The sequence below is a fragment of the Arthrobacter sp. Y3221048 genome (assembly GCF_059092685.1).
In genome coordinates this window covers 169437-225070 of the sequence record NZ_JBNHHX010000001.1, presented here as the reverse complement: position 1 = coordinate 225070, position 55634 = coordinate 169437, and the positions used below count along the sequence as shown (strand labels likewise).

Below are 55634 nucleotides of genomic sequence, written 5' to 3'. Positions count from 1 at the left end.
CGCCCTGGAAGCCATCTGCGCGGCCAAGGCCGCCGAACAGGTCACCGACGAGGACGTGCAGGAACTCCAGGCGCTGGGCGAGGCCATGAGCCAGGCCGTGGACGCCGGCGACCTGCTGAAGTATTCGGACCTCAACAAGACCTTGCACCGCAGGGTCGTCGAATTGAGCCGGCACGAAACGGCGGCGGCACTGATCGCGCGCCTGCGCGGCCAGAGCGTCCGCTTCCAATTCCGGCTGGCCATGCAGCCGGGGCGGCCCGCCGTATCGCTGCCCGAACACTTGGAAATTGTGGACGCGGTCTGCGCCAAGGATCCGGAACGGGCCGCCGCAGCCATGGAGAAGCACCTCAAGAGCGTTGCCAATGCCATCATGCGGGCGGCCGAGGACCCCGGCCGCTAAGAAACGCCGGTTCCCCTGACGCCCGCAATCGAACAGCATGCCTTCCGCCAACGGAGGCATGGAAGAGACGCCGGCCCCGGCCGGCGGGGATAGGGGAATCATGAGTGCACAGAACCTGCAGGACGTCCTGGACCAGGCCGGCAATACGGTGGAGCTGCTGCGCAATTCGCAGATCGGCGCCTATGTCTATCCGGTGGTGGCACCCGAATTCACCAACTGGCGCAGCGAGGTCCGGGCTTGGCGGGAGACCGCCGTCCTTTACGACCAGTCGCACCACATGGACAACCTGTTCATCAAGGGCCCGGATGCGCTGAGATTGATCTCCGACACCGCGATCAACTCGGTGGCCACCTTCCCGGTGAACAGGGCCAAACAGTATGTCCCGACGACGCCGTCCGGACATGTCATCGGCGACGGCATCCTCTTCCATGAAGCCGAGGACCAGTTCGTCTACGTGGGGCGTTCCCCCGCGGCCAACTGGCTGCTCTTCCACGGGCAGACCGGCGGGTACGACGTGGAGCTGGAGGTGGACCGGCGGTCGCCGTCGCGGCCGATGGGCAAGCCGGTGCAGCGCAGGTACTGGCGGTTCCAGATCCAGGGTCCCAACGCGTGGCAGGTCATCGAGAAGCTCAACGGCGGCACCGTGGAGCAGCTGAAATTCTTCAGCATGGACCATATGCAGGTGGCCGGGGCACAGGTGCGCACGCTGCGCCACGGCATGGCCGGGGCTCCGGGACTGGAGCTCTGGGGGCCATACGAGTCCTACGACCGCGTCCGCGAGTTCATCCTGGACGCCGGCCGGGAGTTCGGCCTGCTGGCCGTCGGCGCCCGGGCCTACTCGTCCAATACGTTGGAATCGGGCTGGATTCCGTCCCCGCTGCCGGCCATCTACTCCGGGGAAGAGCTTCGCCCGTACCGGGAATGGCTGGGTGCGGACAGCTACGAGGCCGTCAACGCCGTGGCCGGCAGCTTCGTCTCGAACAATATCGAGGACTACTACCTGAACCCGTGGGAGCTGGGCTACGGATCCTTCGTCAAGTTCGACCACGACTTCATCGGCCGCGAGGCGCTGGAGAAGATCGACCCCCAGGCGCAGCGGAAGAAGGTCACGCTGGCCTGGAACGCCGAGGACATGACCAAGATCTTCGCCTCGCTGTTCGACACGGAGGGGACGCCCTACAAGTACTTCGACCTGCCCAACGCCAACTACGGCTCCTCGAACTACGACTCGATTGTCGACGCCGGCGGCACGAACGTGGGCCTGTCCCTGTTCACCGGCTACAGCGCCAACGAGCGGCGGGCGTTGTCCCTGGCCACGGTCAACCCCGACGTCGAGATCGGCACCGAGGTGAACGTGGTCTGGGGCGAACCCGACGGCGGCACCCGCAAGACCACCGTGGAACCGCACCGGCAGCTGGAAGTCCGGGCCGTGGTCAGCCCCGCACCCTACTCCGTGACCGCCCGCAAGGAATACCGCGGCGGCTGGCGGACCGCCCAGGCGGTCTGAGCCGGGGGACCAGAACAGGTCCGTCATGTGCCCACCGCGATGGGCCGGCCAGGGCGAACGAGCCGGTTAAGGCGAACGGGCCGCCCCGCAGGCTGGGGACGGCCCGTTCCTCTGCGGCGGAGGGGCGGCGGACGTCGCTATGCCCGCCGCCCCGCCGCCGTCGTTGTCAGTGGCCGGCGGCCGCCGCCGCTTCATCCAGGTGCGCGATGGAGCGGGTGTCCTGGAACGCGCGGACGCCTTCGATGCCCTGTTCGCGGCCGAAGCCCGAGTGCTTCATGCCGCCGAACGGCGCGCGCAGGTCCAGGCGGGTGGCGCCGTGGTCGTTGACCCAGACGTAGCCGCAGACCAGTTGCGAGCCGACGGCGTTGGCCTTGTCCGTGTCCGCGGTCCACACCGAGCCGCAGAGGCCGGCCCAGGTGTCGTTGGCCAGGGCCAGCGCTTCCTCTTCGGTGTCGAAGGGGAGGATCGGGATGACCGGCCCGAACTGTTCCTGCGTGACCACGCGCAGCTGGGGGTCCGGATCGACCACCAGCGCCGGCCGCAGGAAGTTGCCGCCCTGCAGCTCCGGGTCCGCCGGCAGTTCCCCGAATTCCCGGACGTCGGCGCCGGCGGCCTTTGCCTCGGCAATGAGTTCTTCGACGAAGGTCTTCTGCGCGGGCTGGTGCAGCGGGCCCATGGTGGTCCCCTCGTCCAAGCCGTAGCCGACGACGGCCTTCTCCAGCCGCTCGGACAGCCCCGCGACCAGCTCGTCCAGCCGGGAGCGGTGCACATAGATGCGTTTGGCGGCCATGCAGATCTGCCCGGTGGTGTCGAAGACCGCGGCATACAGCCGGTCCAGGTGCGTGTCGTCCAGGACGGCGTCTTCGAGGACCACCGCCGGGTCGTTGCCGCCGAGCTCCAAGGTGACCCGGGTCAGGCTCTTGGACGCCATCTCCATCATCTTCTTGCCGCCGCCAACGCTGCCGGTGAAGCAGACCTTTGCCACGTCGTCGTTCTGGATCAGGCCGCCCATCTCGCTGTCCTGGCCGGTGACAATGTTCAGCACACCCGGCGGCAGTTTCTCTGCCACGCGCTGCACTACCCGGGTGATCGCCAGCGGGGTGGTGGGCGGCGGCTTCACGATCGCCGTGTTTCCCGCCAGCAGGGCGTGCGGCAGCGAGGCACCGAGGATGGCGATGGGCCAGTTGAACGGAACAATCACCGTGACCACGCCCAGCGGCTGATACGCCACGGAGGTGGTCACCGGGATCCCCGGCGCCGGTTCCAGGACCTTGCCCTGCTCCACCTCGTCCGCGAGCGCCAGGGCGAGCTGGAAGCGGATCTCGAAGACCAGCGCGTCCACCCAGGCCTCCATCCGGATCTTGCCGTTTTCCTGCGACAGGATCGCGGCATCCTCGTCACGGAGATCGGCGATGCCTTCGATCGCCGCGGCGAGCTTGTCGGCGCGTTCCTTGGCACCCATCGCCGCCCACGCGGGGAACGCGGACTTCGCGGCGCCGACGGCGTCGGCCACGTCCTGCTTGGTGGCGGCCGCCGCATAGCCGACCACTGAATCCGGCTTGCCGGGATCCGCTACCGGGTATTTTTCGCCGGAATCGCGGACTTCGCCGCCGATATAGAGCCCGGTGGTGACCTGGCCGGTCTCGCCGGTAGTGCTTGCTACGTCAGTCATCTCGCAACACCTCTCTGTGTTTTGACCGTTCCGGTCCCATGCCGGAACTGCAGGAGCGACGTTCTTCAGCGTCGGCGCCCCGGCCGGTTCACGGCGAACAACCGGAAGCATGGCGGGCGCCAGTTTCCCCTGCCTTCAGCTTTGCCTATCCGCGGAGGGAGTGCTAGGGGTTGGGCGCCTAATTTTCCGGCTGGGGTGCCGTCCCGAGGCGAGCCCACCCGTGTGCGGGATGGGCGGGGCTGCTACTGGCGGCTGCCAGCGGTCCCGGGCTTCAGTAGCCGCGGTACGGGTTTTCGTCAGCGCCGCCGTTGCGCCCCTGGTCATAGCCTTCCTGCCAGGCTTGATGTACGGAAGCCACCAGCCCGGCCAGCAGCTCGTACGAGGGGTGGTCCGGTCCGATGTACACCATCTCTTCTCCGGCCCGGTTCAGGATGTTGTGGATGTGCGTGCTCATCGTGGTCTTTCCTTGGGGGTTCTGGGCACCCGCGGGTTGGGGGTGACGCCGACCGTGGTGTCCTAGTTATTCTTGGAGGATGAGTGCTCCAGCACAATCAACCGTCGCTTTTGATGGGCGCTTCGCCCGCGAGCTGGCGGAGTTGGCCGTCCCCTGGCGGGCACAGGAGGTCCGCGACCCGCGGCTGCTGGTTCTCAACGAACCGCTGGCCATCGAGTTGGGAATCGAGCCGGACGCCCTGCGCAGTCCCGACGGTCTGCTTCTGCTGACGGGCAACCTGGTCCCCGGTGGCGCCACCCCGGTGGCGCAGGCCTACGCCGGGCACCAGTTCGGCTGGTACTCGCCCCGGCTAGGCGACGGGCGGGCCCTCCTGCTGGGCGAGCTTACCGATGCGGGCGGCCGTCTTCGCGACGTCCACCTCAAGGGCTCGGGGCCCACGCCGTTCGCCCGTGGCGGTGACGGCCAGGCCGCGGTGGGTCCGATGCTTCGCGAATACGTGGTCAGCGAGGCGATGCACGCCCTGGGCATCCCCACGACGCGTTCCCTTGCCGTCGTCGCCACGGGGCTGCCGGTTTACCGCGACGCCGAACTGCCGGGAGCCGTCCTGGTGCGGGTCGCCGAGAGCCATGTGCGCGTGGGAAGCTTCCAGTACGCCCGGGCCACGGGCGACACGGGCCTCCTGCGCCGGCTCGCCGACCACGCCATTGCCCGTCACCATCGGGCCGCTGCCGAGGCAGAGCACCCCTATCTGGCGCTGTTCCAGGCCGTGATCGGCGCCCAGGCTTCGCTGGTGGCGCAGTGGATGCTCGTGGGATTCGTGCACGGGGTCATGAACACCGACAACATGACCATCTCGGGTGAAACCATCGACTACGGGCCCTGCGCGTTCATGGACGCCTTCGACCCGGCCTCCGTCTACAGTTCCATCGACGACGGCGGGCGTTACGCGTATGCCAACCAGCCGCTTGCCGCCGAGTGGAACCTCGCCCGGCTCGCCGAGGCCCTGCTGCCGCTCCTGCACGACGATCAGGAGCAGGCGGCCGCACTGGCGTCGGAAGCGCTCGGCGCCTTCAGGACCGAGTACAGCGCCGCCTGGTTGGCCGGCGCCAAGGCCAAGATCGGTTTGGACGGCGAGGTCGATGCCGCCGCGGCCTCGCCGCTCGTGAATGACCTGCTGGCGCTGCTCCAGGAGGGCAAGGTAGACCACACCGCGTTTTTCCGCAGCCTCGGCGCGGCCGCCCGGGGCCAAACCGAAGCGGCGCGGCGCCTGTTTCCGGACCCCGCAGGCTTCGATGCCTGGGTGGCGCGATGGCGTCCACTCGAACCGGACGCCGGCTTGATGGACCGGGTCAACCCCGTCTACATTCCCCGCAACCACCTGGTCGAGGAGGCCCTTGACGCCGCCACGCACGGAGACCTGGACCCGCTGCACCGCCTGCTGGAGGCGGTGACGCGCCCCTACGACGAGCGTCCCGGTTTGGAGCGCTACGCCGCCGCCGCGCCGGACGACTTCGGCAGCTACCGGACTTTCTGCGGAACCTGAGGGCCCGCACGCCCTCAAGGCCAAGAGGGGACGGGTGCCGTTGCCCGTGGACGCACCCCGATGGTCGCGGCCGTCACCCGCCGTCGAAGGAAATCCGCGCCCGGTTTCCCGGCGTCCTTGCGGGGCGAATCCGCCCTTTTGGCCGCCCTGGCAGGCGGCCGCCGAATGTAACCGCAAGGCTGGCTCTGTAGTATGGGCGCAGCTACAGCGACCGCGATGGAAGGGTGATTCTTTGTTGAGAGCTATCAGCTACAACCTGCGGAAACACAGTGCGAGCGAGGAGCTCGAGGAGCTGACCGACCGCTACGACGTCGACGTCATGTGCCTGCAGGAAGCGGACACAGAGAAACTTCCGCACACGCTGGGACACCTGCGGTTGGCCAATTCGACCAAGGGAAACAGGCTGGGGCTGGCCGTCTATTACGACGAGAACAGGTTCTCCGCCCTCGATACCAACACCTTCGAACTCAAGAAGTCGCTGCACGATTATGTGCTGGCGCCGGCCCACGAGCGGCTGCTCGGCGTCAAAATGGTGGACAACGAGAGCAAACACGAAATCGTCGTCGGTGACTTTCACGCCGCGCCGCTGACCGCCACCAACTCCCTGCGCCGGCACCAGATCAAGGCCGGCCACGAAGCGCTGCTGGGCATGGGGGGCAACGGCGAGCAGATGACGCTGATGGTGGGGGACTTCAACTACCCCTTCTTTACGAAGAACCTCATTGAGCACCTGAAGGAAACGGGCTACGAACTCACCCTGAGCAACCGCCGGACCTACACGCGCTACAAACTTTTCCGCGGCCACTTCGATTTCGCCACCTCCCTTGGCCTGGACATTCAAAGCGTGGAAACCCTGCCGCGCGGCCAGTCCGACCACCTGCCGATCCTGGTGACGGCGGAATACGTCGACGAGAACCGCAACGTCCGCGCCAGCTGACAGGTTCGCAGGTGGACCCGCCGTCGTGTGCCGTCACGGAAGTGACGCGGCAGGGTTGTCGAATCCGCGGCAGGCCGCGCGTCATCATAGTGTCGAACCGATCACGTCGACACGGGCGCCGCGCAGAGGATGCGCGGCCGGCGAAGGGAAACGCTGAAATGACCGAGTACATGGTGCTGTTGCCGGATAACGAGGACAGCTGGGAGCAGAGCACGCCGGAGCAGCGCGAGGCGGCCTATGCGCGGCACGGGGAATTCGCCGCCCTGCTGAAGGAACGCGGGCACACGATCACCGGCGGCGCAGAGCTGCGGCATTCACGGACGGCGAAGACCGTGCGGGCCACCCCGGACGGGGTGGTGGTCACGGACGGGCCCTATGCGGAGTCGGTGGAACAGTTGAGCGGTTTTTACACCGTGGAGACGGACGACCTGGACGATCTGGTGTCGATCTGCGGCCTGCTGGCCGGCGACGCCCCGGTGGAGGTCCGCGCGATGGTGGCCCCGGACCCGGCCTGAGTTATGGAGCGGCTGGAGCAGATCCACAGGGAAGAATGGGGCCGGCTGCTGGCGCTGCTTTTCTCACGCTTCCAGCGGCTGGACCTGGTCGAGGATGCGCTCGCCGAGGCGTTCGCCCGGGCTGCTGCCCGGTGGCCGGCCGAGGGCACCCCGGAGAACCCGCCCGCCTGGCTCTACCGCAGCGCAGAGCGCACCGTGCTGGATGGACTGCGGCATGAGGAGGTGGCCAACCGGAAACTGCCGCTGCTCGTCGCCGACCGGCTCCGGCCACAGGCGGCGGAAAACGCGGGTTCCGCCGACGGCGCCGGTGACGTGGAGTATCCGGACGAGCGTTTGCCGATGATCTTCCTGGCCACGCATCCGGCACTGGTACCCGAGGTGCAGGCCGGGCTGGCCCTGCGGTTCGTCATGGGCCTGCCGACGGCGCGGATTGCGCGACTGTTCCTGGTCAGCGACGCCACCATGGCAGCCCGGATAACCCGCGGGAAGAAGAAGATCGCAGGCTCCGGCCTACCGCTCGCCCTGCCGGACGCCGGCGACCTTCCGGGCCGGTTGGAGAACGCGGCACGAACGGTCTATCTGGCCTTCACCAGCGCCTACCTCCCGGGCGACGGCGCCGACCTGCTGCGGGTCGAAGAAGCCGGGGAAGCGGTACGCCTGGCGGGACTGCTGGACGACTTGATGCCGCACACGCCGCTGCTGCGCTGCCTGAAGGCGCTGTTGATGCTGCAGCATGCACGGCGGGATGCGCGCATCCAGAACGGGGAACTGGTGCTGCTGCCGGACCAGGACCGCAGCCGGTGGCACCACCGGGAAATCTCCGAGGCGCTCGGACTGCTCTTCGACCAGCCGCCGGACAGCGGGTACGCCGAGGAACTGCGGCTGCAGGCACTGATCGCCGGCGCTCATTGTTCGGCCGCCACCGCCGAAGAAACGGACTGGACGAGCATCGCCGATCTCTACGCCAGGCTCGACGCCCTCACCGGTTCACCCGTGGTCCGGCTCAACCGGGCGGTGGCTGCCGCCGAAGCGGACGGACCGCTGGCCGGCCTCGAACTGCTGGGCGGGCTGGAAGCCCAACTGCGCGGAAACCACCGGCTGCCGGGAATCCGCGCCGAACTGCTGCGCCGCTGCGGACGCGATGCCGAAGCCGCCGAGCACTACAGGCTGGCACTGGAACTCTGCCGGAACGAGGTGGAGCGCCGCCACCTGCAGCGCCGGATGGAAGAGCTGGAACTGCCCGGTGACCGTGGCGCGGGGTAGTGGTGGCCCCGGCCGTCTGGCAATGTTGAGGGTGAAGCCCGTCTGGAGAATCCAGCAGTCGAGCACGAAGGAGATGACGCCATGAACGATTCGGTTCTGGGGCACGAGCCCGTCCTTGACCGCACCAACTATGACGACGGCGGTGCCGCCGCGGGCGCAAACGGGGGTGCTGTAGCGGGCGCAGACGGTGCTGCCGCGGGCGCAAACGGGAGTGCCGTAGCGGGCACGGACGAGGGTGCCGTAGCGGGCGCAGACGGTGCCGTAGCGGGCGCAGACGGTGCCGTAGCGGGCGCAGACGGTGGGAGCACCGCCGTCGAGCCCCTCGCCGAACCCCCGGTGCCGGACATCAGCTTTGACGAGCAGTTCTACCCGGCCCGTCCCCGCTCGCTGCGCCCGAGGGCCCGCCGCCGCCACTTTGTACCCGGCCACCCGCCGTTCGAGCCCGACGCCCGCAACAAGGTCTATGTGGAGTGGCTGCGCAACCAGTCCATGCTCGGCGACGCGAAGGTGCTGGGCCGCCAGCTCTCCGGGCAGGCCAGCATGTGGCAGAACCCGTTCGCGTATCCGAACCCGCGGGCGGCGGTGGAGCGGGCCTCGGTGTGGTTCACGGCCTACCCGCTGTCGTTGATCACCCGGCCCGGGCAGACGTTCCTGGCGGCGCTGGGCGATGCCGCGCTCTGGGAGGCCTTCCAGCAGATCGGCATCAAGGCCATTCACATCGGGCCGGTGAAGCTGGCCGGCGGCCTGACCGGCTGGAACCATACCCCCAGCGTGGACGGGCACTTCGACCGCATCAGCATGGCGATCGATCCAATGTTCGGCACCGAGGACGAGTTCCGGAGCATGTGCGAGGTGGCCGCCGAACACGGCGGCACGATCGTGGACGATATTGTGCCCGGCCACACGGGCAAGGGCGCGGACTTCCGGCTGGCGGAGATGAACTTCCGCGACTACCCGGGCATCTACCACATGATCGACATCCCGGAGTCCGACTGGGACCTGTTGCCGGATGTCCCCGAGGGCGAGGACGCGGTCAACATCGACGTCGCGACCGAGCGCCGGCTCCAGCAGGCGGGCTACATCATCGGCGAACTCCAGCGGGTCATTTTCTACGAACCCGGCGTGAAGGAAACCAACTGGAGCGCCACCCCGCCGGTCCTGGACATAGACGGAAAGGCCCACCGCTGGGTGTATCTGCACTACTTCAAGGCCGGCCAGCCGTCGATCAACTGGCTGGATCCCACGTTCTCCGGCATGCGCCTGGTGATGGGGGATGCCCTGCATTCGCTGGTGGACCTGGGGACCGGGGCGCTCCGCCTGGACGCCAACGGCTTCCTGGGCGTGGAGAAGAGTGCCGAGGAAACGCCGGGCTGGTCCGAGGGGCATCCGCTCTCGGCCGCAGCCAACCAGATCATCGGCAGCATGGTCCGCAAGGTCGGCGGCTTCACCTTCCAGGAGCTGAACCTCAGCATCGACGACATCAAGGCCACCTCCGAAACCGGTCCGGACCTGTCCTACGACTTCGTGACGCGTCCGGCGTACCACCACGCCCTGGTCACCGCCGACACCGAGTTCCTCCGCCTGACGCTGCGCCTGGCCATGGAGATCGGTGTGGACCAGGCGTCGCTGGTGCACGCGCTGCAAAACCACGACGAGCTGACCTACGAACTGGTGCACTTCACCACCAAGCACAAGGACGACGTCTACGAGCTCGACGGCGAGCAGCTGACCGGCGCGGAGCTGGCCCACAAGGTGCAGCAGACCCTGCGGGACGGGATCACCGGGGAAGCCGCCCCCTACAACCTGGTCTTCACCGCCAACGGCATCGCCTGCACCACCGCCAGCGTGATCACCGCGGTGCTGGGCATCACCGACCTGGACACGATCACCGAAGAGCAGTCGGCGGAGATCCGCCGGGTGCACCTGCTGCTGGCCATGTACAACGCGCTGCAGCCGGGGGTCTTCGCGCTCTCCGGCTGGGATCTGTGCGGGATGTTGCCGCTGGAGCGCAGCCGGGTGGCCCGGCTGATGTCGCGGGGGGACACCCGCTGGATCAACCGCAGCGCCCACGACCTCATGGGATTCGATCCGACCGCCGAGACGTCAACCTCCGGCATGCCCATGGCCAAGGCCCTGTACGGCACGCTGCCCGAGCAGCTCGAGGACGAATCGTCGTTCGCCCGGCAGCTGGCACGGATCCTGGCCGTCCGGGAAGAGCATGGCATCGCCAAGAGCGCCCTGATCGATGTTCCCGACGTCTCCCACCGCGGCATGCTGGTGATGGTCCATCAGCTGGTCTCCGGCGGGCAGGAGGTCACGGTCCTGAACTTCTCCGGCCAGGAGATCGCCGGTACCGTCCGCTCCGAGGCACTGGAGCTGGGCTCCGAGGTGACCGACGCGTTCAGCGGCGAGACCATCGGAACGGTGGATGACCTGCACAGCTTCTATCTCCACCTGGGACCCTACGCCGGCACCGCCCTATTGGTCACCCCGCCGGTCGCCGCAGAGGAGGACGACGCCGGCTATGCCCCTCAGGAGGGTGTCTGAGCGGCTAGATCTCCCAGTCGCCGAGGCCCTCGGCGCCGTCGCCGAAGAAGCCGCCGAAACCTGCATCTTCCGCAAAGCCCTCACCGGCGGAGGCGACGGTATCGCCGAATCCTTCGGCGGCGCCGGCCAGTCCATCCCCGATACCGGAGAACCCTTCCAGCAGGGGGCCGGCGATGGCCGAGCCGACGAAGCCGGCAGCCACGCCGGCCAGCAGCCCGGCGCCCAGGCCTCCGGCGGCTCCGGCGGCCAGGCGACCCCCGCCCCGGCCCGTTCCGGTCCGGCCGAGGATCCGCTCCATGAAGCCCGGCTGCGCCAGTTCGGCGCGGGTGGCCGTCCTGGCCAACGTCTCGGGCCGGTCGGAGGCTGCCCGCTCGGCGGCGGGAAGTTGGCTGTTGAGCTCGTCCCGGAGCATGGCGCGCTGCTGCGGGGTCAACCGGTTGAAGGCTTCGGCGTGGGCCCGCTCCATGTCCTGGGGCGGTGCCGTTTGCAGCATGTACTTGTATTTCGCGATGGCCGCCTGGTCGGCGTCCTGCCCGGCAGTCTGCCCGGGCCTGCCGTCACGGGGCTGCGGCCGGGACGGATACCGCTCGTCACGACCGCCGGAGTTGTATCCGCCGTCGTACTCACGGTCCTGGCCATAGTTGCGATCTTGTCCGTAACCACGGTCCTGTCCGTAGCCTCGGTTCTGGCCGTATCCGTAGCCCGCGTCCTGGCCGTAGCCGGGCTCCCGGCCGGAGCCCTGGGGCCGCGGCTGGCGCTGTTGCCCGGTGCGTTGGGCCAACTGCTCCTTGGCGTACTGGACCGCCTTTTGCTTGCCCTTTTGGACCAGCTTGTCGAACATTCCCACGGTTCCGCTCCTTGCCTGCCCGGTGGAAGCCGGTGCACGGGTCATCTCTCCCCGTTAAGAACTGTTGGCGACCGCAGAGAGTTCCGGCGCTTTCCCTAACCGGCGACGCGTTCGACCGCTTGCACGTGTTCGGGCCGCACCGGGGTGGTCCGGGCCTGGTACTCCGGGTGCTTGTCGACGTAGGCCTTGAAATACGGGCAGACGGTCACCACGGACACCCCGGCAGCGGCGGTGTCATCAAGCGAGTAGCGGGCCAGGCGCCCGGCCAGTCCCTGCCCGGCATACTCCTCGTCGACGGTGGTGTGGAAGAAAATCCGTTCGGGACCGGCCGGCCCCTCGGAGGGCAACCAGTGGGCCTTGCCGATGACCTTGCCGCCGTCGACCAGTTCGTAGCGGCGCCGTTCGGTATTGAGGCGGACGGTGATGGATGCGTCGGATTCCACGGATCCTCCTGGGAGTTGTCTGGCAGTGCTCAGCCGCGGGGTCGCAGCTGGACGGTCGGCAACGTTGGGGCGGGCAGCGGCGCGGGCATCCCGTCGGGGAAGGGGCCGAACCGGGGATACGGGGCACCGTCCGGATAGGTGCCGCCTGCGGGCTCCGGCGCCGGGTCGACGTCAATCTCCGCCTGCCAGGCGTCGCGGTACGCCACGATCTCTTCATGGCTCCTGCCTACGAAGTTCCACCACATGATGATCTGCTCGCCCAGCGGCTGGCCGCCGATGAGAAGCAGCCGGGCCGGCCCGTCCCCGGCCTCGAGGACGAGATGCGTTCGTCCGGGCGCGAGGTAGACCAAGTGGTCCACGGGAACCTCGTCCCCGTCCACTCGAAGATCGCCGGTATCCAGCAGGATTCCGTGTTCGAAATCGGGGTCCAGGTCGAGTTCCAGCCGGGAACCCGCACGCAGCGTCGCTTCGGCGCCGAGCAGCGGAGGGGTGTAAGTGTTGACCGGCGACGTGGAGCCGGCCAGCGAACCGAAGAAGACGCGCAACTCGGTCCCGTCGCCGACGACGGGTTCCGGTGCGTAATGTTCGAAGGTCGGCGGCATGTTGCGGGTCGAGTCGGGAAGGGCGAACCAGAGCTGCGCGCCGTGCAGGACGGTGGTGTCCGGCGTCGAAAATTCCTGATGGGAGATGCCGCGGCCGGCGATCATCAGGTTCACTTCCCCCGGCCGCACGATGGCTTCAAACCCGGCGGAATCCCGGTGCGCGATCTTTCCGGAGAACAGCCAGCTGACCGTGGCAAGGCCGGTGTGCGGGTGGCGGGGAACCTGCATGCCGCCGGTACCGGGCACCAGGTCGGGCCCGTAATGGTCCAGGAAGCACCAGGATCCGATCAGGCTGCGCCGTTTCTGCGGCAGGGTGCGGCGGACGTTCATGGCCCGGACGCCGCCCAGCGGCACGTCCCGCGGGGTCAGGACCTCCACGTCGGCGGACTCTGCTTCCAGTGAGCAGACAACTTCCCTCGGTGCAGCCTCCAAGTTGCTCATGGCCCAAGTTTAGATCGGGCGCCAACGGCGTGCCGCCCGATGCACCGTTGCACCAGCACCGCGGTGCATCGGGGAGGATGGAGGGATGGACGAACTCGGCGAACTGCTGCGCAGCCTGGATTACTGGTGGATCTATCCTGCCGGTGCGCTCTTCGTGACCGTTTCCGCGCTGGTTCCTCCGGTGCCGAGCACCACGCTGTTCGTCGCGCTGGGATCGCTCTCGGTGCACTCGGACCACCTCAACCCTTACGTCTTGGCGGCCGCCATGCTGGCCGGCGCGGTAGCGGGTGACGCCGGCACGTTCTTCTTGGTGCGCCGCTTCAACCTCGCGGAGCGGAAGGTGTTCTCCGGGCGACACTGGCAATCGGGCTTCCGCAAGGCCCGCACCGGGTTGGGGCGCAAGGGGCTGCCGCTGGTGCTGACGTCGCGGTTTGTGCCTATGGGGCGGGTGACGCTCAATGTGGCCGCCGCGATGATTCCCCAGCCCGGCCGCCGGTTCCTGGCGCACTCCGCCCTGGCCGGTGTGCTGTGGTCCGCCTACTCGGTGGGCATCGGCGCCGTGTCGGGCGTTTGGCCGGAGCTGTCCACCGAATTCGCGGTGCTGCTCGCCATCGCCGCGTCCTTGGTGCTGGGATCGCTGATCAACCACACGGTGACGTGGTGGGAAAACCGGCAACGGACGGTGTCCATCCAGAAGCGGGGCAAGTAGGCGGCCGCCGGCACCGGCCACAAGCGCAGGTGCCGGCGACAGGGCGTCAGGCCCTCTCTGCCACGCCGCACCAGTTGGCGATGAACAGCGCAATGCTCTTGGTGATCCGGCGGACCGACTCGATGGATACGCGCTCGTCGAATCCATGGATCGCTTCGGAGACCGGGCCGTAAACAAGCGCGGGCGTGTCGGCGTAGAGCGCGAAGACGCGACCGTCCAGGTAGCCGGGAGTGGTGAAACTGCCAAGCTCCTTGCCGAAGACCTGCCGGTGCGTGCTCTCCAGCAGGGACTCGGCTTCGCTGCCGGGCTCCAGCACATAACCTTCGGAGAAGAATCCGGTCTTGGTGGCGACAGCGTGGATCGACGCCGGTCCGGTCCCCAGCCGGGCGAGGCATTCCTGCAGTTCGGTCCAGGCTTGCTCCGCCGGAATCCCGGGGTAGATGGCCGCCCGCACATCGAATTCGCACCAAGCGGGCACGCTGGAGGGCCAATCGCCGCCGACGATCTGCCCGAAGTTGAAGTTGATGGGGTGTTCCAGGTCCTCGAAGTAGCGGTGCCGGCCCCGGTCCGCGTTCCACTTCTCCTCGACCTCGCGCAGGGCGGTGATGGCCGTATAGGCGGCGTCGATGGCGTTGAACCCGGTGCCCATCTCGCGCGGATGAGTCGGGTTGCCGGTGACACGCACCTTGAACCAGAGGACCCCGACATTGGCCCGGACCAGCATGTCTTCTTCGGGCTCGGGGATGATGACCGCGTCCGCCCGGTAACCGCGCATGAGTGCGGACAGGGAACCGTTGCCGGTGCATTCCTCTTCGACCACGGACTGGAAGTGGATGCGGCCGGCAGGGTCGAGACCGGCAGCCTTGACGGCGTCGAACGCGAAGAGGTTGGCGGCCAGGCCGGCCTTCATGTCGCCGGCGCCGCGGCCGTACATCCAGCCGTCGATGATGGGGGCATCCCAAGGGGAGCGCGACCACGCCTCTTCCGGCCCTTCCGGCACCACGTCGACGTGCCCGTTCAGGATGAGCGAGCGGCCGGTTTCGGCGGCCGGCCGGTAGGTGCCGACGACGTTGGTGACGTCGTCGTAGGAGACGGTGACCGGACCGAAGCCCTGATGCGTCGCGAGCTCGTCGGGGTCAAGCTGCCAGCGATCCATCTCCAGCCCGCGTGCCGCCATCGCGGTGTGCAGCACGTCCTGGGCGCTGCCCTCCTGGGTCCGCAGCGACGGGTGCTTCACCAGTTCCTGGGTGAAGGCCAGCTGCGCGTCGAACGCGGCGTCGACGGCATCGAGAATGCGTTGGGACTGTTCGTCATTGATCATCCGGATGCTCCTTGATATGGCGCGGGGGAGCCGCCCGGCTGGACGGCTCCCCCGCGAGGTGTTGGAGAGTATTGCTTCCGACGGCGGTGCCACCGGAGGCCGGAGCCCGCCCCGGGTGGGGGCAGGCGTGGGGGTTTAGCTGTCGGCGACGATCTGCTTGTCCTGGACGCGCAGCCGCTCGCCGAGGAATCCGCCAACGGCCGTGAGCAGCGCGATGATGGCAAGGATCATGGCCGCGCCCCAGGACTGGTTGCCGGAGACGCCGAGCATGGCGGTGGCGATCATCGGCATGAAGCCGCTGGTGGCGCCGGCGATGTTGTAGCCCAGGGCCACGCCGGAGTAGCGCAGTTTCGCCGGGAACAGTTCGGTCAGCAGCGCGCCGTTGACCGCGTACGCTACAGCGATCAGCATGATGCCCAGCGTGATGGCCAGGGTGATCAGCAGCGGGGACTTCGTGTCGATCATGGCGAACAACGGGAAGGCCAGGGCGGCGGTGAGGATGCCGCCCCACATGGTGACCTTGCCGGGGCCGATCTTTTCCGCGAGCCGGCCCATCAGAATGGTGACGATGATCTGCGCGACGGCGGCGATCAGGGTGGCGTTGACCATCACGTTGCGGTCCACACCCAAGGTGTTGACGCCGTAGCTGACCACGAAGGTGGTGATCATGTAGAAGCCGCCCACGCCCAGCAAGGCGGCGAGCACGGCAACCACCAGGCGGCCGCCGGCATTGCGGAAGACATCGAAGGCCGGGACCTTGGAGGTCTCTTCCTGGGCCAGGAGATCCTTGAAGATCGGCGATTCTTCCACCTTGAGCCGGATCCACAGGGCGATCAGGAGCATCGGGAAGGCCAGCAGGAAGGGAATGCGCCAGCCCCAGGCGTCAAAGAAGTCGGAGGGGAAGAGCAGCACGAGGGTGAACGCCGTGGAGGCCAGCAGGGTCGCCACCGGCGAGCCGATCTGGACCATGGCGGCATAACGGCCTCGCTTCTCGGCCGGGGCGTGCTCGACGGCCATCGTGACCGCGCCACCCCATTCGCCGCCCACGGCCAGTCCCTGGACGAGCCGCAGGACGGCGAGCAGGATCGGGGCCGCCAGGCCGATGCTGCCGAAGTCGGGCAGCAAACCGATCAGGCCGGTGGCCACGCCGATCGTGACGATGGTGGTCAGCAGGGCGGGCCGGCGGCCGTACTTGTCGCCGATGTAGCCGAAGAGCATTGCGCCGATCGGACGGGCGGCGAAGCCGACACCGAACGTGGCAAACGAAGCCAGCAACGCGGCCGTGGGATCCAGTTCCGTGAAGAACAGGCGGTTGAACACCAAAGCTGCGGCCGTGCCGAAGAGGTAGTAGTCGTACCACTCGAGAGCCGTCCCGACGAAGGCGGCCCGGGCGATCTTGCCTGCGTCCTTGCCGGAGACTTGGGGCGGGGCACCGGGGGTGTTGAGAGTTTGCGGCGTCGTCACGTGTTGCCTTTCAAGCTGTGCGGGGCCGCACCGTTGGAGGAGGCAGCGGCAGCCCGTAATTCCTATGGCCCTGAACGGAGGACATCCCGAGGTAGAGCTGTGAAGTACCTCTCGACTGTAAGGTAGTGCCATTCCCCTGAACAATGACAATACACACCGGCTTGACAACGCTCACTTGTGCTTTTTCACAACTTGTGGCCGTTTTGGTAGTCCGCGAGCGCGACGAGTGCCAGCGCGGCCTGTGCCGGAACCGTCATATCCAGTCCGATGACTTCCTGCAGCGAATGCAACCGGTTGACCACCGTGTTCCGGTGGCAGTACAGTTCCTCCGCCGTTTCCTTGATCGACCCCGTGCGGCCGTAGCTCTGCGCCACCTGCAGCAACCGTTGGCGCTCATGCGGCGTGCAGTGGTCCAGTGCCGTAGTGACGGGGAGGGAGAATCCGGGGAGCGCGTTCTCCAGGAGGTCCCGGGCTATGGACATCCAGGTGCCCGCAACGGTGGCCAGCCCCGGATCGGCCCCGTGCTTGGCCGCCAGCACCAGGGCCGCGGCTGCCGCCTGCGGAATCGCGGCCAGGCCTTCCACGCCGGGCATGTAGCCTGCCGGAAACTCGGGCGGCTCGTCCTGCCAGGTTCGTCCCGCACGGGTTACGCGGAAGAGATAAAGGGCGCCCGCGCGTTCGTAGGAAAAGGTCTGACGGTCGGCCGCGGGCTGCAGCTGCAACTTCGCCACGGTCTCCTTGGTGGCCGCAATCAGTTCGAAGACATCCGAGCTCTCTACTTCCAAGCCGGCAGCGATGTCGGAGACTTCGCCGGTGTTTCGCGTGTCGGTGTTGAAGAGCCGCGAAAGGAGCCGCTGCCGGTGCAACTGCTTGTCGCGGGCCAGCAGGGCTTCCTCTTCCGAAAATGCCTGCTGGATGCTGCTGACGTATCTCTCCACCGTGTCCAGGACGCGGTCCATGTTGGCAACGAGGACATCGGTGCCGTCCCCCCGCGCAACGCGTTCAAGCCCTTTCCACAAAACCCTGAAGTCATTGCGCACCGCGCTGAGAAAGGCCTCCAGCGGAACCCCCTGCCGCGCCCGGCGGGCGGCCACGTCCCTCGGCAGCGACCGAAGATCGGGGGGCAGCTCCAGACCGGCCATCTGGAACAGGAACATCTCCATCGTGTCGACCGCCGTCCGGCGCACGTCCTCCTCCGGAACCAGTGCTCCCTCATAGGAGATGGTGGCGAAGCGCTCCAGGAAGTCGCTGACCAGTAGGTCGCGTTCCTGCCACAAGCGCCGGATCAGGCCGGTCCACTGGGGTTCGGCAGACGGGTCGGGATCGAAGTCCCGCGGCTGGCTGGCGCTGTCGGGGAAGGGGTCTACGCGCGGCTCGCTCATCTCTCCATCTTATGCAATCGCCTAATTTCACTGGAGAATATGGCGTCTTTTGTCGATTGAGCGTGACATTGCTCCAGTGTTGAAATGGAGACGGCGCCCGGCACCTTCCGGTGCGCCATTTACCGCTCCGGGCACGCCGCAGCGAAAGCACGAAGAGGACTCATGCTCGTCGATCTCCTGATCCGCAATGCCCGCATTCTCACCCAGGACCCCGGACAACCCGTGGCTGAAAGCCTGCTGATCCACGACGGGAAGGTGCTGGCACTCGACGTCGACCCGCAGTCCATCCCCGGCGCCCGGAGGGTCGTCGACGCCGACGGTGCGGTCATCGTGCCCGGCTTCAATGACGTGCACGCCCACAGCGTATGGTTCGGGCTCGGCCTGATGGAAGCGAACCTGGGGACCGTCGCGAGCCTCGAAGAGGCCTACGCGGTCATCGCTGACGCCGCGTCGACGCTGGCGAAGGACGAATGGGTGGTGGCCTCCGGGTACAGCCCGCTGCTGCACGGCGGCGCCCAGCCTGACCGTGACCGGCTCGATGCTGCCTCCGGCGGCCGCCCGGTATGGATCAAGCACTCGTCCGGCCACGCCTGCAACGTTAACGGCGTCGCACTCGATGTGATCGCCGAGCACGGTGCCGACCTTGCGGCGCCGATTGATGGCGGCGTCGTTGTCACGGATGCCCAGGGCCGGCCCACCGGGCTGCTGGAAGAGAACGCCATGCGGCTGGTGCAGGACATCATGCTGCCTTACCCGCTGGCGACCATCGAACGCGCGCTGGACCTTGCGACCACGCACTATCTGACCGAGGGCATCACCAGCGTCACCGACGCAGGCATCGCCGGCGGCTGGATCGGCTACTCGCCGCGGGAGTTCGCCGCCTACCAGAGCGCGCGGGACAAGGGGCTGCTGAGCGTCCGGATGCAACCCATGCTGGTTTTGGATGCCTTGCATCAGGTTCCCGGGCACGCGGCAGACCCGGTTTCGCGCGGGCTTGACGCCGGCATCCGCACCGGTTTGGGGGACGATTGGCTCCGGTTGGGACCGGTGAAGATCTTCAGCGACGGCTCGCTGCTGGGCAGCACCGCCTACGTCACCGAAGAGTATGTTGGCTGTCCCCATAACCACGGCTACCTGCAAATGGACGCCGAAGTGCTGCGAGCATCGTCGCTCGAGGCGTACCGGGCCGGCTGGTCCATCGCCATGCACGCGATCGGCGACCACGCCATCGACCACGCGATCGACATCATTACCGAAGCCCAGGAAACCTACGGCCGCAAGGCGGTGCCCAATAGGATTGAGCACGGGGGCGTGATCAGGCCGGAGCAGCTGGACCGCATTGCCGCGGCCGGGATTGTCCTGGTCCCGCAGCCGCACTTCATCACCGAGTTCGGCGACGGCATGGCCAAGCTGCTTGGCCCGGAACGGACGGCCACGTCCTACCCGGCCAACGGCCTGCTGCAGCGCGGCGCCACGCTGCCGGGCAGCTCGGACCGACCGGTGTCCAACGGCCGGCCGCTCGACGTGATGCAGTCGTTCGTGCAGCGGCTGACCCCGTCCGGCGAGGTGTACGGTCCCGACGAGCGGATCAGCGCGGCCGAGGCGCTGGCCGCCTACACCGCCGGTTCCGCGGCGGCAACGGGAACCGGGGACACCAAAGGCCGGCTGGTGCCGGGCATGCTGGCCGACCTCGTCTTCCTGAACCAGGATCCCACCGCCGTCGAGCCATCGCGCATCGGCGCCACGCAGGTGCTGGCCACCATGGTGGGCGGCGAGATCCGCTTCGGCGCGGAGAACTTCCCGGCCCACGAAACCGCGGATGCGGCCATGGCATCGACCGGGGAGGAAACCCGATGAGCACGACCGGCCAGGAATTTCTTGACGACTTCGCCGCTATGTCCGGGTTCGGCGCGACCGACGGCGGCGGCGTGGACCGGCAGGCCGGAACGCCGGCGGATCACGCCACCCGCCGGTGGTTCGGCGAGTGGCTGGCACGGCACGGCTTCACCGAAAAGGTAGACGCCGCCGGAAACCAGTTCGGCACCCTTGAACTCGTCCCCGGTGCTCCCTATGTATTGCTCGGATCGCATCTGGACTCCCAGCCGCTGGCCGGGCGCTACGACGGTGCCTACGGTGTGCTGGCCGGTGCACACGCCGCGGCCCGCGTCGCGGCCGAAGCTGCCGTCGGCGGGATCGACCCGGTCTACAACGTGGCCGTGGTCAACTGGTTCAACGAGGAAGGCAGCCGCTTCGCGCCCAGCATGATGGGCAGCTCCGTCTTCACCGGGAAGCTGCCTCTGGAACAGGCGCTCGCCACCACGGATCCGGCCGGGACGACTGTCGCCGCGGCCCTGGCCGCCGGCCACCGCGCTGCCGATGACGGCGCCCCCCGGCTGGCCGAGGTGGCCCGGTACGCCGAAATCCACATCGAACAGGGCCGGAGCCTCGAGGAGACCGGCACACAGGTCGGAATCGTGGACCGTACCTGGGCGGCCAGCAAGTACCGCGTTACGGTCGACGGGGAGCAGTCCCATACCGGCTCCACCCGGATGGAGGACCGCCGGGACGCCCTCTACGGAGCCGCGCTGGTCATCTCCGCCGCCCGCGATCTCGCCGCGGAGTTCGCCCCCGGACAACTGCACACCTCGGTCTCCGAGATGTACGTGTTGCCCAACTCGCCGGTGACCATTGCGCGCCAGGCAGTCATGAACCTGGACCTGCGGTCGCCGGACGAGGACGTCCTGGCCCGCGCCATGGAGTTGCTGGACAAACGAATCGCCGAGGCGGAGGCGGCCTCCCGCACGACGGTCGCCCTCGAGCTGACCCACCGGTGGGGACTGGTGTCCTACCAGCCCGCGGGCGTGGCGCTCGGCATCGCCAGCGCCGAGCGGCTCGGGTTCAGCCATACGGGCATCATGACCGTGGCCGGGCACGACTCGACCAACATGAAGGATGTCGTGCCGACGGTCATGCTCTTCGTCCCCAGCGTCGAGGGCATCTCGCACAACGAAGCCGAATTCACCCGGGATGACGACGCCCTGCGCGGCGTGGAGCTGCTGACCGAAGTCGCGCGGCGGCTGGTTCGCGGGGAGCTCACAGCGCAATAGCACTCCGGCGCGATTAGGGGCTGTCCTCCGAAGCATTGCGGCGGAGAACCCAGACGTTGTCCTCGCCGTGGCGCTCGAAGGTGACAGTGCTGACCAGGGCATGGATCAGGTTGAGCCCCCGGCCGGACTCCGACTCCGCGTCAACGTCATGCCCATGCGGGTTCGAGATGCCGGGGCTGGAAGGTGCCGCACCGATTTCGGAAATACGTGCTTCCAACCGGCGGGACCAGACGGTGATTTCGACGCCGAGCTGGAGGGGAGTTTCGGAAGCAGGGACGGCGTGCTGGACCACGTTGGTGGCGGCCTCGATGACGGCAGTCGAGAAGGCCATGCGGTCCAGCTCGGGGACGAAGCTGGCTTTTAGCCAGAGCGTCTCGAAGTCCTCGTGCAGGGCCTCGACGGTTTCTGCCGTGGCCAGCCCCTGGCGTGCGGTTCTGGCAAGGACCTCAGTCATCGGAAAACGCCGCGTCGACGCTCTGGTACGGAGTCAGCACGCGGTGCATGCTGGTCAGCTCAAGCACCATCTGGACCTGCGGCTGCACGTTCGCGATGCGGAGGTCCCCTCCGGCCTGGCGGGCAATCTTCAGGCAGCCGATCAGCGCTCCCAGACCGGACGAGTCCATGAATTCCGTGCCTGCCATATTCACCACCACATGGTGGTTTCCTTCGGCCACGACGGCCGCAACCACTTCCCGGAGGCGGGGTGCGGCGACCATGTTCAGCCGGCCGCTCCCGTTGACTTCGGCGTAGGCGGGCGTGGTCTCAACGGTGAACTGCATCCACGTTCCTTTCGTCGGGCTTGAACCCTTTGTACCTGACGGCCTTGACCAGCACGCTCAGGATCAGCAAATCAAAGATAACCCAGGCCACGTTCACCAGCGTGCCCACGGGTTCGTTCAGCCCGGCGGCCAGTCTTGCCGCTCCCGTCAGGAGGGCAGCAACCAGCAACGCCATGATGACCAGCTGGGGTGTGATCAGGTTCCAGCTGCTCCCCTCGGACTGACGGGCCTTGGGAGTGACGGCAAAGCCGAGGGGGCGTCCCAGCCACACATTGCGGGCCGCCGTCGTGCACGCCCGGATCCAAGTGGGGAAGAGGGCAAGGCTGTACTGCTGCCCGCGCCAGGTGCTGACGCCCTTACCGACGACGGCGAACAGCAGTTGGTTGACCACCATGAACGGGATGAACCGGATGAAGAAGTCCGTGCTCAGGCTGTTGACGGGGAGGATGCCCAAGGTGAGGTAGATGATCGGCGCGGCGAAGTAGACCACGGCGGCAAAGCCGCTGAGGTAGCTCCACATCGTGGAGAAGTACATCAGCCGTTGGCCGAGTTTCAGTCCCCGCTGCGCCAGCGGGTTCTCGCGCAGCATGACCTGGACGGTGCCCTGGGCCCAGCGCAACCGCTGGGTGAGCATGGTCTTGAGGTCCTCCGGGGCCAGACCCTGGGCGAGGACCTCGTGGTGGTAGACGCTGTGCCAGCCCATCGAATGCAGCCGCATCGAGGTCGCCATGTCCTCTGTCACGGAGATAGTGGCCAGCGGCATCACCGGCTGGGCTTCGTCGGGGCGTTCTATGGAGACGGCGTCCAGCACGGCCTGCACTGATCCCAGCGCCCCCAGCGGGGACCAATCCCGCCGGGACATCCGCTCGACTGCGCCGTCCAATTCGTCCGGCTCGGGCGCACCCACCGTGCCCCCGAGCTCCAGGGCGGCGATCTCTGCCAGGTCCGCTTCCACGGCCGCGAAGTTCTCTGCGACCAAGGACCGCACGGCGTTGTCGACCTTCTTCCGGAGGTCATAGGTGATCTCACTGAGCGATCCGCCGCCGCGGAGCTTGGAGCGGGCCGTGTCGGTGGCCGCCTCCACGTCGTCGAGCAGCATTGCCACCAGCGGATCTGCCGCTTCCGGGGACCTTCGGGCCTTGCGGATGGCTCTTCGGGCTCCTGTCAAGGCACGGTGGACCCCGCGGTCCACTTCGGACACGTAACCGGCCAGGCCCAGCTGCATCAAAGCTTCGCGCCTGAGCAGGGCGTTCGAGCCGCAGAAGAACGCTGCGTTCCAGCCGTCTTTGCCTTGCTGGATGGGCCCGTAGAACAGGGGGGCCTGGCTGCCCAGCGGATCGTCGACTGGAACGTTGCTGAAGTACTGCGGGGTCTGGACGAGGGCGACCCGGCGCTGGTTGAAATACCCCAGCGTCTTGTCCAGGATGTCGGGCTGAGGGACCTGGTCGGCGTCGAGGATCAAGATGAATTCCCCGCGGGTCATCATCAGCGCGTTGTTCAGGTTGCCGGCTTTGGCGTGCCTCGGCTTGTCCGCCCAGTCGCCGGTGCGGGTCAGGTAGCCCAGCCCGTGACTGGCGGCGAGTTCGCCGAGTTCCGGCCTGGCGCCGTCGTCCAGAATCCAGGTGCTGTGGGGATACCGGATGTCCCGCGCCGCCAGCGCGGTAGCCATGACCAGGCCCAGCGGCTCGTTGTAGGTGGTGATGAAAACGTCGACGGTGGCGTCCGCAGGCGGTGGCGGCGGCGCTTTGCGCTCTCGGATCCGCCAAACTGTCAGGCCGAAGAGGGTGACGTCGATCAAGCTGAACGTTTCGGCCAGAACCAAGGGGACGGCAATCCACCAGGCAGACCAGTTCAGCGAGTCCAGCCAACGCCACATCAGATAATTGGTGCCCAAGATGACAGTCAGGACGACGAGCACCCGCGTGGCGAAAGCTTTCACTATGACCCAACTTCGGCGATGCTTGGCGGGCAACGGCGCAACATCACCGCAGTGACGTCGTCGGCCACAGCTGTGCCCGCCAAGTCCAGTACGGCTTCGCACACGTCCCGCGGGGAGTCGTGGACCGCCGCGACGTCGGCCACCGCGTCCATAGCCGCATCCACCGAATCGAAGGCGTCCAGGAGTCCGTCGCTGAGAACCAGGAGCGAATCCCCGGGGGCCAGCACCAGGCTGCACGCGGTCCACGTGCTGCCAGGTACAGCACCTACTGGCGGACCGCCCGAGGGCAGGCGGCGCAGTCCGTCGGCGTACAGGTGCAGCCCGAGACCGTGGCCGGCGTCCACGTACTCCACGGTTCCGCTGTCGGAGTCCAGCCGCGCGTGGAAGATTGTCACAAACGAGGATGACTGCCCCAAGTCCCACTCCAGCGCTTGACTGGCCGCGTCGAACGCCCGGTTGAGGTCCGCATGCCGATTGGAGGAGCGCAAGACCGCGCGGACGGTGGCCGCGATGAGGGCGGCGCCCATGCCCTTGCCCATCGCGTCGGCAACGGTGAGCTGCAGGCCCTTTTCCGTGGCGCACCAGTCGAAGAAATCACCGCCCACATTCCGGGTCGGCCGGCAGCGGCCATCCATTTCATAGTCAGGGAGGCGGAGCGGCTCACCGGGCAGCAGGCTGCGCTGGACCTCGGCGGCGCGTTCCTGGTCGGCGCTGCTTGGGGCCGCGTCGGCAGGTTGGCTGCGCGGACGGCGGAAGAGCGCTCCGATCCTCGCCTGCAGCTCACGAGGGCTGAACGGCTTGCTGATGTAGTCGTCCGCGCCGGTTTCCAATCCGTTGAGCCGGTCGATTTCGTCCACGCGGGCGGTGACCATCAGAATGTAGGCGTCCGAAAACGCGCGGATTTGCCGGCAGACTTCCATGCCGTCGAGATCCGGCAGGTTCAGGTCCAAGGTGATGAGGTCCGCCCCGCCGTCTCGGATGAGGTCAAGCCCCTCCTGCCCGGTTTCCGCCTCCGCGACGGTGAAGCCCTGGTCGGCCACAATCTGGGTCAACAGCCTGCGAATGTCGGGATTGTCCTCGACTATGACGGCACGGCGGTTGCTCGGGACTGCAGGCATGTTTTCATTAAGGCGTCAATCCTCCCATTTGTCACATCCATCACTGCAGAAACCCGTCCGCGACCACCACATTGGAGTTTCGCCGCCGTGGATAAAGTCCTCGACCTGCTGACCCTGCATCGGGTGAAGTTCCACGCCCTCTCACTGCGCGGGCGGGTCGTGATGAGCCAGTTGCCGCTGTCTATCACCATGCTGTTTCTAGGGGTGGGCACCTGGCTTTTTTCTTCCCCGCTCCTAGCGAACCCGCTGTTCGGTCTCAGCATGGGTCTCAACGCCGTGTTGCTGGCGGCGTGTTTTTTCGTTCCGTGGGAGAAGCTGCCCTACCCGTCCTTCCTGATCATTCCGCTGCTGGACTTCATTCCCATCGGCCTGCTGCGCGAGGGCGCCGGGTCGTTCCTGACCGGGGTGGGACTGCTTGCCGCGTTCCCCGTGATTTGGCTGGCAGCCTCCGGTCAACTCCCGCGGCTGTCCGTGATCGGCGGTGCGCTGGCCGCCCTGGCGATGGTGTGGATTCCGGTGTTCCTCAAGCAGCCTGCCGTCACTGTCGAAGCGTTAATTCACCCGCTGCTCATCCCGTTCATGATGCTGGCCATCGGAATCACGGTGCGGGTGATGACGGCGAGCATGATGGAACAGCAGCGGGTGGTCGAGGCCAAGGACGCCGAGCTGCGCAGTCTGCTGGAAGCCAGTGGCCGGCGTGAACGGCTCCTCTCCGCCGTCGTGGGAGCGGTGGATGTGGGGGTCCTCGCGGTCGATGAAGACGGCAATACGATCCTGCGCAACCGCCGGCAGGAAGAGCTGCGACGCCTGGTGCTGCCGCATGGCGACGAGGACGCACCGGAGTCCCGGCTCGAGCTCTACACCGACGGCGGCACCACGGTCATCCCAGCCCAAGATCGGCCCATCTCCCGCGCAGTGCGGGGCGAATCGTTCTCCGAGTACCTCGTGTGGATGGGCCGGCCGCCCGGGCAGCGCGTGCTCTCATCGTCCGCCCAAGCAATGGTTGACGACAGCGGCCGGCGAGAAGGAACCGTCCTGGCTTTCAGCGACGTTACCGAACTGGCGGCAGCGATGGACGCGAAAAACGAATTCCTTTCCAACGTTTCCCACGAGTTGAGGACGCCGCTGACCTCCATCCAGGGGTATGCCGAATTGCTGGCCATGAAGCCGGACTTGCCGCCAAACATGGTCTCAGGGCTGGAAACCATCACCAGAAATTCGGACCAACTGCTCAAACTGGTCAACGATCTGCTGGGCACAGCGGCAGGCGTGTCGGAGCTGCAGCCGGTGCCGGCGGACCTTGCGGAAATTGCCGGTCAGGCGGTGGCGGCGGCAGAACCCCGGGCTGCGGCCGGCAGAGTCCAGCTGTCCGCGCACTTGCCGCGGAACCTGGACGTGGTCTGCGATCCGGCGCGGATCCGGCAGGTGTTGGACAATCTGATCTCGAACGCCATCAAGTATTCCCCGCAGGGCGGCGACGTCACGGTCAGCTGCACCGGAGTCGATGGAGTGGTGCAGTGCAGGGTGGCGGACCGGGGCATGGGCATGGATGTTGAGGAAGGCAACAACGTCTTCACACGCTTTTTCCGCAGCGCCGCGGCCCGCCGCAGTTCCATTCCTGGACTGGGCCTGGGGCTTGCGCTGTCCAAGGACATCGTGGAACGCCATGGCGGGACGATTACGTGCGAGAGCGAGCGCGGCGTTGGCAGCGCGTTCACTCTTGCTCTGCCCGTCGCCGGACCGCCCCGGGAAAATGAACTCGAAGCCGCTGACGCCAGCAACCAAAGCACCACCGTTGGCGCACGGCAAGAGCCGTGACCCCTTTGGGAGCGTCCGCTGCCCCTTGCGGCGGAGTTTACTCTTGGCAACACTTGTTTCACCGGGGAAACTCCCCGTCGCAGTTGGCCATGCTGCAACAAGGAGGCCGCCATGGGCGCCGCCGCACTGCATACTCCCTCCAATGATCAGGTCCTTGAGGCCGCGGCGGGCATTGTCGGGGCTTTCGCAGCTACAGACACCGATCGCTACTTCGCGGCGTTCGCCCCGGATGCCAGCTTCGTTTTCCACACGGAACCGGCGCGTCTGAACAGTCGCGACAGGTATGAGGCGTTGTGGGCGGGGTGGCTTGCCGACGGATGGCGTGTGCTCGCCTGCGGATCCACGAACCAGCACGTGACGGCCTTCCCCGGCGGCGCGGTGTTCGTGCACGATGTGGCAACGACCGTTGCCCTGCCGGACGGCGAGGACTCGTACCGTGAGCGTGAAACGATCGTCTTCCGCTACGGGGACGGCGGTTTAATCGCGGTGCACGAGCACCTCTCACCGATGCCGCCGGCGGGGCAAGTCCAAGCCCCGCCTACTTAAATTCATTTCGTCCCGAGGACCATCATGAACCTCTACCAGCGCCTCGATACCCACCTGCAGCAGAATGCGGACGGCTTCGGTCCCATCCGCGGCGCATTGTCGACACCCCGCATCGGGATGATCTGGCTGGCCGCCAACTTCGTGGTCACCACCCTGCTGACAGGCACGCTGTTCATCCCCGGCATCGACTTCGGCTCCGCCATCTGGCTGATCGTCATTGGCACCCTGGCCGGCGCCGTTGTGCTGACGCTGATCGGCAACATCGGTACCCTGACCGGCCTGCCCACCATGGCCATCACCCGCGGGGCCTTCGGCACCCGCGGCAGCCTGTTGCCGGTAGCCGCCAATGTGATCATCCTGATGGGCTGGAGCTGGGTGCAGGCCATGCTTGCCGGAGTCACCGTCAATTACGTGGTGGCGCAGCTGACCGGCTTCTCCAACCCCATCCTGTTCGCCGTGCTGTGCCAAACCCTGGTCGTCTGCCTTGCCATCCTCGGGCACGAAGGCATCGCGAAGGTAGAACCGTGGCTCGCCGTCGTCATTCTCGCGATCATGGTGTACGTCTTCACCACCGCCTTCACCACGTTCGGCCCGGCAGAGTTCGGCGGCATCGGCGTCGACGCGTCGCTCGGCTACACCAGCTTCGTGGTGCTGGACATCGTGATCGCGACGGCCATTTCCTGGACCGTTCTGTCCGCGGACTTCAACCGCCTGGCCAAATCCAGCCGCGCGGGCATCCTTGGCTCCGGCATCGGCTACACCGTTTCCACGGTTCTGGCCATGTCGCTGGGCGCCACCGCCATTGGCTACGTGATTCTCTTAGGCGAGCCGGCCGCCGAGTTCGATCCCACCGTCATTGTGGCTGCCTTCGGCACGCCGCTGGCCATTGTGATCTTCATGTCCGTCATGGCCACCAACACGATGGTGGTCTACGGGATGGTCACCACGATCGTGAACGCCCAGTCCCGGTGGAAGCTCCGGTTCCTGCCTACAGCCCTGGTGGTCGGCGTCATCTCGATAGCCGGTTCCACCTGGTTGGCCCTGTTGAACCAGTTCACGGACTTCCTGGTCACGATCAGCGCGTTCTTCGTGCCGGTGTTCGCGATCATGATCGTGGACTACTACATCATCAAGCGCCGGAGCTACAACCGCGACATCCTGAGCGAGGGAGGCGGACGGTACTGGTACACCGGCGGGGTGAACTGGGCGGCCATCGCGGTGTGGGTCATCGGCGCCGCGGCCTCCTACGTGCTGACCTACCTGTGGCCCAGCCCGGTCGGTGCCACCATCCCTGCCTTCTTGCTCAGTTTCCTGCTGTACCTGGCCCTGTCCATCAGGAGCCGAGAACGCTTCGCCGGCGAACGGGCCGGCCACCTGGCCGAACAGCCGGGAGCGGTGCCCGGCGCCGAATTGCCCAGCGCCGGGGGAGACTGAGCGGGCCGTGAGGTGCGTGGACCTGACGCATCCCGTCTCCTCGGGGATGCAGGTCTTTCCCGGGGACCCGCAGGTGAAGATCGCCCGTGCGCTGACCATCACGGAGAACGGAGTGGAAGTCTCCGAACTGCAGCTGGGCAGCCATGCCGGCACCCACTTCGATGCTCCGTGCCACAGCATCGAAGGCGGCCGGACCACCTCCGAGGTGTCGCTCGACGAACTGGTCGGTGAAGCCCTGGTTTTGCAGGTTCCGGGCCTTGCCGCGGGGGAGGAAATTTGCTGGCACCAGCTGGCCGGCCAGGTGCCGGGAAACGTGCCCGCGATCGTCGTAGTGGCTACCGGGTGGGACCGCCACTTCGGCACCGAGGCCTACTTGGACCACCCTGTGCTGTCCCGGGCGGCAGCCGATGAACTCAGCCACCGGGGCATGCGCGTGCTGGCCGTGGACACGCTGAATCCCGATCGCACCCTGCAGCCTGCCGAGACGTTCAGCCTCCCGGTGCATGAGCTGGTGCTGGGCTCCGACGGCCTGATCGTGGAAAACATTCGGCACGCCACCACGCTGCCCGTCCGCTGCCGGGTCGGCTTCTTCCCGCTCAAGCTGACCGGAACAGATGGTGCTCCGGTCCGCGCCGTCGCCTGGACGTAGCCTCGAACGACGGCGGAGCCCGCCTCTGGGAGGTGGGCTCCGCCGTCGTTGTGGCTTACGGTTTCAGTCCTTGGGCGTGGCCTTGGCGGGGTCGACGAAGGGCTTTTGGACGACCTGGCCTTCGCGGACTCCCTGGGGCGTGTGGATGGACAGCGTGGTGCCTTCGCTGCTGAGGTTGATCGGCACCATGGCCAGGCCGATGTTGCGTTCCAGGCGCGGGGAGTGGCAGGCGCTGGTGACCTCGCCCACGGGGGAGCCGTCGCCGATCGAGACCGGGAAGGGCTCGATCATGGAGCCGTCGTTGTAGCTGCCCAGCGGTTCGCCGCCGAACTCCACGCCGACCATCAGCCGGTCAATGCCCTTCTCCCGGATGCGGCCGAGCGCTTCCTTGCCCACGAAGTCCGCTTCCTGGTCCAGATCCACCATCCAGTTGTAGTCGTAGCCAACTTCCAGCGGGTTGGTCCTCAGGGTGATGTCGCAGCCGTAGGCCAGCATGCCTGCCTCGATGCGGCGCATGTGGCAGGGCCCGATGACCCGCAGGTCGTGCGCCTGGCCTGCTTCCCAAATGGTGTCCCAAAGGCGGCCGGCGTTTTCGGTGGCGTTGTAGAGGTAGATTTCGTAGCCGACCTCGCCGGTGTAGCCGGTCCGGCTGACCACCACGTCCATGCCGTTCAGGGTGTGGTGCTGCATGTAGTAGTACGGCATGTCCAGGATCTGCGGGCCGAACAGGTCGGACATCAGCCCCTTGGCCTTGGGGCCCTGGATCTGGACGGGCGCCACATCCACTTCTTCCACGGTGACGTCCCAGCCGCCGGCGTGCGCCAGGCCCATGGCCCATAGGTGCACGTCGCTGTCCGCCAGCGAGAGCCAGAACTTGTTTTCCTCGACGCGCAGCAGGATGGGGTCGTTGATGATGCCACCGTCGGGCGCGGTGATGAAGGCGTACTTGCACTGGCCCACCTCGCACTTGGTCAGGTCCCGCGGGGTAAGCATGTTGGTGAAGTCGAAGGCCTGCGGGCCGCTGATCTGCAGCTGCCGCTCCACGCCGACGTCCCACAAGGTGACGTCATTCAGGAGTGACCAGTACTCGCTGACCGGGTCGCCGTAGTGGCGCGGGTGGTACGTGTGGTTGTAAACGCTGTACGCCGCGACGCCGTGCTCCCGCGACTTCCAGAAGTAGGGCGACTTGCGCAGCCGGGTGTAAAGCGTGATGGCCGGGTTGGGGTTGACGCGGGATGAATCGGTGCCGTTGATCTGGGCGGAGCCAGAATCGAGAATCTCCGACATGTGGGCTTCCTCCTTCGAGGTTCTGGCGCCAGCCGGACCTGAAGTAAGTTGCGCATGGTGCGCAACTTTGCGCCATGTGAGACTGCCATCGTGGCAGTCGCGCCACCGGGGAGTCAAGGGGTAGCCCCGACCGCTTGCCCGCCGCCGCTGTGTCCCATCCGCGGGGCGGCCCAAGCCTCCGCGAGGGGCTCCACCAGCCGGGATTCCCGGGTACATAGGCCGCACGCGTGAGATAATTGAGACAGCCAAGCTCGCGGGTTCGGGGCGGGTCCATCCGCATGGTCTCGAACCGGTCCGCGTGCTCACTGATACCGAATCCCCGGTTTTGCACCGCAGGTTCGGAGGTGGGACGACCGTCTGGCGCGAGGGCCCTGCGGCCCTCCGTCCACTGATGTCGAGTGTGGCGCTCGTGCGAATCAGAGGACTCTTGAATGCATTTTGCTGAAGGTCAAACCCTTGTTCACCCACACCACGGTCCGGCCATTGTCCAAGGCATCAGGACCCGGCCCCTGCGGCAGGACGCGGAATGCCGCTACGTCATGCTGGAGGTCAAGAACTCGAACCTGACGGTCGGCGTTCCGGTCGAGAAAGCCGAGCAAGTCGGCCTGCGGGCAGTCTTCGACGAGGGACAGCTGGAAGCACTGTTCGACGTGCTGCGCGCCCCCTCCCAGAAAGAGGATCCGCAGTGGTCCCGGCGCTTCAAGGACAACCAGGAACGGCTCCGCACGGGGGACATCTTTGTGATCGCCGGATTGGTCCGCGACCTCACCCGGCGGCTGCACGCCAACGGCACGATGTCCCACGCCGAGAAGGACATGCTGCAGTACGCCAAGAAGCCGCTCGTCACGGAGATTGCCCTGTCCAAGGGCATCGGGCTGGAGGAAGCCGAAGAGATCCTCGATGCCGTGGCGACCTGCCCGGTGCCGGCGGCGGAGGAGCTGGCCGCCAGCGCCTGAACGACGACGGCGCGCATGGCGGTGCGCATGACGGCACACGACGACGGCGCACGACGACGGTGCGACGGCCGCGGGGCAGGCGCGACTCGCGACGGGTCAGGCGCGGGTTACGACGGCGTCAGGCGCGGACCAGCCGGGATGCCGCGGCCAGGTCATGCGTGGCGTGGTCGTACGCGATGGTGAGCGCACCGCCGTCGTGCTCGAACTCGTGGTTGGAGCCGTCCGGGAGGCCATACGCCCCGTAGTTTTCCTCCCACGAGCCGTTCAGCGCGAACTTGAAGGCATACCGGCCGGCGGGCAGCTCGGCGTCCAGCTTCCACAGGCCGTCGGAGGCATCGAAGAGCATTTGCACCGCCCCGTCGGCCGGTTCCCAATCGCGTTCGGCGCCGAGCAGCACGCCAAAGTCGCCAACTACGGCGACTCCCGCAGGCTGTCCGGCGGGAAGCGTGGGCTCCGCTGCCGGCGGCGACGGTTCCGGCAGCGGGGTCCCCGCGGCGAGGGCCGTGGCCAGGTCCGCCGCGTCGGGAAACGCGGTGACGGCCAGCAGCCCGTCCTCGGTGATGGCCCACCCGCCGCGGCCCTTGGACATCCAGCCGGCTTTCACCAGCCGGGCGGTCGCCGTCGTCAGGTTTTTGAATCCGCGGGGCACGCCGCCGCTGAGCAACTCCTGCTCGTGCGCGGTCGGCGGCACGCGCCGCAGCGCCTCGCTGATGACTTCCCTGGCGTCCGGCCGGGTGCCGGTCGCGGCTGCGGCCGCCAGAATCTCGAGGACGGGTTTGAGACGCAGATGGGTCTTGAGCATGGCCGTGGCTCCTTCGCGGTCTGCCTGAACTGGTGACGCTCCCAGTCTGCGACCCGGCCACGCGGAGCACCACTATTTGGCGTTGTGTGTCGGCTCCCCTTAAGCGCGCAGGTCCCTGGGATCCGGGGCCGGCCGGCCGGCCCCGGATCCTTGGCCGGCTATCGCCCTGATGCTCCGGCTACAACGTGATGACCACCTTGCCCCGCACCTCGCCGGCCTCCAGGCGGCGCAGTGCTTCCGGCATCTGCTCCAGCGGATAGGTGTGGTCGAGCACTGGTTTCAGCTGCCCCGAGACGATCAGCTCACTCAGCCGTTCGAGATCGGAGGAGGTCTGGCGCGCCATGAACATGACAACACGCTGCCGGTTGAACAGGGACAGGAACATTCCGCCCAGCGGCCTGAACAGGCCGCCGGTCCAGCGGTCGCCGTGTTCGCCGCCGACAATAACCGCCGTGCCGGCAGGGGCGAGGGCCCGGCGCACGCGCGACAGGGACGGGTTCCCGGCTATATCCACGATCACGTCGTACCGGTGTCCTCCTGCCGCAAAGTCTTCGCGGGCGTAGTCGATGACGGTCTCAGCGCCGAGGCTTCGCACCAGCTCCACCTTGGCGGCGCTGCACACGCCGGTCACCGTCGCGCCCAGGGCCGTGGCTATCTGCACGGCGTAGGTGCCGACGCCGCCGGAGGCTCCGGTGATGAGTACCCGGTGCCCAGCCTGGACACGGCCGATGTCCCGCAGCGCCTGCAGTGCTGTCACGCCGGAGACGGGAAGGGCCGCGGCCTGCTCAAAAGTGAGTTCTGCGGGCTTGGGGGCCAGCAACGACTCCGCTGCCACCGCAAATTCCGCGAAGGAGCCTTTGCCGAAACCGAAGACCTCGTCCCCGATCGAGAATTTCGTGACGGCACTGCCTACGGCCGCTACCGTTCCCGCGACGTCAAGCCCGGGGATCGGATTCTTAGGGGACTTCCACCCGGACACAGCGCGGACCGGATACGGCAGGCCGGTGGCCATGTGCCACGTGCCGCGGTCCAGGCCGGCGGCGCGGACCTTGATGAGGACTTGGCTTTCGCCGACCTCCGGTACTGCGATATCGGCCGGGTGCAAGGCATCGGTAATTCCGTACCGGGTCTGCACAATTGCGCGCATGGTGGGTTTTGCCGGGGCGGGGGAGGCGCTGTCACGCAGCGGCTCCGTGTTGGCCGCCGACGGGGAATCTGATGGTTCCATGGGACTTCCTTCTCGAGGATGTGGATGACGTGGAGCCCAAGTATTGCCGTACAAAGTACGAAGGTACCGTACAAAGTACGGGAATGCTATAGTCGCGGGAACAATGATCAAAAAACCAGGCAGCGCCCCCGCAGAACGCGTTCCGCTCAGCAGGGAGCGCGTGCTCCGTGCCGCCATCGAGATCGCCGACGGCGGCGGGCTGGCCCGCCTCACCATTCGCTCACTGGCCGACGCGCTGGACGCCAAACCCATGTCGCTCTACCACCACGTCCGCAACAAGGACGAGATCCTCGACGGCATCGTCGATGCCGTCTTCGAAGAGATAGAACTGCCGGTGCCCGGGGAAGAATGGCAGGCGGAGTTGAAGCGGCGTGCAGCCTCGGCCCGCGACGTGCTGCGACGCCATCCGTGGGCCATCGCCTTGATGGAATCGCGCACGACGCCCGGACCGGCAAACCTGCGCCACCACGATGCAACCCTGGGCGCCCTTCGTGCCGCCGGATTCTCGCTGCCGCTGGCGGCCCACGCCTATGCGCTGTTGGATGCATACGTTTACGGGACGGCTCTTCAGGAGGCGTCCTTGCCTTTCGACGGCCCGGACAGCTTGGCGGAAGTCGCCGGGCCGATGGTGGAGATGTTCACCGCCCAGGACTATCCACACCTGCGGGAGCTCGCCGTGGAGCATGTGCTGCAGCCCGGATACGAATTCAGCGACGAGTTCGATTTCGGCCTCGACCTCATTATCGGCGGCCTGGCAGCGTCCCTGCACGGCCCCGGGCCCGGGGAAGAATCAACGGAGAGGGCGGAAGCGCCCTCGCCCTGAACCATGGGTCGCGGGAAAGCCGTAGCGGCTAATGCCGGGGAACCCTGATCCGAGGCCGGGGAGCCGCCGGTGCCCCGCCAATGTTCCGCGGCTGCCGCCGTTTTCCTATACTGGCGGGATGGGAATGCCGGTGCTATTCGGCGTCGTGGCTTCCAGCGCCTTGGTGCTGGGCGCGTTCATCGGTGTGAAGTTCGAGCTGCCCAAGCGTGTGCTGGCGATCCTTCTGTCTTTCGCGGCCGGTGCGCTGATTACGGCGCTGGCATTTGAACTGTTTGAAGACTCCTACGAGCGCGGCGGCATCTGGCGGGCGGTGATCGGCCTGGGTGTTGGGGCTGCGGTATTCACGGCGCTGAGCGCGCTGCTGGACCGCTGGGCGCAGCCGTCGTCCCGTTCCACGCCGGCGGACGAGTACCAAGGCAGTGCCAAGCTGGATACCAATGCGGCTGCCGCGGAGCATGCTCCTACGGCTGAGACCACCCGGGGCACTGCCGGACTGGCTCTGCTGGCCGCGGTCACGCTCGACGGCGTGCCGGAGAACCTTGCGATGGGTGTGGCCTTGGGCGAGGGAACCGGCGGGTTGGCCCTGCTCGCTGCGATCTTCGTCTCCAACCTGCCCGAGGCGCTGGTGGGAGCCGCTTCCATGCGCAGCCAGGGCAAGTCGGCGCTCGCGATTATCGGGCTCTGGAGCGCCTGCGGAGCCCTGCTGGTCATCGCCGTCATCATTGGTGCGGGCCCGTTGTCCGGCAGCGACCCGGAATCCATCTCGTTGCCGCTGGCCTTCGCGGCCGGGGCAGTGATTGCCTCGTTGGCCGACACCCTCATGCCCGAGGCCTACGAACACGGTGGCCCGGCGGTCGCCATGAGCACGGCCGCGGGGTTCGTTTTGTCCTACGCACTGTCGCTGGCGTGAGCCGGAGGCAGCGGTGGCGGGACGCCCCATCCGTTGGAGTGCCCCGCCGTCGCTCTGTCGCGGTCGGTTGCCCCCGTCGTGCGGTCGCCGCCGCTATGCCGCCGCGGCCATGCTGGCCGCTGCGACCCGCAGCCCATCGTCGCCGGCGGCGACGCGGATCCGCCCGCCCTCGGCAACGGCCTCGGCCACCAGCAGGTCCGCGATACGGTCATCCAGCTCTCGCTGGATCACCCGGCGCAGCGGCCGGGCGCCGTATTCGGGCTCGTAGCCGGCCTCGGCGATCCACTTCACGGCGTCCTCGCCAACCTCCAGCGCGATGCCTTGGGCCGCCAGCCGGGCTTCGGTCTTGCGCAACTGCAGCCGCACGATGGAACGCAGCTGCTCCTGCTCCAGCTTGCGGAACAGCACGATTTCGTCGATCCGGTTCAGGAACTCCGGCCGCATGGTTTCGCGCAGCCGGCCCATCACCCGGGCGCGCAGATCCTGCTCGCTCCCGAAGCCGTCCACTCCGTTGTTGGCGGTGAAGCCCAGCGCTCCGCCCTTGCTGGCCAGGAACTCCGACCCGAGGTTGGAGGTCATGATCACCACCGTATTGCGGAAGTCCACGGTGCGGCCCTGCCCGTCGGTGAGGCGTCCGTCGTCGAGGACCTGCAGCAGCAGGTTGAACACGTCCGGATGGGCCTTCTCCACCTCGTCCAGCAGCACCACCGAGTAGGGGTGCCGGCGGACGCGCTCGGTCAGCTGGCCGGCCTCGCCGTAGCCCACGTAGCCCGGAGGTGCGCCGACCAGCCGCGAGACGGTGTGGCGCTCGCCGTATTCACTCATATCGAAGCGGATCATGGCGTCCTCGTCGCCGAACAGCGACTCCGCCAGCGCCTTGGCCAGCTCGGTCTTGCCCACACCGGTGGGACCCAGGAACAGGAAGCTGCCGACGGGCCTGCCCTCGTCCCCCATGCCGGTGCGGTTGCGCCGCACCGACTTGGCGATAGCGGTCACCGCATCGTCCTGGCCTATTACCCGGGCGTGCAGGTCCTCCTCCAGCCGGGCCAGCCGCTGCCGGTCGCCCTCCGTCAGCCGGGCGGCCGGAATGCCGGTGGCGCGGGAGATGATCTCGGCAATCTCGGCCTCGCCCACCACATCGGAGGGCGCGACGCCGGGGCGGGCCCCGCCGTCGTGGTCCTCGTCGGCACCGGAGGTTGGCTGGTTGGCGGAGGCGGCTGCCAGCCTGGCCTGCAGCTCTTCGATCTCGTCGCGCAGCTTTGAAGCGTTCTCGTAGCGTTCCTCGGCGACGGCGCCGTTCTTGGCCGATTCCAGCTCTGCCAGCCGGCCGCGCAAAGCCTCCACGTCAACGCGCGGGCCGCGCCGCAGGCTTAGCCGCGCTCCGGCCTGGTCGATCAGGTCGATCGCCTTGTCCGGCAGGAACCGGTCGGTGATGTAGCGGGAGGACATCTCGACGGCGGCGCGGATCGCTTCGTCGGTGTAGGCCACCTGGTGGTGTTCCTCGTAGCGGTCCTTCAGCCCGGACAGGATCTGCACGGCGTCTTCGATCGAGGGCTCGCCGACCATGACCGGCTGGAAGCGCCGCTCCAGGGCGGGGTCCTTCTCCACCTTGCGGTACTCGCCCAGCGTGGTGGCGCCGACCAGGTGCAGTTCACCGCGGGCCAGCCGGGGCTTGAGGATGTTGCCGGCGTCCATGCCGCCCTCGCCGCCGCCGCCGGCACCGACCACGGTGTGCAGTTCGTCGATGAACACGATCAGCTCGCTGCCGGCGGCGCTGATCTCGTCCAGGGTTTTGGTCAGGCGTTCCTCGAAATCGCCGCGGTAGCGGGTGCCGGCCAGCATGCCCGGCAAATCCAGCGAGACCACACGCTTGCCGCGCAGTTGCTCCGGGACGTCGCCGGCCACGATGGCCTGCGCGAGGCCTTCGGCGATGGCGGTCTTGCCCACGCCGGCCTCGCCGATCAAGACCGGGTTGTTCTTGGTCCGGCGCGCGAGGATTTCGATGGTCTGGGCGATCTCGTCGGCGCGGCCAATCACCGGGTCCAGCCGGTCCTCCCGGGCCTGGGCGGTCAGATCGGTGCCGAACTGGTCCAGCATCGGCGTTTCTGCCTGAGGGTTCGCGCCCGGCTGCGGGCCGGCGGTTGTGTTGGGGCCGCCGGCCTGCGCCGCAGCTTTCTCCGCCGCCTGCTGCAGCGCCATCGGGGTCACGCCCGAGCCGGCCAGGATCTGGCCGGCGGGGGTCTCCTGGTTCAGGACGAAAGCCGCGAACAGGTGCTCGGGGTCGATGTACGTGGAACCGAACGCGCGGGCCACCTGGTGCGCGTCCAGCAGGGCACGCTGCGCGGACGGCGTCAGCGACGGCGTTTCGCGGGTCGGGGCGGTCTTTTCCGGCAGGCCCTGCTCGGCGGAGCGCGCGATGGCCTGCGGGTCGGCGCCGGTCAGCTTGATCTGGCTGGCGGCCGGCTCCTGACGGGCCATGACGTGCAAAATGTGCAGGGCGTCCACCTCGATGTGGCCGAGGCCCGCGGCAAACCGGGCCGCCTGTGCCAGCACTTCATGGGTGCGGCGGCTGAGCAGGCGGGTGAGGTCAACGGTGCGCGACTGGGCAGCCCGCTGGCCCTGCAGGTAGCGGGCTAGGAACTCGTCGAATGAACCGTTGCCGGAAGCTGGTCCGAAGAACAGTGGCATGAATGATCCTCCTGTGGAACGTGAGTGCCTTCGACTCATGTTAACGCCTTCGGGTGAAGATTATTCCAGAAGTTCCGCAAACTTGAGTGAAGTCGGCTCACTCTTGCCTGGGGTTGTGGCGCGGGGCGTTCATTTCGGGCGAATTTGTTGTGCCCGAATCGTCGGATCCAATAGGGCGGCCGGACTGCTGGACTGCCGGGGCATGGGCCCGGGTGAGGGCCGGTGCTAGTGTTGTCTTCGAAGCTTTGTTCGAAGACGGGGGTCCGGGATGTTCGGTTTGGAGCAGCCGTCGGATGCGTCGGCCGGCCCGGAAATGGGCACCGGAACGCCCGAGGATGCGCGCGGTTTCCCGTCACCGGCGCGGGACTACTTCCACGGCGGCATCGACCTGAACCGGCACTTGATCCGCGACCGCACCAGTACCTTTGTGATGCGGGTGGCCGGGAACTCGATGGCCGCCGCCGGGATCAGCGACGGCGATGAGCTGATCGTGGACCGCTCGCTGACTCCGCGCGACGGTTCGGTGGTGATCGCGGTGCTGGACGGGGAATTGGTGGTCCGGCGCCTGCATCTCACCGCGGACGGCGTGCGCTTGCAGGCGGACGACGGCGGTGTCCCCACCGAGGTGGGCGAACTCGCGGACCTGAGCATCTGGGGCGTCGCCACCCGTTGCCTGCACCATGTCTAGCGGCCCCGTATCGGGGTCCGGCGCCGCGGCCTCCGGCCAGCCGTCAGGGTCCGGCAACACAACCTTCGGCCAACCGCCCGAATCCCGGCCCGGCGAACGAATCGCGCTGGTGGATGTCAACAATTTCTACGTCTCCTGCGAGCGGGTCTTCGATCCGTCCCTCGAGGGGCGCCCCGTCGTCGTGCTCTCCAACAATGACGGCTGCGTGGTGGCGCGCTCCGAGGAAGCCAAACAGCTGGGGCTGAAAACCGGGACGCCGTGGTTCCAGGTGGCGCCGCGGGCCAAGGCGTGGGGGCTGGTCGCGCGCTCCAGCAACTACGAGCTGTACGGAGACCTGAGCGCCCGGGTGATGGAAGTGCTCGGCCGGTTCGGGACCTGGCAGGAGGTCTATTCGATCGACGAGTCTTTCCTGGGCCTGCCCGGCGATGAAACCCAGTTGCTGGAAACTGCCGGCCGGATCCGGGCCGCCGTGATCCGGCAGGTGGGCGTGCCGGTCAGCGTTGGCGTGGCCCAGACCAAGACGCTGGCGAAGTTTGCCAACCACGTTGCCAAGCGGAATCCGCAGATGGCCGGGGTGTGCTCGCTGGGCTCGATGCCCGCTTCCGACATCGCATGGATCCAGTCGCGCGTGCCGGTCACCGGGCTATGGGGCGTGGGCGGACGGACCGGGAAACGGCTGAACGCCCTCGGGATCGAGTCGATCGCAGACCTGAAGGCCGCGGACCCGCAGGCGATCCGCAAGAAATTCTCCGTGGTGCTGCAGCGAACCGTGCTGGAACTGAACGGGACGCCCTGCATCCCGCACACGGAGGAGCGGGCCGACAAGCAGCAGATCATGTTCTCGCGGAGTTTCTCCACGCCGGTGACCACGCTCGAGGAGATGGACCAGGTGATGGCGGTTTACGCCCAGCGCGGGGCGGCCCGGATGGCAGCCGAGGGACTGCGTGCCTCGGTGCTGACGGTGACGGCGGGGACCAGCAGGTTCGCCGGTGGCGAGGGAGCGTTTCCCGCGGCCAGCGTCAACTTGTCGACGCCTACCCAGGACCCAATCCAGCTGACCAAGGCTGCCGTGGCTGCCATGCGCGGTTGCCTGGTACCCGGCGCCCACTATGTCCGGGCCGGGGTGCTGTTGTCGGGGCTGGAACCCGCGGCCGGGCAGCAGACCTTCGACCCCTTCGTCAGCGATTTGGAACAGCGGCACATCGGCGACCTGTTGGGCGCCGTGCGTTCCAAGTTCGGCGAAGCCGCGATCGGTCTCGGTCAGGGCGGGCTGGCCGCCCCGGCGGCGTGGTCAATGAAACGCGAGTTCTCCTCGCCGCGCTACACCACCGAGTGGAGCGACCTGCCGGTGGTCAAGGCGGATTGATCCACGAACGAAACGGGCATGGCAGCGGCCGGGATCTCTGCGGCCGCTGCCATGCCCGCGGCGGATCAGTCGCTCGGGCTGGTGTCGGTCGTGAGCCCGCGGTCGTCCGGGGTTTCCCGGTCCTTCTCTTCAGCCGGTCCGGGCGCGATGTTCATGCCCTCCTTGCCCTCGGGCTCGGGGGCCGAATCAGCCGCCTCCTCTTGAATGTCAGGCGCCGACGGATCTGCCCCGGTGCCCGACTGGTCCCGCGGACCCTTGACCTGGCCGTTGTCGTTCTCGGTCATGCCAGTCCTTCCTTCTGCCGTTGCTGCAAGCCAAGCCCGGGGAGAAACTCGCTTGCCGATATCCCGGGCAGGTCACACTCCAGGCGGGCGCAGGTCGTCGTCCCTGTTACTGGTGGCGGGTCCGCCCGGCATGGCGCCTCCCTCGCCCGTCCAGCTCTGCCCGAGTTCGTCGCTGTGCGCCGGATCCGAGACGGTGTCGCCGAGGGTGGTCGTCGGGCCAGTGGTGGCAGTGGTGCCGCCGCCGTCCTTCCCTGCTCCGTGGTTGCCGGGCAGCTTGGCGGACGCCACAGACCCGGCCTTCTTGGCCGCTTCGGTGACACGGTCAGCGACTCCCGGGGCCTTCTCCTTGACCATGCCGGTGGCTTCGTGGACTTTTTCCTGGACCGCCGGATTCTGCCAGAACTCCTGGGCCTTGGCCTTCAGCGAATCGTAGGCGGACCTTCCGGATTTCGAGCCGAGGACGAATCCGAGGGCTATGCCGGTGCCGAATGTGAGTTTCCCTTTCACAGCGTGCTCCTGTCAGTAGACGGTTGGTGGGCGGTGCTAGGTAGACCGTTGGTGGGCGTTGCCAAGTCAGCCGGGGAAAGGCGCGTTGGGTGGGTCCTCTCCGTACGCTTTCTTGACCAAGTCGTCGGCGAGCTTCTCATCGCCGTGGACCGGGATGTGGGCCTCGTCGGCTTCCTTGTCGTCGTCGTCGTTGGTGCCGCCTGCGCCGGCGGGCTGGCTCAGATTTTCGTCATCCAGGTCGTCCGGGTGTTCCGGGCGCGGATTCTCGTTCGGATTCATCAGGTCCTCCTTCTCGAGCGGGTCGTCCTGTGGGATCAGCCCGGGCAATGGCGCTCATCGCGCGGCATGCCCATGGGGCCACACTACGCGTCGGTCCTCGGCTTCGCACGGGTCCAGCGGCTGCGCGGGCGCATCGCGGGGGATTCCGTAACCCCTCCGGCCCTGGCCATTCCCGCCAGGACTTCACGGATCGCCGCCAACGAATCCACCTGCGGCACCCAGCCGAGTTCATCCCTGGCCCGGCTGGTGTCCATGACCGGAGCGTAGCGGGCCATGTCCACCCAGCCGGGGTCGCTGGCCAACAGCCGGACGGACCACGCAGCGCCGACCAACTGTCGCACCAGCGGCACGGGAACGGGCAGCCAGCGCCGGGCGCCGAACAGGGAGGCGACGAGGCCGGGCGTTACCACCGGCTCGGCCGCGACGTTGAAGGCGCCCCTCGCGCCCTGGTCCAGCACCCGCCAATACGCGTCCGCCACGTCATTGGCATGCAATGCCTGGAAGATAAACTCCTCGGGAAACGGGAACAGCGGCAGCCGCAGCCGATTAATAAAGAACTTGGGGATCCACCGGCCCACAAAGTAGCGGCCGATCTGGCTGCCGGCCTCGGCCTGGAATATCAGGCCGGGCCGCAGCCGTGCCACCTTAATTTCCGGGTGGTCGTCGGCGAACTGGTCCAACAGCGCTTCCTGCTGGCCCTTGAACCGGCTGTAGTGCGAGCTGGCGATGCCTCTGGCCGGCCAATCCTCGCGGACCCGGGAGTGCTTCGGACCCGGGCTGTACGCGCCGAGCGACGATGCGCAGACCACTTGCCCGACGCCGGCGTTGGTGGCAGCGGCAAGCATGTTCGAGGTGCCGTCCACGTTCACCCGGCGCAACTGCCATTCATCGTGGTTCGGCTGCAGCAGCCACGCGAGATGGACGACGGCGTCGCATCCCTTGAAAGCCTGGGCGAGCCTTTCCTGTGCATCACGGGAGGCGATGTCCACTGAAACCCACGTGACGCCGTCGTAAGGTTCCGTCGTGGCATCGGGCACGCGCCGCGCAATGCCTACGATTTCCACGTCGTCAGCACGTTCGCCCCGCGCCTTCTGCAGCCGGCGCAGCACTGCTGTACCGACGTTTCCGCTGGCTCCGACCACCGCGACTCGCATGCACAGACGCTACCGCGGATACCACGGCTTGGCGAGGGCCGGTGCGGCGGCTGGCCGCCGGAATCTGCGCAGGATTCAGCGTTGCCTCACGCATCGCCGCAGGTCAGCAGGCGCTTGAAGCTGTAAGTTGCAGGGTGAAGGCTAGCGCTCCATTTTGACGCGTTCGTTAGGCACGCAGTGCGTCATGGTTAGCCCGGAGACGTCCCGCGGCCCGTTCTTGCCGAGGTTGGCCATCCACTGCTGCTCCGCTTCGGAGAGATTCTGGCTGGCCAATGGCCCAAGGTCCTTCACCTCGTCCAGCGAGATGCCGATGCCGCCGCCCACGCCCGCGCCGAGCTCGTCCGCGATCATGTAGAGGTGCCAGAGCATGCGCTCCTGAACGGGCCTGTCGCACTGGGACAAGGCGTTGGTCAGATTGGTGATCAGGTCCTCGCGCTCCCAGGCCTCTTGCAGGTAGAACCGCTGGCCGGCCTGCAGGTAGTCGTTGGTCCGCTCGATCCGTTCCCGGGTCAGCCGGCCGCTGATCTCCGGCCCGATGGCGTGGTGGTAGCCGGAATCCTTCTCCGCCTCCTGAAGTCCGCCGGTGATGGTGGGCTCGTAGTTCACGTGCGGGTTCTGGCCCGGCGCCGTGTCCACAAAGTGCGTCAACTGGCCGTCCCGCTGGTTGGTGGCTACCGGCACCTTCGGGCTGTTGACCGGCAGCTGCAGGTAGTTCGGGCCAACCCGGTGCCGCTGGGTGTCGCTGTAGGAGAACGTGCGGCCCACCAGCATCTTGTCGTCGGAGAAGTCCAGGCCGTCCACCAGCACGCCGGTGCCGAACGCGATCTGCTCGCTCTCGGCGAAGAAGTTCTGGGCGGTGCGGTCCAGCACCATCCGGCCGACCGGCTGGGGAGGGAACTGTTCCTCGGGCCATACCTTGGTATCGTCCAGCGGGTCGAAGTCGAGTTCGGGATGCTCGTCGTCGGACATCATCTGCACCACCAGCTCCCACTCGGGGTAGTTGCCGGCTTCGATGGCGTCGTACAGGTCCTTGGTGTGTGAGCCGAGGGTCTGAGCCTGCACGTTGGCGGCGTCCTCGGCTGTCAGCGACTTCACGCCCTGCTTGGGCATCCAGTGGTACTTCACCAGCACCGTCTCGCCGGCAGCGTTGACCCACTTGTAGGTGTTCACGCCGAAGCCCTGCATGTGCCGGTAGTCCGCAGGGATCCCGCGGGGGCTGAAGACCAGCATGACCATGTGCATGGATTCGGGGGACTGGCTGAAGAAGTCCATCGCCCGGTTCGGCACCGACGCCTCGAAGTTCACCGGATCCGGCTTCTGCGAGTGGATGAAGTCGGGGAACTTGATCGCGTCGCGGATGAAGAACACGCCCAGGTTGTTGCCCACCATGTCCCAGTTGCCGTCCTCGGTATAGAACTTCACGGCAAACCCGCGCGGGTCGCGGGCCACCTCCGACGAATCACGGCCGCCGGCCACGGTGGAAAAGCGGATGGCCAGGTCGGTGCGCTTGCCCGCTTCCTGGAACAGCTTGGCGCGAGTGAACTTGGAGATCGGTTCGTCCCCCCACTTGCCGTAGGCCTCGAAGTAGCCGAAGGCCGTGATGCCGCGCGCATGCACCACGCGTTCGGGCACGCGCTCGCGGTCGAAGTGGCTCATCTTCTCCAGGAACTGGTAGTTCTCCAGGGTCGCCGGGCCGCGGGCGCCGACGGTTCGCGTGTTCTGGTTGTCGTAGACCTTGTGGCCCTGGCGGTTGGTCAGGGGCTGGTCCGGGGACTGGGCCGCATCGGTCATGGCTGATCACTCCTAGGGAAATAGGGGATGGCCGCTTGCCGTGATTCCAGCTTCCTCCTCGGCCGGGGCGAGGGCAAGAGTCCGACGGCGGTGCGGCCGAGCTTCGCGGGGAGTGGCCGGGGGCGGTGCTTTTCGCTCCCACGTATAGGCGGCGGCTCCTGGCGTTTTGCCTAGTCAGCGCGCTTTACCGGTCGCCAAAGATGGGCAGATAGTCCGATACCTGGGAGCGAAGCCTCAGCACTCCGGCACCCTCTACCGGTGGGCGAAGCTGAGCCCCAGGCGTTTCTCGCTCAAGTACAGGCTCAGGCCGATGCCAAGGGCCGCGAACGTGCAGGTCATCCACCAGGTGGACTGCCAGCCGCCGGTGACCGTGGCCAGCCAGGCGACGATGGCCGGGCCGGTGAAGTTGCCGACGTTGAAGATCTGCTGCATCAATCCCATGGCGGCCGGGGGCGACCCGTCCGCCGGCGCCAGGTCCACGGCCATGCGGGTGAGGGTGGACGGGATCACCGCTCCCACCATGGAAAACAGCGCCACGCAGGCGAACTGGATGGCCATGCCGCCCGGCGCCACGGTCCAGTCGATGCCGAAGGTGAGCACCGTCGTCGTGCCCATCAGGATGAAGGTGGGGATGATCAGCAGGCGGGGAGGGACGCCGCGCTGCAGCAGGGGAGCGGTGCCGATGGCCCCCACCGCGTTGAGGCCGCCCACCACCGCGGACAGGATGCCCGGCCAGATGCCGGTGACCCCGTTCTGCTCGTAGATGGTGGGCAGGAAGCCGACCACGGCCATCCACTGGACGGTGTAGCAGGCAAACACCACGCCGGCGATCCACGGCTTGGCGGACCGGACGGTGCGGCCGATGCGACGGGTGGCCGCAGGCAGGCCGGAACGGCCGCGCGCCGGGTCCTGCGGCACGAACTTCAGCACCAGCGGGATCGGTATGAGCGTCAGGGCGGCCATGATCCACCACCACGTGTGCCAACTGGTGGCCTGCAGGATGAGCGCGCTGGCCACCAGTCCGGCGAAGGTCGCGAAGCCTTGGTACGCGCTCCAGAAGCCCACCGCCAGGTTGACCCGGACGCCGGGAGTGTTCGCCCGGATCAGTCCCGGCGCCACCACCGTGGTCAGCAGGAAGCCCGCGCCTTCGAGGGCGCGGCAGGCCATCAGCAGGGCGGCCGAGTCGGCGAAGCCCCCGATGACCGATCCGAGGATGAGCAGCCAGAGGCCGGCGAGCAGGCACCGGCGCGCGCCGATCATCTCCGCCAGCAGGGAAACCGCCAGGCCGCCCACCATGCCGGCCACCTGCACCACCCCCAGCAGCACTCCGGCCTGCACCAGGGACATGCCGAGCTCGTCCTGGATGACGGGAATGGCGGAAGGCAGCTTCCAGATGTGCATCGCGGCTGTTACGCCGGCAAGAACGACGACGATCCATGCCGCATCGCCCCGCGGCCGGGTGGCGCTGGTGGTGGCCACGCTGCTCCTTCCCCGCGGGTTTCGATTAGTTGCCTGTACAGACTATCCATGGCGGGAGAGGGGGTGACGCGCGGCACGTAAGACGGGCTCCGGCGTCGTAATAGTTGACTACGATGTGGGCGGAGCGGGCAGGAGCGGCGGACCAAACCGAGGGGCGGCAGTGCCGCGCCGGGGTGGATAGACTGGCCAAGGCGGCAAACCCGCCGGGAACTACGGGAGGGCAACATGTTCGAACCTGGGGCGCCGATCGACGAGGTCGAGCGCGACGTCGAAGCGATCATCATGGAATTGGTTCACGAGCTGGGCGAGCGTGCCGACGCCGATCCGGAGCCGCTGGGCGCCGAGGAGCGCGCCTACATCGCGGCGTTTTCCGACGCCCAGGCCAACAACGACCGCAACCAGACGGCATTGCTGTCCACGGCGATACGGCAACCGAACCTGGCCGAATCGTTGGTCTACCTGAACCAGCGGCTGGACCGGCAGGATCTTGACCCGCGCGAGCCCGTTGGCATCATCGGGATCATCGTCAGGCTGGCGATGGACGGGCTGTGGGTCTCCGACATGCTGGACAGCACGCGGTTCCGGCCCGAGGACCGACGCCGGATCACCGACGTCCTCACCGGCATGACGTACCTGACCGACGCGCGGCTCAAGGAACTGCTGGCCGAGCTGGCGCCCAAGGGACAGGCGTCACCGAAGGGCTGACAGCGCCGACGGGCCCGCCCGCAGCTTAACCGCTGGGGCGGGCCCGTGGCAGTGAGGGTCCATGCGTCCGTCGCGTCGCGGCCGCGCTGCCTTCTGCGGCGTGACCCCTTATCCGGCCTTGCCTGAGCCGGCCTTGCCTTAGCCGGCGTGTCCCGCGAACGGTGTCAGCACGATCTTGCCGGAGGCGTGGCCTTCCTGGCTGTAGCGCATCGCGTCCGCGGCCTGGTCCATTGAAAACGTGCGGTCGATGTCCACGGTGAGCTTGCCGGCGTCGGCCAGTTCGCTCAGCCGTGCGAGCTCGGCACCGTCCGGACGTACCCAGATATAGTGGCCGCCACGTTTGGCTTCGGTCGGATCGGCGATCGACGCGTGCCGTCCGCCGTTGCGCAGCACGGCCAAGGTTTCCTCCAGGACGCCTCCCACGAAGTCCGCGACGGCGTCCGCGCCCTGCGGGGCGAGCCCGCGCACGCGGTGCACCAGCCCGTCGCCGTATTCCACTGGCTCGGCCCCCAGGTCCCGCAGCCGTTGGTGGTGTTGCTTCGAGGCGGTGGCGATGACCCGGAGGCCGCGCTCGACGGCGAGCTGGATCGCAATCCGACCGACGCCGCCGGAACCGTTGTGGATCAGGAGCGTCTCGCCGGTTGCGGGGGCCATGGCGTCCAGGGTCCGTTGTGCCACCATCCCTGCAAGCGGCAGGCCGGCGGCCTGCTCCCAGCCCAGCGATTCCGGCTTGCGCGCCACCATTGATACCGGCAGCGCCACGAGCTCCGCGTAGGTTCCGCCGCTGACGGTGTCGCGGCGGCCGTAGGCATAGACTTCGTCGCCGGGCGTGAATTCGGGGGTATCCGGTCCCACCTCCTCGACGACTCCGGCCACGTCCCAGCCCGGGATCACCGGAAAGTGCACGTCCAGCATCGAGTCCAGTCCGCCGGACATCACCTTCCAGTCCACCGGGTTCACGCTGGCTGCCTTGACCCGGATGAGGACGGAACCCGGTGCCACCTTCGGCCGCGGAACCTCTGACTGCTCCAGAACCTCCGGTCCGCCGTAACGGGAGTAGGTCATGGCCTGCATGGTCTTAACCAACGGATGCCGCCTTCCTGTTTCGCTCCACCCTAGTGGCGGGCTGGGCTCTTGCCTATGCAAAGGCCGCACGGAACGGGGCATGCACTCCCGCGGGCGGCCCTCCCGCGGGCGGCCCTCCCGCGGGCGGCCCCCATTCAGGCGTGTCCGCATCGCCGTGCCGCGGCTCAGAGGACCGGGGCGTAACGAACCTCACAGGCCGGCAGGAAATTCCGGCGTGGAGAGGCGGTGTTCAACCCTGTAGACCCATCCCTCAACTAAGGAGTCACATGAGCGTCGAAACCGTTGACGTCAGCCTGGAGAACGAACTGTCCGTGGACCGCGAGGCCGCGAACCAGCTGTTCCTGGAAGCCCGCACCGCGAACACCTTCTCCACCGAGCCGGTCTCGGACGAGCAGCTCGCAGCCATCTATGAGCTGGCCAAGATGGGCCCGACCATGATGAACAACCAGCCGCTGCGCATCACCTGGGTCCGCTCCGCCGAGGCCCGCGAAAAGCTGGGCGCCCGCATGGCGGAAGGCAACCGCGCCAAGACGCTGACGGCTCCGATGGTCGCCGTGCTCAGCTACGACGCCGACTGGCACGAGCACTTTGAGACGTTCTTCCCGCACGCTCCCGAGCGCAAGGCAATGTTCGACGACAACGCCGAAATGCGTGCAGAGGTCGCCAAGAACAACGCGTGGCTGCAGGCCGGCTACTTCATCATGGCCGTCCGCGCCGTGGGCCTGCACGCCGGCCCGATGGGCGCGTTCGACGCCGCCGGCATCGACGAGGACTTCAACGCCGGTACCTCCCACCGCACGTTCATGGTGGTCAACGTCGGCACCCCGGGCGAGAACCCCTGGTTCCCGCGGCTGCCCCGCCTGGACGCGGAGATCGCCGTCCAGACGGTCTGATCCCGTCAACCGCTGACGACGGCGGTGCCCACCCACCGGAGGCTTGCGAGCTTCCCGGGGAGGGCACCGCCGTCGGCGTTTAAGAAGGCCACCTGGCCCGGAAGCGGGCGCGCGCCGGGGGGCGCAGGTCAGGACAGCGCGGCGCCGCCCTGCCAGAGGGCGTCGAACGGGGCGTTGGAGGAAACCCGGGCCTTGATGCCCTCGGTGACGAAGTCCTTCGCCGTTTTGGCCGCCTGCAGCGGGGTGGCGCCCTTGGCCAGTTCGGCCGTCACCGCGGCGGCCAGCGAGCAGCCGGCCCCGGAGACGGCCACTTCGCCGACCTTCGGCGCGGACAGCACTTCGAGCGTCTCGCCGTCGTAGAAGACGTCCACCGCGTCCGGGCCGGCCAGGCGCACGCCGCCCTTGGCCAGCACCGCGGCGCCTGAGGCCTCGTGGATGATTTTGGCGGCCTGTTTCAGGTCCTCGACGTCGTTGATCGTGATCCCGGAGAGGGACTCGGCTTCGAAGTGGTTCGGGGTGACGAAGGTGGCCAGCGGCAACACCTGCGCCTTGAGCGCCTGGTCCGTGTCCAGCGCGTGGCCGGGTTCCTGCCCCTTGCAGATGAGTACCGGGTCCAGCACGATGTTGTCCCATTCCTGGTTCTGCAGCGCGGCCGCGACGGTGTCGATGGTCGCGGGCGAGCCGAGCATGCCCAGCTTGACCGTCCTCAGCGACCCTTCATAACAGGTTTGGATGGCCTCCAACTGGTCGGCGATGACGCCGGCGTCCACCGGGACGAAGCGGTGGTTCCAGTTGTCCTTGGGATTAAAGGACACAATGCAGGTCAGGGCGGTGATGCCGTAGGTGCCTAAAGCCTGGAAGGTCTTCAGGTCCGCCTGCGCTCCCGCGCCTCCGGTGGCTTCGGAGCCGGCGATGGTCAGCGTGATGGCGGGCCGGTTGGTTTCGGTAGTGGAAACAGACATGCGGCTATTTTCCACTGACACACCCTCAGGCTCCTAATAACGACGGCGGCGCTCACCGCCGGGCGAACGTGCGGACGCACAGGGGAGCAGGGGGGGACGCCCTTGGGTTCGCGCCGGCTCAGCGGATGTCCACCATCCGCCACACGCTGAACCGGCCGATCGCCGCGGCCAACCCGATCAGTGCCGCCAGTTCCAGCGTGCCGAGCGGGTCGCCGCTGGAGAGCGAGACCAGGATCAGGAACGAAGCCGCCGTCATGACCGCGAAGAACGCCAGCACGTGCAGCCATTGGTTGGCCACCGGCCGGAGCAACATGCCCAGCACAAAGGCGATGGGCGCACCGATGACCAGCCCGACGCCGCCGGCATACAACCCGACGACCAGCGCCAGGAGTGCCGCCGAGGCGAATTGGTGCCAGCTAAGCGGACCACCGGCCAGAGTGAGCAGCAGGGCGCCCAGCGCGAACACGGAGACGGCCACGAGGAATCCGACCACGAAGGCCGCGAACCCGAACGTCACCCGGTGGCGCGGGTTGTTGTCCTCGAAGTCGTCGGGTTCGGGCACCTCGCTCATACAGCCAGAATAGGACGGCGGCGGCCGTGGAGCAGCCGGGCGGCGCAGGTGCGGGAGAATGCGCCGGGGGAACATGCTCGTGCAGGAAAGCTCCCGCGCGCATGGGAGAATGGTTGGCGGTCCGGGTGGCAGACGGACCACTAGTGCTAATACAGCGGACGTTTCACCAGGTCACCGGGAGGTGCGAAACGTTGCGCGAACCACTACTACGAGGGTGAACACCATCATGACTGAACTGCAATCCCGCGCGCCTGCGCGTTTTGCCTCGATCGGCAGCCCCTACTTCGGCATCATGCTTGCCGTCATGGCAGTGGTCCTGATCCTGTCCAACATCGGCGCTTCCAAGGGCGTTGCGCTGGGTCCCATCGTCACCGACGGCGGATTTTTCCTGTTCCCGCTGGCGTACATTCTGGGCGACGTGATCAGCGAGGTCTACGGCTTCAAGGTGGCGCGGAAAGCCATCCTCACCACCTTCGCGCTGTCGGTCTTCGCCTCGCTGTGCTACTGGGTGATCATCGCGCTGCCCGGCTTTGACGACGAGTTCGGGCAGATGAAACAAGAGGCTCTTGAAGGTGCGCTCGGCCCGGTGCCGCTGATCGTGCTGGCCAGCCTTTTGGGCTTCCTCGTGGGCCAGACGCTGAACTCCTGGGTGCTGGTGCGCATGAAGGAGCGCTGGGGTGAACGCCGGCTGTGGGCGCGCCTGATGGGTTCGACCGGTGTCGGAGAATTCGCGGACACGCTGATTTTCTGTTCCATCGCCGCCTCGGTGATCGGCATCGGCGATGTTCCCACGTTCGTTAACTACGTGGCCGTCGGCTTCATCTACAAGACAGCGGTGGAATTCCTCTTCGTTCCCGTCACTTCCGCCGTCATCGGGCGGGTGAAGAAACGCGAACCGTCCTACACGGGTGCGCCGTCTTCTTCCGCAGGCTGATCCTCGGCGGCGAGCGCCGGGACGCGTTCACTGAGCTCCGTCGGAGACAAGTTCGCTGCTCCGCCGATCTCCTCCGGGGCAGCCCCGGCCTTGAGCGCTTCGTCGATCGCAGAGTCCAGAACCGTCTCAGCCTGATCCATTTCGCCCTGCAGCGTTTCTACCGCGGCCGAGGCGGTCCAGACCTGTTTCAAGTGCTCATCCATTGCTCTACTTCCTATCTTGCCGAGGGACGAATCCCGCCCGCAGGGCATGTCAGCATCGGTGATGCGGAGTCCGGGGCCCCGGAAGCCCCAGCTTACAATGTAAGGCCTAAGGAATCGAGTCCCGCCGTCGATTTTTTGGCGTCTCCTGCCCAAAACTTTTCATACTTCGGCCAACGGCGGCAAAACCGCGGGTTACCGCGGAAAATCACGTACGTCCGGTGCCGAATTAACCGGCCGCTGAGGGGGCTCGGGCCGGCGGGCGGGAGGACAGGGCGAAGCCCGGCGCGTAGGCTGGGGCGCGAATGCAGGGAGGGAGCGGTCAATGGTCGAACCCGAACAATCTTCGGCGGCTGAAGCGGGCCACGGCGGCCACGACAGGCAGCGACTGGATCGACAGCGAATCCTGGAGGCTGGCGCAGCGTTCATCGAGCAGCACGGGGTCCGGCAATTGAGCATGCGGCGCCTCGGTGCGGAGCTGGATGTCGAGGCCATGTCGCTCTACCGCTACGTGCCGTCGCGGGAGCATCTGCTTGACGGCATCGTGGAGATAGTTGTCGACGAGCTGTACAGCGACCCGGAAGTGTATGTGGAACCCCGCCACGGGTGGCAGGACTACCTGCTGCGGCTGGCCCACGGACTGCGCCGGCTTGCCGTTCAGCATCCGCAGGTGTTCCCGCTGATTGCCACGCGCCCCACCGAGGCCCCCTGGGTGCAGCCGCCCTTGCGCAGCCTGAAGTGGGTCGAATCGTTCCTCAAGGCCATGACCGGCGCGGGGTTCAGCAATGAACAGGCGGTGGAGGCCTACCGGGCCTTCAGCAGTTTCCTCATTGGCCACTTGCTGCTGGAGGTGGCTGCGCTCGGTGCCGATATAGGGCCGGTCGAGGAGGGCACGCCACCGCCGCCCGGGCAAACAGACCTGACCGACTATCCGCTGCTGCAGAAACTGCAGGGCCTGCTTTCCCAGGACCGCGCCAAGCAGGAATTCGAAGCCTCGCTGGATTGGCTGCTTGAGCGCCTGGACAGTCAGCTGGCCTGATATCTCACAGGGTCTGCACCTCGCTGCCGCGGCGCTTCCGCTGCCGTGCACTTAGCCCTTAGGCCACCGTGCCGCGGCGCTTCCGCCGACGTGCTCTATCGCGTCTGCGGTAGAGCGATTTAGCTGCGCCACTTTGCAGATTGATAATAAGCATGCTTTGCTTACATCGTAAGCATGATTACCGTTCAGTCCGGCACCGCCGGGTCTGAGGTTCCCAGCCAGGGAGCCGGTCGCGTCCCGACCGCACCTCCGGTTGGAGACGCTAAGTGAGGAGAGGCATGCAGGTAATACGCAACAACTACGACGCATCACGCTTCGACGCCTATGTGGACGGGGAAGTGGCCGCGTCGCTGCAGTACAAGATCCAAGACGGCGAAATGTGGCTCCTCCAGATTGACGAAGACCGCTGGCACCGCGGGCTGGGCCTCGCCGGCGAATTGGTCCGCCGGGCACTCGTTGAAGCGCACCGCCGCCGGCTCCGGGTGCTGCCGTTCTGCCAGGAAGCCAGGCAGCAAGTGTTCAACCATCCCGTATTCCTCCGGCTGGTACCGCAGGAACAGCGCAGCCGGTTCCACAAGTCATGGGCCCTGGAGGGCAAGGCCGGCCGTCGTCGGCGCCGTGCCTCCACCGGTTCAGTGCGAAGTTCCGCGGCGCCGAAGGCTGCGGCCCGATGAGTGGCAAACTCAAGGTCACGATCCGGGTCGATTTGGAGTGTTCAGCCGCGCACATCGAGGTACGCGGGCGCGTCGACGAGCGGAACGTTTTGGCCGTCTACTCACTCGCCAAGCGGGCGAACTCGCTGGCCGCGGGACTTCAGATAACCATTGACCTGCAAAATGCCTCCGTGGACGGGGCAGTCCTGGCATGCCTGCAAGAATGCGCGGAGGCCGGAACGCTGCCCGCCCATGCCGATCCCGGGCAGTCCGACTGCCGGCTGAAGATCCTGGCTCCGAGCACGGAGCTGTCCGACGTGGCGTTGGCTGCCTGACACCGGCACGCGCCCACACGCGGAAGGCCGCCGTCGTTCTCACGGAAACGACGGCGGCCTTCCGCGTGCCGGGAACTGCCCCGCCCCTGCCTGCCTGCCCCTGCCTCCCGGGGCACTGTCCCGGGCCAGTCCGGGCAGATCAGGCGTAGTAGCGGCCCAGTACCTCGGCCTTGAAATCAAAGAAGGAACCGCTGTCGATGGCCAGCCGCGCATCGTCGACCAGTTTCACGGTGAAGCGCTCGTTGTGGATGGAAATCAGGGTGTGGCTGACCATCTCGTTGGCCTTGTACAGGTGGTGGATGTAGGCGCGCGTGTAGTTCGCGCAGGTGTAGCAGTCGCAGCCGTCCACCAAGGGCGCGAAGTCCAACTTGAACCGCCGGTTGGACAGGTTCTTGCGGCCGTCGGGGGTGTAGAACGCGGAGTTGCGCGCCACCCGGGTGGGGGAGACGCAATCGAAGGTGTCGGCACCGTTCTCGATCGCCGTGAAGATGTCGTCTGGTTCCGAAATGCCCAGCAGATGCCGGGGCTTGTCCTCGGGCAGCTCCTCGGTGCACCAGCGGACGATCGTGCCCAGGTTCTCCTTCTCCAGCGCGCCGCCGATGCCGAAGCCGTCGAAGTTCATCGCTCCGAGGTCGCGGCAGGCCTTGCGCCGCAGGTCTTCGTACTGGGCCCCCTGAATCACGCCGAAGAGCGCCTGGTAGGGCCGGTGGGAGCGTTCCTCGGTGAGCCGCTCGTGCTCGGTGACGCACCGCTCGGCCCACCGCCGCGTGCGTTCCAGCGACTCCTCCTGGTAACCGCGCGAGTTCATCAGCGTGGTCAGCTCGTCGAAGGCGAACATGATGTCGGCCCCCAGCTGGTGCTGCACCTGCATGGAGATTTCCGGCGTGAAGCGGTGCTTGTCGCCGTTAAGATGTGACTTAAACCAGACGCCGTCGTCGTCCACATGGGCCAGGCGTTCCTTGCCCGGTGCCACCCGGTCGTCGGAGCCGCTGCCTGCCGCGGCCGCGTCCATGCTGATGACTTTCTTGAACCCGGAGCCAAGGCTCATCACTTGGAAGCCGCCGGAATCGGTGAAGGTGGGTCCGTCCCAATTCATGAACCTGCCCAGCCCGCCGGCCGCATCGAGCACCGCCGCCCCGGGCTGCAGGTACAGGTGGTACGCGTTGGCCAGCAGCGCCTGGGCGCCGAGCTCCTTCATCGACTCGGGAAGCACGGCCTTGACCGTTGCTTTGGTGCCGACGGCGATGAAGGCCGGAGTCTGTATCTCCCCGTGCGGGGTGGTGATGGTTCCGGTGCGGCCCTGGAACCCGCCCCCGTTGTCCTCCACTTGGGCGGGGGAGGGGCGGGCGGTGTCGGCCAGGCGGCTGCCGACGCGGAAGGAAAAATCAGACTGGGGCACCCCACCATTTTGCCTTACCGGGCGGCGGACGGACTCCGGGGCGCTGCCGCGGGACTCCGGTGCGCTGCCGCCGGACTCCGCCGGGCGGCGGACGGACTCCGGAGCGGTGCCGCCGGACTCCGGGGCGCTGCGTGCCGGGCGGCGGCATGGCTGCACCGAGCCCCCGCCGCCGTCCGCGCTGGATCCTCGGCAGACCGTGTGGCCGGGCGAACACCGGTATGTCGGGTCTCCCACAGGATGACGGTTGCTTCGGGCAAGCACCCTAGGCTTGAGAAGATGCCTTGCTGCAACGTAGATACAGTGGGCAACCGAAGGGCGGACACAATGCTGAAGCAGCACGTGCGCGAGTTCTTCCGAGTGGGCCCGGCACGCCAGGACCATATCGTGGCCACGCGTTGCGGTCTCAGCGTGGGCCTGCCGCTGTTTGCCCTGCTGGCGTTCGGCCGGTTCGACCTCATGGTTTTCGCCGCCTTCGGCGCCTTCACGGGGATCTACGGCCGCGGCGAAGCACACGGCTCCAGGCTGCGGCATCAAGGCCAGTTCGGCGTCCTGATCCTGTTGGTCATGTTCCTCGGCGCGCTCACTGCCCGGGCCGACCCCGGGCCCTGGGGGATCGTGTTCGGCACCACCGTGGTGGCCGGGCTGTGGTCCCTGGCAGTCAACTACTTCCGGCTGCGGCCGGCCGGGGTCATCTTCTTCACCTTCGGTTATGCCGCCATCGGCTCGATTCCGCTGACGGCGCCGTTGTGGCAGGCCGTGCTGACCGGACTGGTGAGCGTGGTGCTTGCCATGCTGATCGGGATCAGCAGCCGGTTGGTGCCGTCCTGGCGGACTTCCATGGCGCCGCCGCCGAAACGGGAACTGACGGCCGAACACTGGCGGGAATTCGGGGTGGAGGCCGCCGCGAATGCCGTGGCGGTGTTGGCGGCCGGGACCCTCGCCACCATCGTGGGGCTGGGGCACAACTACTGGGCGATGGTGGCCGCGGTGGCCCCGATCGCCGGCCCCAGCCTGGCCCAGCGGGTGAACAAGGGCGTGCACCGCATCCTGGGCACCTTTGCGGGCGTGGGGGTAGCCGGGGTGCTGCTGGCCCCGAGCCCGGCGCCGTGGGTGCTGGTGCTGATGGTGATGGTGCTGCAGTTCGCGGCCGAGATGTTCGTGCTGCGCCACTATGCCCT

The 55634-nt window shown here is 67.2% G+C and carries 53 protein-coding genes (2 of these 53 cut by a window edge); 26 read left to right on the top strand and 27 right to left on the bottom strand.

Going from position 1 to position 55634, the window contains the following annotated elements:
• Nucleotides 1-400 carry the 3' portion of a GntR family transcriptional regulator gene (locus AC5RVS_RS01050; protein ID WP_494106770.1) on the top strand. It extends 290 nt beyond the left edge of the window, so the window shows 400 of its 690 coding nt (coding positions 291-690); its start codon lies off the left edge, out of view; it ends in the stop codon at nt 398-400.
• Between the two features lie 100 nt (nt 401-500).
• Nucleotides 501-1907 carry a vanillate/3-O-methylgallate O-demethylase gene (gene ligM / locus AC5RVS_RS01045; protein WP_494106769.1) on the top strand — a complete coding sequence of 469 codons (1407 nt, stop codon included), beginning with the start codon at nt 501-503 and terminating at the stop codon, nt 1905-1907.
• 166 nt (nt 1908-2073) lie between these two features.
• On the opposite strand, the gene AC5RVS_RS01040 is transcribed toward ligM, so the two are convergent.
• Nucleotides 2074-3579: an aldehyde dehydrogenase family protein gene (locus tag AC5RVS_RS01040; RefSeq protein WP_494106768.1), complete on the bottom strand. Its 1506-nt coding sequence runs from the start codon at nt 3577-3579 to the stop codon at nt 2074-2076.
• 271 nt (nt 3580-3850) lie between these two features.
• Complete coding sequence (locus AC5RVS_RS01035; protein WP_494106767.1) at nt 3851-4033, bottom strand: hypothetical protein; 183 nt, start codon at nt 4031-4033, stop codon at nt 3851-3853.
• A gap of 79 nt (nt 4034-4112) precedes the next feature.
• On the opposite strand from AC5RVS_RS01035, the gene AC5RVS_RS01030 reads away from it, so the two are divergent.
• The 5 genes from AC5RVS_RS01030 (at nt 4113) to treS (ending at nt 10838) form a co-directional block, all read left to right on the top strand.
• On the top strand, nt 4113-5576 hold the full coding sequence (locus AC5RVS_RS01030) for a protein adenylyltransferase SelO (RefSeq protein ID WP_493988713.1): 1464 nt from the start codon (nt 4113-4115) through the stop codon (nt 5574-5576).
• Nucleotides 5577-5811: 235 nt separating this feature from the next.
• The gene (locus AC5RVS_RS01025) at nt 5812-6513 is read left to right on the top strand and encodes an endonuclease/exonuclease/phosphatase family protein (protein WP_493988913.1); all 702 of its coding nucleotides are present in this window, start codon (nt 5812-5814) and stop codon (nt 6511-6513) included.
• A gap of 158 nt (nt 6514-6671) precedes the next feature.
• Nucleotides 6672-7028 carry a YciI family protein gene (locus AC5RVS_RS01020; RefSeq protein ID WP_493988714.1) on the top strand — a complete coding sequence of 119 codons (357 nt, stop codon included), beginning with the start codon at nt 6672-6674 and terminating at the stop codon, nt 7026-7028.
• Between the two features lie 3 nt (nt 7029-7031).
• Nucleotides 7032-8291 carry an RNA polymerase sigma factor gene (locus AC5RVS_RS01015; protein ID WP_494106766.1) on the top strand — a complete coding sequence of 420 codons (1260 nt, stop codon included), beginning with the start codon at nt 7032-7034 and terminating at the stop codon, nt 8289-8291.
• Between the two features lie 81 nt (nt 8292-8372).
• Nucleotides 8373-10838, top strand: coding sequence for a maltose alpha-D-glucosyltransferase (treS, locus tag AC5RVS_RS01010; protein WP_494106765.1), 2466 nt, complete (start codon nt 8373-8375; stop codon nt 10836-10838).
• Between the two features lie 4 nt (nt 10839-10842).
• Here the strand turns inward: treS and AC5RVS_RS01005 are convergent, their stop codons facing one another.
• The 3 genes from AC5RVS_RS01005 to AC5RVS_RS00995 all read right to left on the bottom strand — a co-directional run bounded on the left by AC5RVS_RS01005 (nt 10843) and on the right by AC5RVS_RS00995 (nt 13171).
• Nucleotides 10843-11679, bottom strand: coding sequence for a hypothetical protein (locus AC5RVS_RS01005; protein WP_494107291.1), 837 nt, complete (start codon nt 11677-11679; stop codon nt 10843-10845).
• Between the two features lie 101 nt (nt 11680-11780).
• On the bottom strand, nt 11781-12128 hold the full coding sequence (locus AC5RVS_RS01000) for a GNAT family N-acetyltransferase (RefSeq protein WP_494106764.1): 348 nt from the start codon (nt 12126-12128) through the stop codon (nt 11781-11783).
• A 29-nt stretch (nt 12129-12157) separates the two neighbouring features.
• Nucleotides 12158-13171 carry a pirin family protein gene (locus tag AC5RVS_RS00995; RefSeq protein WP_494106763.1) on the bottom strand — a complete coding sequence of 338 codons (1014 nt, stop codon included), beginning with the start codon at nt 13169-13171 and terminating at the stop codon, nt 12158-12160.
• Between the two features lie 85 nt (nt 13172-13256).
• On the opposite strand from AC5RVS_RS00995, the gene AC5RVS_RS00990 reads away from it, so the two are divergent.
• Complete coding sequence (locus AC5RVS_RS00990; protein ID WP_494106762.1) at nt 13257-13880, top strand: DedA family protein; 624 nt, start codon at nt 13257-13259, stop codon at nt 13878-13880.
• 46 nt (nt 13881-13926) lie between these two features.
• Here AC5RVS_RS00990 and AC5RVS_RS00985 read toward each other — a convergent pair whose 3' ends face one another.
• The 3 genes from AC5RVS_RS00985 to AC5RVS_RS00975 all read right to left on the bottom strand — a co-directional run bounded on the left by AC5RVS_RS00985 (nt 13927) and on the right by AC5RVS_RS00975 (nt 18047).
• A complete protein-coding gene (locus tag AC5RVS_RS00985) occupies nt 13927-15201 on the bottom strand; it encodes an ArgE/DapE family deacylase (protein ID WP_494106761.1) in 1275 nt (424 codons plus the stop codon).
• Between the two features lie 135 nt (nt 15202-15336).
• Entirely contained in the window at nt 15337-16665 is a 1329-nt protein-coding gene (locus AC5RVS_RS00980; protein WP_494106760.1) for an MFS transporter, read from the bottom strand.
• A gap of 185 nt (nt 16666-16850) precedes the next feature.
• Nucleotides 16851-18047, bottom strand: a complete 1197-nt coding sequence (locus AC5RVS_RS00975) for a helix-turn-helix domain-containing protein (RefSeq protein WP_494106759.1) — start codon at nt 18045-18047, stop codon at nt 16851-16853.
• A 162-nt stretch (nt 18048-18209) separates the two neighbouring features.
• Between AC5RVS_RS00975 and AC5RVS_RS00970 the strand changes: the two genes are divergently transcribed.
• Nucleotides 18210-19904 carry an amidohydrolase gene (locus AC5RVS_RS00970; RefSeq protein ID WP_494106758.1) on the top strand — a complete coding sequence of 565 codons (1695 nt, stop codon included), beginning with the start codon at nt 18210-18212 and terminating at the stop codon, nt 19902-19904.
• A complete protein-coding gene (locus tag AC5RVS_RS00965) occupies nt 19901-21154 on the top strand; it encodes a M20 family metallo-hydrolase (RefSeq protein WP_494106757.1) in 1254 nt (417 codons plus the stop codon). The genes AC5RVS_RS00970 and AC5RVS_RS00965 overlap by 4 nt, the downstream gene beginning before the upstream one ends.
• 13 nt (nt 21155-21167) lie before the next feature.
• Here AC5RVS_RS00965 and AC5RVS_RS00960 read toward each other — a convergent pair whose 3' ends face one another.
• The 4 genes from AC5RVS_RS00960 to AC5RVS_RS00945 are packed head-to-tail and all read right to left on the bottom strand — an operon-like array spanning nt 21168 to nt 24990.
• Nucleotides 21168-21608: an ATP-binding protein gene (locus AC5RVS_RS00960; RefSeq protein WP_494106756.1), complete on the bottom strand. Its 441-nt coding sequence runs from the start codon at nt 21606-21608 to the stop codon at nt 21168-21170.
• The gene (locus tag AC5RVS_RS00955; RefSeq protein ID WP_494106755.1) at nt 21601-21933 is read right to left on the bottom strand and encodes an STAS domain-containing protein; all 333 of its coding nucleotides are present in this window, start codon (nt 21931-21933) and stop codon (nt 21601-21603) included. The genes AC5RVS_RS00960 and AC5RVS_RS00955 overlap by 8 nt, the downstream gene beginning before the upstream one ends.
• Nucleotides 21917-23872, bottom strand: a complete 1956-nt coding sequence (locus tag AC5RVS_RS00950) for a glycosyltransferase family 2 protein (protein ID WP_494106754.1) — start codon at nt 23870-23872, stop codon at nt 21917-21919. Before AC5RVS_RS00950 ends, AC5RVS_RS00955 begins: the two co-directional genes overlap by 17 nt.
• Nucleotides 23872-24990 carry a SpoIIE family protein phosphatase gene (locus tag AC5RVS_RS00945; protein ID WP_494106753.1) on the bottom strand — a complete coding sequence of 373 codons (1119 nt, stop codon included), beginning with the start codon at nt 24988-24990 and terminating at the stop codon, nt 23872-23874. Before AC5RVS_RS00945 ends, AC5RVS_RS00950 begins: the two co-directional genes overlap by 1 nt.
• 87 nt (nt 24991-25077) lie before the next feature.
• On the opposite strand from AC5RVS_RS00945, the gene AC5RVS_RS00940 reads away from it, so the two are divergent.
• The 4 genes from AC5RVS_RS00940 to AC5RVS_RS00925 all read left to right on the top strand — a co-directional run bounded on the left by AC5RVS_RS00940 (nt 25078) and on the right by AC5RVS_RS00925 (nt 29437).
• A complete protein-coding gene (locus tag AC5RVS_RS00940; RefSeq protein WP_494106752.1) occupies nt 25078-26808 on the top strand; it encodes a sensor histidine kinase in 1731 nt (576 codons plus the stop codon).
• Between the two features lie 111 nt (nt 26809-26919).
• A complete protein-coding gene (locus AC5RVS_RS00935) occupies nt 26920-27354 on the top strand; it encodes a nuclear transport factor 2 family protein (RefSeq protein WP_494106751.1) in 435 nt (144 codons plus the stop codon).
• Nucleotides 27355-27378: 24 nt separating this feature from the next.
• The gene (locus AC5RVS_RS00930; protein WP_494106750.1) at nt 27379-28788 is read left to right on the top strand and encodes a purine-cytosine permease family protein; all 1410 of its coding nucleotides are present in this window, start codon (nt 27379-27381) and stop codon (nt 28786-28788) included.
• Between the two features lie 16 nt (nt 28789-28804).
• Nucleotides 28805-29437 carry a cyclase family protein gene (locus tag AC5RVS_RS00925; protein ID WP_493988732.1) on the top strand — a complete coding sequence of 211 codons (633 nt, stop codon included), beginning with the start codon at nt 28805-28807 and terminating at the stop codon, nt 29435-29437.
• Between the two features lie 63 nt (nt 29438-29500).
• Here the strand turns inward: AC5RVS_RS00925 and AC5RVS_RS00920 are convergent, their stop codons facing one another.
• Nucleotides 29501-30724, bottom strand: a complete 1224-nt coding sequence (locus AC5RVS_RS00920; RefSeq protein ID WP_494106749.1) for a glycine cleavage T C-terminal barrel domain-containing protein — start codon at nt 30722-30724, stop codon at nt 29501-29503.
• Nucleotides 30725-31155: 431 nt separating this feature from the next.
• Between AC5RVS_RS00920 and AC5RVS_RS00915 the strand changes: the two genes are divergently transcribed.
• Nucleotides 31156-31680, top strand: a complete 525-nt coding sequence (locus AC5RVS_RS00915; protein WP_494106748.1) for a CarD family transcriptional regulator — start codon at nt 31156-31158, stop codon at nt 31678-31680.
• Between the two features lie 118 nt (nt 31681-31798).
• Here AC5RVS_RS00915 and AC5RVS_RS00910 read toward each other — a convergent pair whose 3' ends face one another.
• Entirely contained in the window at nt 31799-32482 is a 684-nt protein-coding gene (locus AC5RVS_RS00910; protein WP_494106747.1) for a pullulanase X25 domain-containing protein, read from the bottom strand.
• A gap of 178 nt (nt 32483-32660) precedes the next feature.
• Nucleotides 32661-33710, bottom strand: a complete 1050-nt coding sequence (locus AC5RVS_RS00905; RefSeq protein ID WP_494106746.1) for an NAD(P)-dependent alcohol dehydrogenase — start codon at nt 33708-33710, stop codon at nt 32661-32663.
• Between the two features lie 103 nt (nt 33711-33813).
• On the opposite strand from AC5RVS_RS00905, the gene AC5RVS_RS00900 reads away from it, so the two are divergent.
• Both AC5RVS_RS00900 and AC5RVS_RS00895 read left to right on the top strand, forming a co-directional pair.
• Nucleotides 33814-34533 carry a TetR/AcrR family transcriptional regulator C-terminal domain-containing protein gene (locus tag AC5RVS_RS00900; protein WP_494106745.1) on the top strand — a complete coding sequence of 240 codons (720 nt, stop codon included), beginning with the start codon at nt 33814-33816 and terminating at the stop codon, nt 34531-34533.
• A 118-nt stretch (nt 34534-34651) separates the two neighbouring features.
• On the top strand, nt 34652-35443 hold the full coding sequence (locus tag AC5RVS_RS00895; protein WP_494106744.1) for a ZIP family metal transporter: 792 nt from the start codon (nt 34652-34654) through the stop codon (nt 35441-35443).
• A gap of 93 nt (nt 35444-35536) precedes the next feature.
• Here AC5RVS_RS00895 and AC5RVS_RS00890 read toward each other — a convergent pair whose 3' ends face one another.
• A complete protein-coding gene (locus AC5RVS_RS00890) occupies nt 35537-38131 on the bottom strand; it encodes an ATP-dependent Clp protease ATP-binding subunit (RefSeq protein WP_494106743.1) in 2595 nt (864 codons plus the stop codon).
• A 313-nt stretch (nt 38132-38444) separates the two neighbouring features.
• On the opposite strand from AC5RVS_RS00890, the gene AC5RVS_RS00885 reads away from it, so the two are divergent.
• Together AC5RVS_RS00885 and AC5RVS_RS00880 are read left to right on the top strand one after the other, a co-directional pair.
• Nucleotides 38445-38819 (top strand): LexA family protein, encoded by a 375-nt coding sequence (locus tag AC5RVS_RS00885; protein ID WP_494107290.1) that lies wholly within the window; start codon nt 38445-38447, stop codon nt 38817-38819.
• Complete coding sequence (locus AC5RVS_RS00880) at nt 38812-40185, top strand: Y-family DNA polymerase (RefSeq protein ID WP_494106742.1); 1374 nt, start codon at nt 38812-38814, stop codon at nt 40183-40185. The genes AC5RVS_RS00885 and AC5RVS_RS00880 overlap by 8 nt, the downstream gene beginning before the upstream one ends.
• Before the next feature lie 65 nt (nt 40186-40250).
• On the opposite strand, the gene AC5RVS_RS00875 is transcribed toward AC5RVS_RS00880, so the two are convergent.
• The 6 genes from AC5RVS_RS00875 to AC5RVS_RS00850 form a co-directional block, all read right to left on the bottom strand.
• Nucleotides 40251-40469, bottom strand: coding sequence for a hypothetical protein (locus tag AC5RVS_RS00875; RefSeq protein WP_493988741.1), 219 nt, complete (start codon nt 40467-40469; stop codon nt 40251-40253).
• A gap of 72 nt (nt 40470-40541) precedes the next feature.
• Entirely contained in the window at nt 40542-40976 is a 435-nt protein-coding gene (locus AC5RVS_RS00870) for a hypothetical protein (RefSeq protein WP_494106741.1), read from the bottom strand.
• Between the two features lie 66 nt (nt 40977-41042).
• Complete coding sequence (locus AC5RVS_RS00865; RefSeq protein ID WP_494106740.1) at nt 41043-41255, bottom strand: hypothetical protein; 213 nt, start codon at nt 41253-41255, stop codon at nt 41043-41045.
• 83 nt (nt 41256-41338) lie between these two features.
• Nucleotides 41339-42409 (bottom strand): NAD-dependent epimerase/dehydratase family protein, encoded by a 1071-nt coding sequence (locus AC5RVS_RS00860; RefSeq protein WP_494106739.1) that lies wholly within the window; start codon nt 42407-42409, stop codon nt 41339-41341.
• Between the two features lie 141 nt (nt 42410-42550).
• Nucleotides 42551-44200, bottom strand: coding sequence for a catalase (locus AC5RVS_RS00855; RefSeq protein WP_494106738.1), 1650 nt, complete (start codon nt 44198-44200; stop codon nt 42551-42553).
• 252 nt (nt 44201-44452) lie between these two features.
• The gene (locus AC5RVS_RS00850; protein ID WP_494106737.1) at nt 44453-45679 is read right to left on the bottom strand and encodes an MFS transporter; all 1227 of its coding nucleotides are present in this window, start codon (nt 45677-45679) and stop codon (nt 44453-44455) included.
• A gap of 225 nt (nt 45680-45904) precedes the next feature.
• Here AC5RVS_RS00850 and AC5RVS_RS00845 point away from each other — a divergent pair, with 225 nt between their 5' ends.
• Complete coding sequence (locus AC5RVS_RS00845) at nt 45905-46384, top strand: TetR family transcriptional regulator (RefSeq protein WP_493988747.1); 480 nt, start codon at nt 45905-45907, stop codon at nt 46382-46384.
• Between the two features lie 138 nt (nt 46385-46522).
• Here the strand turns inward: AC5RVS_RS00845 and AC5RVS_RS00840 are convergent, their stop codons facing one another.
• Entirely contained in the window at nt 46523-47458 is a 936-nt protein-coding gene (locus AC5RVS_RS00840) for an NADP-dependent oxidoreductase (RefSeq protein ID WP_493988916.1), read from the bottom strand.
• A 278-nt stretch (nt 47459-47736) separates the two neighbouring features.
• On the opposite strand from AC5RVS_RS00840, the gene AC5RVS_RS00835 reads away from it, so the two are divergent.
• A complete protein-coding gene (locus AC5RVS_RS00835) occupies nt 47737-48363 on the top strand; it encodes a malonic semialdehyde reductase (protein WP_493988748.1) in 627 nt (208 codons plus the stop codon).
• Nucleotides 48364-48491: 128 nt separating this feature from the next.
• Here the strand turns inward: AC5RVS_RS00835 and thiD are convergent, their stop codons facing one another.
• Together thiD and AC5RVS_RS00825 are read right to left on the bottom strand one after the other, a co-directional pair.
• Complete coding sequence (gene thiD / locus AC5RVS_RS00830) at nt 48492-49325, bottom strand: bifunctional hydroxymethylpyrimidine kinase/phosphomethylpyrimidine kinase (RefSeq protein WP_493988749.1); 834 nt, start codon at nt 49323-49325, stop codon at nt 48492-48494.
• Between the two features lie 118 nt (nt 49326-49443).
• Complete coding sequence (locus tag AC5RVS_RS00825) at nt 49444-49896, bottom strand: hypothetical protein (RefSeq protein ID WP_493988752.1); 453 nt, start codon at nt 49894-49896, stop codon at nt 49444-49446.
• Nucleotides 49897-50122: 226 nt separating this feature from the next.
• Here AC5RVS_RS00825 and AC5RVS_RS00820 point away from each other — a divergent pair, with 226 nt between their 5' ends.
• Nucleotides 50123-50830, top strand: coding sequence for a queuosine precursor transporter (locus AC5RVS_RS00820; RefSeq protein WP_494106736.1), 708 nt, complete (start codon nt 50123-50125; stop codon nt 50828-50830).
• On the opposite strand, the gene AC5RVS_RS00815 is transcribed toward AC5RVS_RS00820, so the two are convergent.
• Nucleotides 50797-51033: a hypothetical protein gene (locus tag AC5RVS_RS00815; protein WP_493988754.1), complete on the bottom strand. Its 237-nt coding sequence runs from the start codon at nt 51031-51033 to the stop codon at nt 50797-50799. The two genes, AC5RVS_RS00820 and AC5RVS_RS00815, sit on opposite strands and share 34 nt — an antisense overlap.
• Before the next feature lie 322 nt (nt 51034-51355).
• Here AC5RVS_RS00815 and AC5RVS_RS00810 point away from each other — a divergent pair, with 322 nt between their 5' ends.
• The 3 genes from AC5RVS_RS00810 to AC5RVS_RS00800 all read left to right on the top strand — a co-directional run bounded on the left by AC5RVS_RS00810 (nt 51356) and on the right by AC5RVS_RS00800 (nt 53057).
• Nucleotides 51356-52069, top strand: coding sequence for a TetR/AcrR family transcriptional regulator (locus tag AC5RVS_RS00810; RefSeq protein WP_494106735.1), 714 nt, complete (start codon nt 51356-51358; stop codon nt 52067-52069).
• A 278-nt stretch (nt 52070-52347) separates the two neighbouring features.
• On the top strand, nt 52348-52743 hold the full coding sequence (locus tag AC5RVS_RS00805) for a GNAT family N-acetyltransferase (RefSeq protein ID WP_493988756.1): 396 nt from the start codon (nt 52348-52350) through the stop codon (nt 52741-52743).
• Nucleotides 52740-53057, top strand: coding sequence for a hypothetical protein (locus tag AC5RVS_RS00800; protein ID WP_494106734.1), 318 nt, complete (start codon nt 52740-52742; stop codon nt 53055-53057). The genes AC5RVS_RS00805 and AC5RVS_RS00800 overlap by 4 nt, the downstream gene beginning before the upstream one ends.
• 139 nt (nt 53058-53196) lie before the next feature.
• On the opposite strand, the gene tgt is transcribed toward AC5RVS_RS00800, so the two are convergent.
• Nucleotides 53197-54456: a tRNA guanosine(34) transglycosylase Tgt gene (gene tgt / locus AC5RVS_RS00795; RefSeq protein ID WP_494106733.1), complete on the bottom strand. Its 1260-nt coding sequence runs from the start codon at nt 54454-54456 to the stop codon at nt 53197-53199.
• Between the two features lie 324 nt (nt 54457-54780).
• On the opposite strand from tgt, the gene AC5RVS_RS00790 reads away from it, so the two are divergent.
• Nucleotides 54781-55634 carry the 5' portion of an FUSC family protein gene (locus tag AC5RVS_RS00790; protein ID WP_494106732.1) on the top strand. Its footprint extends 205 nt past the window's final position, so 854 of the gene's 1059 nt are visible here — the first part of the coding sequence; the start codon lies at nt 54781-54783; its stop codon lies off the right edge, out of view.

Coding starts and splice junctions, on each gene's coding strand:
- AC5RVS_RS01005 (WP_494107291.1), bottom strand. CDS start 11,679: ATGTTCGACAAGCTGGTCCAAAAGGGCAAGCAAAAGGCGGTCCAGTAC.
- AC5RVS_RS00895 (WP_494106744.1), top strand. CDS start 34,652: ATGGGAATGCCGGTGCTATTCGGCGTCGTGGCTTCCAGCGCCTTGGTG.
- treS (WP_494106765.1), top strand. CDS start 8,373: ATGAACGATTCGGTTCTGGGGCACGAGCCCGTCCTTGACCGCACCAAC.
- AC5RVS_RS00885 (WP_494107290.1), top strand. CDS start 38,445: ATGGGCACCGGAACGCCCGAGGATGCGCGCGGTTTCCCGTCACCGGCG.
- AC5RVS_RS00955 (WP_494106755.1), bottom strand. CDS start 21,933: ATGCAGTTCACCGTTGAGACCACGCCCGCCTACGCCGAAGTCAACGGG.
- AC5RVS_RS00815 (WP_493988754.1), bottom strand. CDS start 51,033: ATGGATGAGCACTTGAAACAGGTCTGGACCGCCTCGGCCGCGGTAGAA.
- AC5RVS_RS00990 (WP_494106762.1), top strand. CDS start 13,257: ATGGACGAACTCGGCGAACTGCTGCGCAGCCTGGATTACTGGTGGATC.
- AC5RVS_RS00835 (WP_493988748.1), top strand. CDS start 47,737: ATGAGCGTCGAAACCGTTGACGTCAGCCTGGAGAACGAACTGTCCGTG.
- AC5RVS_RS00915 (WP_494106748.1), top strand. CDS start 31,156: ATGCATTTTGCTGAAGGTCAAACCCTTGTTCACCCACACCACGGTCCG.
- AC5RVS_RS00845 (WP_493988747.1), top strand. CDS start 45,905: ATGTTCGAACCTGGGGCGCCGATCGACGAGGTCGAGCGCGACGTCGAA.
- AC5RVS_RS00960 (WP_494106756.1), bottom strand. CDS start 21,608: ATGACTGAGGTCCTTGCCAGAACCGCACGCCAGGGGCTGGCCACGGCA.
- AC5RVS_RS01030 (WP_493988713.1), top strand. CDS start 4,113: ATGAGTGCTCCAGCACAATCAACCGTCGCTTTTGATGGGCGCTTCGCC.
- AC5RVS_RS00860 (WP_494106739.1), bottom strand. CDS start 42,409: ATGCGAGTCGCGGTGGTCGGAGCCAGCGGAAACGTCGGTACAGCAGTG.
- AC5RVS_RS00975 (WP_494106759.1), bottom strand. CDS start 18,047: ATGAGCGAGCCGCGCGTAGACCCCTTCCCCGACAGCGCCAGCCAGCCG.
- thiD (WP_493988749.1), bottom strand. CDS start 49,325: ATGTCTGTTTCCACTACCGAAACCAACCGGCCCGCCATCACGCTGACC.
- AC5RVS_RS00840 (WP_493988916.1), bottom strand. CDS start 47,458: ATGCAGGCCATGACCTACTCCCGTTACGGCGGACCGGAGGTTCTGGAG.
- AC5RVS_RS00985 (WP_494106761.1), bottom strand. CDS start 15,201: ATGATCAATGACGAACAGTCCCAACGCATTCTCGATGCCGTCGACGCC.
- AC5RVS_RS00865 (WP_494106740.1), bottom strand. CDS start 41,255: ATGAATCCGAACGAGAATCCGCGCCCGGAACACCCGGACGACCTGGAT.
- AC5RVS_RS01015 (WP_494106766.1), top strand. CDS start 7,032: ATGGAGCGGCTGGAGCAGATCCACAGGGAAGAATGGGGCCGGCTGCTG.
- AC5RVS_RS00900 (WP_494106745.1), top strand. CDS start 33,814: ATGATCAAAAAACCAGGCAGCGCCCCCGCAGAACGCGTTCCGCTCAGC.
- AC5RVS_RS00930 (WP_494106750.1), top strand. CDS start 27,379: ATGAACCTCTACCAGCGCCTCGATACCCACCTGCAGCAGAATGCGGAC.
- ligM (WP_494106769.1), top strand. CDS start 501: ATGAGTGCACAGAACCTGCAGGACGTCCTGGACCAGGCCGGCAATACG.
- AC5RVS_RS00805 (WP_493988756.1), top strand. CDS start 52,348: ATGCAGGTAATACGCAACAACTACGACGCATCACGCTTCGACGCCTAT.
- AC5RVS_RS00995 (WP_494106763.1), bottom strand. CDS start 13,171: ATGAGCAACTTGGAGGCTGCACCGAGGGAAGTTGTCTGCTCACTGGAA.
- AC5RVS_RS00920 (WP_494106749.1), bottom strand. CDS start 30,724: ATGTCGGAGATTCTCGATTCTGGCTCCGCCCAGATCAACGGCACCGAT.
- AC5RVS_RS00800 (WP_494106734.1), top strand. CDS start 52,740: ATGAGTGGCAAACTCAAGGTCACGATCCGGGTCGATTTGGAGTGTTCA.
- AC5RVS_RS01035 (WP_494106767.1), bottom strand. CDS start 4,033: ATGAGCACGCACATCCACAACATCCTGAACCGGGCCGGAGAAGAGATG.
- AC5RVS_RS00965 (WP_494106757.1), top strand. CDS start 19,901: ATGAGCACGACCGGCCAGGAATTTCTTGACGACTTCGCCGCTATGTCC.
- AC5RVS_RS00910 (WP_494106747.1), bottom strand. CDS start 32,482: ATGCTCAAGACCCATCTGCGTCTCAAACCCGTCCTCGAGATTCTGGCG.
- AC5RVS_RS01040 (WP_494106768.1), bottom strand. CDS start 3,579: ATGACTGACGTAGCAAGCACTACCGGCGAGACCGGCCAGGTCACCACC.
- AC5RVS_RS00810 (WP_494106735.1), top strand. CDS start 51,356: ATGGTCGAACCCGAACAATCTTCGGCGGCTGAAGCGGGCCACGGCGGC.
- AC5RVS_RS00875 (WP_493988741.1), bottom strand. CDS start 40,469: ATGACCGAGAACGACAACGGCCAGGTCAAGGGTCCGCGGGACCAGTCG.
- AC5RVS_RS00890 (WP_494106743.1), bottom strand. CDS start 38,131: ATGCCACTGTTCTTCGGACCAGCTTCCGGCAACGGTTCATTCGACGAG.
- AC5RVS_RS00935 (WP_494106751.1), top strand. CDS start 26,920: ATGGGCGCCGCCGCACTGCATACTCCCTCCAATGATCAGGTCCTTGAG.
- AC5RVS_RS00820 (WP_494106736.1), top strand. CDS start 50,123: ATGACTGAACTGCAATCCCGCGCGCCTGCGCGTTTTGCCTCGATCGGC.
- AC5RVS_RS00855 (WP_494106738.1), bottom strand. CDS start 44,200: ATGACCGATGCGGCCCAGTCCCCGGACCAGCCCCTGACCAACCGCCAG.
- AC5RVS_RS00970 (WP_494106758.1), top strand. CDS start 18,210: ATGCTCGTCGATCTCCTGATCCGCAATGCCCGCATTCTCACCCAGGAC.
- AC5RVS_RS00880 (WP_494106742.1), top strand. CDS start 38,812: ATGTCTAGCGGCCCCGTATCGGGGTCCGGCGCCGCGGCCTCCGGCCAG.
- AC5RVS_RS00945 (WP_494106753.1), bottom strand. CDS start 24,990: ATGCCTGCAGTCCCGAGCAACCGCCGTGCCGTCATAGTCGAGGACAAT.
- AC5RVS_RS01020 (WP_493988714.1), top strand. CDS start 6,672: ATGACCGAGTACATGGTGCTGTTGCCGGATAACGAGGACAGCTGGGAG.
- AC5RVS_RS00905 (WP_494106746.1), bottom strand. CDS start 33,710: ATGGAACCATCAGATTCCCCGTCGGCGGCCAACACGGAGCCGCTGCGT.
- AC5RVS_RS00825 (WP_493988752.1), bottom strand. CDS start 49,896: ATGAGCGAGGTGCCCGAACCCGACGACTTCGAGGACAACAACCCGCGC.